This is a genomic window from Promicromonospora umidemergens, from assembly GCF_024171995.1.
Classification (GTDB): domain Bacteria; phylum Actinomycetota; class Actinomycetes; order Actinomycetales; family Cellulomonadaceae; genus Promicromonospora; species Promicromonospora umidemergens.
The window spans coordinates 172,107-229,777 of sequence record NZ_JAMTCT010000007.1 but is presented as its reverse complement, the minus strand read 5'-3'; the positions used below and the strand labels follow the sequence as shown (position 1 = coordinate 229,777).

The following is a 57,671-nucleotide window of genomic DNA, read 5'->3' as shown; positions in this document are numbered from 1 at the left end:
TACAACCCCGCCGTGATCGCGCAGACGTTCGCGAGCCTCGCCCTGCTCACCGAGAACCGCGTGATCCTCGGCGTCGGCACAGGTGAGGCCCTGAACGAGACGGCGGTCTCGGGCCGCGAGTGGCCGGAGTTCAAGGAGCGGTTCGCGCGGCTGCGCGAGGCCGTGCAACTCATGCGGGCGCTCTGGACCGAGGACAGCGTGGACTTCAAGGGCGACTACTACGAGCTGGTCGGCGCCCAGATCTACGACCGGCCGGACAACCCCGTGCCGGTCTACATCGCGGCCGGCGGCCCGCTCGTGGCGAAGTACGCCGGCCGCGCCGGCGACGGCTTCATCTGCACGTCCGGCAAGGGCATGGACCTGTACACGGAGAAGCTGCTGCCCGCGGTCGCCGAGGGCGCGGCCAAGGCGGAGCGCGACGTCGCAGGCGTCGACAAGATGATCGAGATCAAGATCTCCTACGACCGGGACGCCGCCACCGCGCTGGAGAACACCCGGTTCTGGGCGCCGCTGTCCCTCACGCCCGAGCAGAAGCACAGCGTCACCTCGGCCACCGAGATGGAGCAGCTGGCCGACGAGCTCCCGATCGAGCAGGTAGCGAAGCGCTGGATCGTCGCGTCCGACCCGGAGCAGGCCGTCGAGCTGATCAAGCCCTACGTCGACGCCGGCCTGAACCACCTCGTGGTGCACGGCCCCGGCCACGACCAGGAGCGGTTCCTCACCCAGTTCAGCGAGGACGTGCTGCCGCGGCTCAGGTCGCTCTGATCTCTCGCGGACGAGCGGGGCTCTGCCGGCTCACGGCCGGACGAGCCCCGTCTCGTACGCCAGGATCACCAGCGCCGCGCGGTCCCGCGCACCGAGCCTGGCGAGCAGCCGGCTCACGTAGGTGCGTGCGGTGGCCGGGCTGAGGTAGAGCTCGCGGGCGATCTCGTCGTTCGTGAGGCCGCGGCCCAGGTGCTGCAGCACCTCACGCTCGCGCTCGGTGAGCCCGGCGATCCGGTCCGCGCCGGACCGGGGCGCCGGGCTCGCGGCGACGGCGCGCAGCACGGCGGCCGTCACGCCGGGGTCTAGCAGCGCCTCGCCCGCCGCGACGACGCGAACCGCACGGCGCAGCTCGGCCGGCGCGACGTCCTTGAGCAGGTAGCCGGCCGCGCCCGACCGGATGGCCTCGAACACGTGCTCGTCCTCGTCGAACGTGGTCAGGATCAGTACCCGGACGTCGGCCAGCGCGGGATCGGCGACGATCTCCCGGGTGGCGGCCAGCCCGTCCAGGCGGGGCATGCGGACGTCCATCAGCACGACGTCGGGCCGCAGCTCCCGCACCCGGGACACGCCCGAGCGCCCGTCGGCGGCCTCCCCGACGACCTCGATGTCGTCCTCGCTCTCCGCGAGGGAGCGCAGGCCGGCGCGCACGAGCTCCTGGTCGTCCACGAGCACTATGCGAATCACCGGGCGGATCACCGGGCGGATCATGGCTCGCCCGTCCTCAGCCGGAGGGGCAGGTCAGCGGCCACGAGGAACCCGCCGCCGGGTGCGTCGCCCGCGGTGAGGCCGCCGCCGAGCAGGGCCACCCGCTCGCGCATCCCCGAGAGCCCCGAGCCGGGCACGAGGCCGGCACCGGCGCCCCGGCCGTCGTCGGACACCCGTAGCGCGAGCCGGTCGTCGGCTACCCGCGCGGAGACCGTCACGCGGGTGGCGGAGGCGTGCCGCAGCACGTTCGTCAGGGACTCCTGCACGACGCGGTAGGCGGCGGCGGAGATGGCTCCGTCGAGGGCACCCTCCGGCACGTCGAGCGCGACGTCGACCGTGAGCCCGGTCGCCCGTGCCGAGGCCGCGAGGGCGTCCACGCCGGTCAGGCCGGTCGGCGCGGGTGCGCTCGCCTCCGCCGATCCGGGTGAGGAGTCGGGCGACCCGCCCACCGGCCCGCGCAGCACGCGGACGGTCGAGCGCAGCTCGTGCAGCGTGCCCGACGTCGCCGTCCGCACGTGCTCCAGGGCGCCCCGGGCTGCGTCGTCGTCCCGTCCGACCGCCTCAGCGGCCACGCCGGAGTGCAGGGCGATCACCGACAGGTTGTGCCCGACGACGTCGTGCAGGTCGCGCGCGATGCGCAGGCGCTCCGCCTGCAGCCGCTGCTCGGCGGCCTGGGCCTCGTGGACCCGCGCCTCGCGGGTCAGCCGCACCGCCACGCCGAGCGCGATCGCGGCCGCCGCCAGCGCCAGGTTCGTGACCAGGTCGTAGGGCGCCAGTGCCTCCTCAGGGGTGTTGCCCACCGTGCGGTAGTACGTCGCGACGGCCACCAGGGTGGCTCCACCGCCGATCGCCCAGGCGGTGTGCCGCAGCTCCGCCGCCGAGTACAGCGCCGCGATCGCGGGCAGCGCCATGCCGATGGGCGCGAACTGGAGGATGTAGTAGACGAACACGGCCAGCACCGTGACCACGAGCACCGTGCGCGGCGCGCGGCGCCGCACCAGGACCAGGGCCCCGAAACCCACAGCGAACAGGTACGCCCCTGGCCCGGCGTGCCGCACGGCGTCCGGGTCCGCCGCGATGACGACCGCGACCGAGAGCGACATGGCGAGCCCCAGGGCGACGTCGGTGACACGGGGGTCCACGACACGGGGGTCGACCGTTCGCGGGACCGCGCTCTGCTCTGGCACACCGTCACCCTACGGATCGCACGTCCCCGAGGCATCAGGGTTCCTGTCGCCTCCAGGCGACACCAGGAGACGATCCAGGGCCGATGTGGAGCCCCGCCCCCGACCGGCACCGTCGAGACATGACCTCACCACACCTCCCCGCTCAGCCGACCCCGGGCCGGTCCGCACCGGTCCCCGTCCCCTGGGCAGTCGTCGGCGGCCTCGCCGCGCTGGCCCTGCTCTGGCCGCTGGCCGGCCTCACCGGAGCCCTCGGCACCGGCGCTCCCAGGGCGCTGACCATCATCGGCATCACCGCCGTCGTCTGGATCGGGGTGGTCGGCCTCGGTCGGGTGCCCCGGCCGGTGCTCACGCTCACGCTCACGGGCGTGGCCTACGGGCTCGTCGCCCACGCCGTCGCGCTGCTGGTCCCCGTGCTCGGGGGCCTTGGCGGCCCCGGTGGCGGACCGCTCTGGACCATCGTTCCCGCGCTGCTCCTCGACGCGATGTGGGGAGCCCTGGCAGGCCTGGCCGCTGCCGGCGTGCAGCGCCTGCGCGGGTCCGGCCGATGAGGCGGGTCGCTGCGCCCGGGCCGCCCCGGACCCGGCGGCGGCAGGGCGTCCGGTCCCTCGTCGCGGGCGCGGCGACGCTCGCGCTGGCCGGCGGCGCCCTCGCCGGGTGTGCGCTCGTCCCCGGCTCGGTCACCTCGGTCGACGAGGCGGAGTTCACCACCGAGCTCGCGATCCCGCCCCTGGCGCCCTCGAAGGTCGTGGACGGGACGCGCATCTTCTCCCTGACGGCGCAGGAGGGCGTCACCGAGTTCCGGCCCGGCGTCGAGACGCGGACCTGGGGCTTCGACGGCTCCTATCTCGGCCCGACCCTGCGCGCCGAACGCGGCGAGCGGGTGGCCGTCGAGGTCGCGAACGACCTCGACGAGCCCACCAGCGTGCACTGGCACGGCATGCACCTGCCCGCCGCGATGGACGGCGGGCCGCACCAGGAGGTCGGCCCGGGTGCCACCTGGCGCCCGACCTGGGAGATCGACCAGCCCGCCGCGACCCTCTGGTACCACCCGCACCCGCACGGCGCGACGGAGAAGCACGTCTACCGCGGCCTGGCGGGCCTGTTCCTCCTGGACGACGACGCCTCGCGCGCCGCCACCCTGCCCCACACCTATGGCGTCGACGACGTCCCGGTCATCGTGCAGGACAAGGTCCTCGACGACGACGGGCAGCTCGAGCTCTCGGACGACGGCGGCGAGCCGGGCACGCTCGGCGACGTCGTCATGACCAACGGCACAGTCGGCGCCTACCAGGAGGTCACCACCGAACGCGTGCGGCTGCGCCTGCTCAACGGGTCGACGGCGCGCACGTTCCAGCTGGGCTTCGCCGACCGCGAGATGGACCTCGTCGCCACCGACGGCGGGCTGCTCGACGCCCCGGTCCGGCTCGACCACGTGCGGCTCGCGCCCGGTGAGCGCGCGGAGGTGGTCGTGCAGCTGCAGCCGGGCGAGACCACACGGCTGCACTCGTTCGAGGCCGACCTTGGCGGCGTCGTCGTCCCGTTCGCGATGGGCGCCAACGACGCGTTCGACGTGCTGGAGCTGCGGGCCGCCGACCAGCTCGCGCCGTCACCCGAGCCCGCCTGGGAGCCGTCGGCACATGCCGCGCAGGACGCTCTGCACGAGGACGACGCCGCCGTGACGCGCACGTTCGAGCTCGACGACCGCAAGATCAACGGCCGGCGCATGGACATGGGGCGCATCGACGAGGTCGTGACCGAGGGCAGCACCGAGATCTGGGAGGTGCGCAGCACCGTGCCGATGCCGCACAGCTTCCACGTGCACGACGTGCAGCTCCGCGTCCTGTCGGTCGACGGCGACGCCCCGCCGCCCGAGCTCGCCGGGCCGAAGGACACGGTCTACCTCGAACCGAACCGGACCTACCGGCTGCTCATGCGGTTCGACGACTACACCGATCCCGACGTGCCCTACATGTACCACTGCCACATGCTGCTGCACGAGGACGAGGGGATGATGGGGCAGTTCGTCGTCGTCGGACCGGGGCAGGAGGCGGGGACGCCGCCCGGCCACGAGCCGCCCAGCGAGGGCGCCGGCGCGGACGCGGACCAGGGGCACCACTGAACCTGTGGCACGCTCACCCGGTGACCCTCTCGCTGCCTCGCCGCACCACGCACGTCCTGCTCGACCTCGACGGCACCCTCACCGACTCCGCGCCCGGCATCATCGCCTCCCTCCGCGTCGGGTTCGCGGACGCCGGCTTCGCCGTCCCGACCGACGACGTCCTGCGCACCTTCGTCGGCCCGCCGCTGGGATCGAGCATGACGAGCATCGGCCTGTCCGACGCCGACGCAGCCCTCGCGATCGCCGCCTACCGGCGCGACTTCGAGAAGCACGGCATGTTCGACAACTCGGTCGTCCCCGGGTTCCCCGAGGCGCTCGCGGAGCTGCGCGAGGCGGGAGTGACGCTCCTGGTCGCGACGGCCAAGCCGGAGCACTACGCGCGGCAGATCGTGGAGCACTTCGGGCTCGACGGCTACCTCACCGGCGGGCTCGACGGCGTCCACGGCGCCGCGGGCGAGGCAGCCGGCCTGGTGGAGGGCAAGGAGGTCGTCGTGGAGCGCGCGGTGGCGCACGCGGTGGCCCTCGGGGCCGACGTCGGGCAGATAGTCATGGTGGGCGACCGCGAGCACGACGTGCACGCCGCCGCCCACCACGACGTCCCGACCGTCGGTGTGACGTGGGGCTACGCGGCGCCCGGCGAGCTGGAGGCCGCCGGCGCGGCGGCGATCGCCACGACGCCGGCGGAGCTGCCCAAGCTGCTCACGAGCTGAGTCACATCCTGACTCACATGCGCCGCCGGTAGGCCCACGCGGCGAGCGGGGCGAGGACCACGAGGGCGATCCCTCCCCACAGCAGGGTCATCGCCACGGGCTCGGCGACCGGACCGCCGAGCAGCAGCCCGCGGCTCGCGTCGATCGCGTGGCTCACCGGGTTGACCTCGGCCCAGGCCTGCAGCCAGCCGGGCATCGTCTCGGCGGGGGCCGCCATGCTGGTGCCGAAGACCAGCGGGAACGGCAGCAGGAACGCCACGGTGCTGACCATGCTCTCGTTACGCAGCAGCACGGCCACCAGCACCGTGAGCCAGCTGAGCGCGAAGCCGAACCCGATGGTCAGCGCGACCGCCCCCAGGGCGGACGCCACGTCCGTCTCGACCCGGAAGCCCAGCAGGTAGCCGAGGCCGAACAGCATGGCGACGGCCAGCGGATAGCGGACGGCGTCGCCCAGCACCGAGCCGAGCAGCGGTGCCGCGCGCGCGATCGGCATGCTGCGGAAGCGGTCGAAGACCCCCTTCTTCATGTCGAGCACGATGCTCAGCCCGGTCGAGACCTGCCCGGTCAGGATCGTGGTGAGCACGAGCACGCCAGGGAAGACGTACTGGAGGTACTCCTGGGACGACCCGCTGACGGCGCCCCCGAAGAGGTAGACGAACATCAGCAGGAAGATGACCGGCATGATCAGCGCGTCCAGGAGCACGCCAGGGTTGCGCCAGGTCTTGGTGAGGCTGCGCCCCGCGAGGGCGAGGCTCTGCCGGAGCAGCGGCCACGGCCGAGGTCCGGTGGTGGCGGTCCGGCGGACGTCCGTCGGCCGGGTGGCTGTCTCGGTCATGCTGACTCCTTCGTCTCGGTCACGCCGGTCATTCCGGTCCGGCGGGTCACGCCGGTGAGGCTGAAGAACACCTCGTCGAGGCTCGGCAGCCGGAGCGCGAGCTCGGCGACGTCGATCCCCGCGGACCCCAGGGCGCCCACGACGTCGGTGAACTGCTGCGCGGCGTCGACCGGCGTCGTGAGGGCGCCGCCGTGCTGGTGCTCGACGGGCCGCCCGGTCACGCGCTCCACCACGCGGGCGACGGCGGCGAGCTGGTCCGGATCCGCCGGGCGCACGACGATGGTCCGGCCCCCGACCAGCTGCTTGAGGCCCGCTGGGGTGTCGTGCGCGATGACTCGGCCGTGGTCGATCACGGTGATCTCGTCGGCGAGGGCGTCGGCCTCCTCCAGGTACTGCGTGGTGAGCAGCACGGTGGCGCCGTCGTCGGCGAGCGAGCGGATCGTTGCCCACAGGTCCTCCCGCTTGCCGGGATCGAGGCCGGTGGTCGGCTCGTCGAGGAACACGATCTCGGGCCGGCCGATGAGGCCCGCGGCGAGGTCGAGCCGGCGCCGCATGCCCCCGGAGTACGCCGAGACCCGCAGTCCGCCGGCGGAGGTCAGCCCGAGCTGGGTCAGGAGCTCCGTCGCGCGGGCGCGGGCGGCGGCGCGCGACAGGTCGAGCAGCCTGCCGAGGAGCACGAGGTTCTCCGCGCCGGTGAGGTCCTCGTCGACGGTGGCGTACTGACCGGTGAGCCCGATCCTGCGGCGCACCAGCGCCGCATCACGGACGACGTCGAGCCCGCCGACCGTCGCGCGGCCGGCGTCCGGCTGGAGCAGGGTCGCCAGGATCTGGATGGCCGTGGTCTTGCCCGCGCCGTTGGGCCCCAGCACGCCGAGGACCGTCCCGCTGCGGGCCCGCAGATCGATGCCGGCCAGCGCCGTCGTCCGCCCGTACCGCTTGACCAGGCCCTCGGCCTCGAACGCGTAGCTCATTGGTTCGCTCCTTCCGTGGCGGCGCGGGTACTCAGCGCGACGTATTCGCCGTCGTCGGGCAGCAGGACGTCGCCGTGCGGCTCGTTCCTCAGAAACTCGTGGCGCACCGGGGCACTCCTCGGTCGTGGGGTTCGGTCGATCCCGATCCTTCGCCGAACGCCGCGGTTTCTCGTCGTCCGGCAGGTGACACCTGCGGCTACCGGTGCGGCCGTAGGACAGCACCCGGACTACTACCCCTGGACTACCCCTGGAGTACTCCCACCGGGGGATGCGTGCGGTGGGCGACCCGCCATAGGCTCGACGACCATGCGTACTGATCTGGGCTGGCGACGCTTCTACGCCGCGGGCTGGCTCGCCACGGCGGGCGTGGCCACCGTCACGTTCGTGCTGTGGCGTGCGCACGTGCGCGAGGTGGAGCAGCGAGCGGAGGAGGCGGAACGTACCAGGGACGAGGTCGCCCGCCGACGCGCGGTCGAGGAGCGGCTGCACATCGCGCGCGAGCTCCACGACTCGCTGACCCACAGCATCTCGGTGATCAACGTCCAGGTCGGTGTAGCCGCCCACCTCACCCGAAAGCGTGGCGAGGAGCCCGCTGCCGCGCTGCTCGCGATCCAGGAGGCGAGCACGGACGCGGCCCGCGAGCTCCGGTCCACCCTCGACACGCTGCGTCGCGACGACGACGGTAGCGGCGCGGGCCTGGACCGGCTGCCCGCGCTGGTCGACCGGGCGCGCTCGTCCGGGCTGCCGATCACCGTCACCGTCGAGGGGACGCCACGGCCGCTGCCGCCCGACGTCGACCAGACGGCCTACCGCGTGGTCCAGGAGGCGCTGACCAACGTCGGCCGGCATGCCGGCGCGGCGACGGCGAGGGTCTGGCTCAGGTACGGCGCCGGCCTCCTGAAGGTGCAGGTCGACGACGACGGGGCGGCACCGCAGCAGCCGCCGGTGCCCGGGCACGGGCTGATCGGGATGCGGGAACGGGTCGCCGCGCTGGGCGGGAACCTGCGCACGGGCCCCCGGGAGACGGCGGGGTTCTCGGTGGTGGCCGAGCTGCCGACCGGGCCGGCGGGTGGCCCGCCGGCCAAGGCGCGGCCATGATCTCGGTGGTCCTCGTCGACGACCAGCACCTGATCCGCTCGGGCATCCGCGCGCTGCTGGACAGCGAGGACGACCTGAGCGTCCTCGCCGAGGCGGGCAACGGCGAGGAGGGCATAGCGGCCACCCTGGAGCACCGGCCCGACATCGTGCTGATGGACGTGCAGATGCCGGTGCTCGACGGCATCGAGGCGACGCGCCGCATCGTCCAGGACGACCGGCTCTGTGACGTGCGGGTCGTGATGCTGACCAACTACGGCCTGGACGAGCACGTGTTCCGTGCCCTGCGCGCCGGCGCTGCCGGGTTCCTGCTCAAGGACACCGATCCGGCGAGCCTGCTGCAGGCGCTGCGCGTGGTGACGCGCGGGGACGCACTGCTGTCGCCGTCGGTCACCCGGCAGCTGATCAGCGAATTCGTGGCGCGCCCGCCCGACGTGCTCTCTTCGCCCGGCCTCGACCTGCTCACCCACCGGGAACGGGAGGTGGTGGCCCTCGTGGCGCACGGGCTCAGCAACAACGAGATCGCCGAGCGGATGGTGCTCAGCCCGACCACCGCGAAGACCCACGTGAGCCGCGCGATGACCAAGCTGCACGCTCGGGACCGCGCACAGCTCGTCGTGCTCGCCTACCAGTCCGGGCTCGTCTCGCCCCGGGCGCAGCGGGACTGAGCCGCCGCCCTCACCCCGCGCGCAGCGCGGCCTCGAACACGTCCCGCGCCCGTTCGTCGAGGACCACGAACCGGATGTCCTCGATGCTTGCCGCTGGGTGCTCGGCGAGCCAGCTGCGGCAGGTCGCCACGGCGATGCGGGCGACGTCAGCCGCCGGCCAGCCGAAGGCACCCGCGCTCACCGCGGGGAAGGCGACCGACCGGACGTCGAGCTCCGCGGCGACGTCGAGCGACCGTGCGAAGCACGACGCGAGCCGGGCCGGATCGTCCTGACCGCGGTGCAGGTTCGGCCCGACCGTATGGATCACCCACGACGCCGGCAGGTCGAAAGCCGGGGTCGCGACGGCGTCGCCGATGTCGAGGCCGTCCCGGTGAGAGGTGTTGCGCAGTCTCCGGCACGCCTCCAGCAGACGCGGTCCCGCCGCGGCATGGATGGCCCCGTCGACCCCTCCGCCACCCAGGAGCATGGAGTTCGCCGCGTTGACGACGGCGTCGGCCTCGACGTGGGTGAGGTCGCCGATCTCGACGGAGACGCTCATGCGCTGACCTCCCTGGCGTCGGCTCCGGGACCCCGACGTTCCATCCACCTGTACCCGTCGTCGACGGGTGCCCAGCCGAACTGCTCGTAGAGGCCGTGGGCGTCGGCGGTCGCGAGCAGCGTACGACGCAGCCCGAGCGGCTCGATGTCGGCGACGACGCCCGCGACCAGCAGCTTGCCGATGCCCTGCCCGCGCAGGCCGGGGTCGACGATGACGTCGGCGAGCCAGGCGAACGTCGCGCCGTCCGTCACGACGCGCGCGAACGCCACCTGCTCACCCGTGCCGCTGCGGAAGACGCCGTAGGGCCGGGAACCCGCGATGGCGGCGTCCATCACGTCGCGCGGCCGGTCCTTGGCCCAGTAGGTGTGCCGGGAGACGAGCTCGTGCACGCGGGCGGCGTCGATGCGGGTGGGGTCGGTGGAGAACTCGTAGGTCGAGACGTCGTTCATGGGCTGGAGTCAACCACTGGACACTGACACCGGCCGAGGGGATTACCGGCCCGAGCACCATGGCGGTGAGTGCCGGGTGCCGCTACACGCGGAGAGTGGCCCTCGCATCTTCTTCTGCGGACGGCAGAAGTTGGGGCACGTGTCGGTGGTGGGAACATATGATCGAACAAGTGTCCTTCGCTTTTATGTATACCGATAGGATATCGGCTCGGGGAGGTGGGGTTAGCATGGACGATGGGCGGCAGTACGTGGACATGAGCAGCGTGCTCCTGGATGACCCGGCCGGGGACGACCGGGTCCTGGGTGAGCTCGCCGTGCGGGACGGCATGGAAGTGCGTGTGGTGCCGCACGAAGAGGTTCCCGCCTGGGTCCTGGACGCCCCGCCCGACAGCTGGCCTGTCGTGGCACCCGACGGCCTGCTGGGCAGCGCGCCGCAAGACGCGCCGGTCCGGCCGCCGGAGGGCGTGCCGGTGGCCCTGTGGCCGGTCGAGGTGCTGCAGCACGCCATGTCGGGTGCACCGGGTGCGCGGCTGGCGCGGGTGGTTGCGGAGGTTTCCGGCCCGGATGCCGACCTGCTGGCCGACCTGTCCGACGACGCGCTGGGTGACCTGGTGAGCGCGTGCGGGCGCCTGCAGTCCTGGGCGGCCGGTGTGCAGGCCCGGGCGGTAGCGCAGCGCGCCGCGCGAGAGACCCACCCCTTGGCCCACAGCTCTCTGGTCGGCCAGGTCACCACAGAGCTGGTGGTGACCGACCCCGAGGCCACCGAGGTCGTGGTCCGTGCCGAGTCTGGTGCCCGGCACCCCACTGTCATCGCGGCTCTGGAGGCCGGGCGGATCGACGTGCGCAAGGCGCACACCCTGCTGCGCAGCGCCTCCCAGCTGACCGTGGCCGAGCGCGCCGAGGCGATCGCCCGGTTCCTTCCCCGCGCCCCGCGCCGCACGTGGCGGTGGCTCCAGACCCGGATGCTCGAGTTCGCCAAGGCCCGTCACGGCGCTGCGGAGACCGCCAGGGCTGCGGCCGAGCGGCGTTGCGTGCAGCTGGACCGGGCGGAGAACGACATGGGTTGGTTGTCGGCCTACCTGCCCGCTGTCGACGCGGCAGCCGTCTGGGGCGTCGTGGACGACATGGCCCACCAGCTGCAGCACGCCGTGGGGGAGGACCGCACCCTCGGCCAGCTCCGCGCCGACTCGTTGACCGGCATCATCACCGGCCGCCTCCTGCCCGCCGACCGCTACACGGACACGAGCACGAGCACGGACAGCGGCGGCGGGCGGGGCTCCGAGGACTCCGGCAGCGTCGACAACGACTCGGACAACGACTCCGACAACGACTCCGACAACGTGGACGGACCGGTCTGTACGTGCGGTGGCCGGGCGCCCGTCGTGGAGCGGGTCGTCCAGGAAGTGGTGCAGCTGGTGCGGGTCACGCCCACCCGCCCCGTCGTCCGGGTCACCATCTCGGCCAGCGCACTGCTCGGCCTGGACGACGCCCCCGGTGAGCTGCGCGGCTTCGGCCCGGTTCCCGCTGACGTCGCCCGCGCGGTTGCCACGGACGCGACCTGGCAGCGTCTGCTCACTGACCCGAGCACCGGGATCCTTACCGACTACTCCACCACTGCCTACCGACCCGGCAAGGTGCTGAGTGCCGCCGTGCAGGCCCGCGACGACACCTGCACGTTCCTCTTCGGATGCGACAGTCCCGCCGCCTGGGACGACCTTGACCACATCGTCCCGTTCGACCACGACCTCGACCCGGCCACCTCGCCGCCCGGTGCCCCAGGGCAGACCCGGGCCACCAACCTCCAGCCACTGTGCCGTAGGCATCACCTCCTGAAGACCCATGCGGGCTGGGGTGTCGTTCGCGATCCGGACACCGGGGTCACGACCTGGACCACGCCCACCGGGCGTCAGCACGAGCGGCCACCGACCGTGCTGGACCCGCACGTCGAGCTCGGTGAGGTCGATCCCGACACCAGCGGGGACCTCAGCCTCCGAGCGCTCACTGGCCAACACCTGCCCCGCAGCTACACCACCGCCGGATCAGCAGACGCACCCGGCGAGCCCGGCCCGCCGACTGACCCGAGCGCGCCGCCGTTCTGACCGGAGGGTCGCGTCGGCGGTCGAGGGTCGGCCGTGGAGGGCCGGCCGTGTGGAGGGTCGGTGTGGAGGGCGGCGTGGCGCCTGCGACAGGGGGCGTCGAGTGCTGTGCGCTCGCGGTGGAGGGCGGCTAGCCGGAGTGCCGGCGGCAGAACTCGCGCAGCGGGCCGGCCGGAAGCACGTCCAGCAGCTCGCGGTACCGGCCTGCCGCCTCCTCGGTCCGGCCGGTGCGCCGGGCCAGGTCCGCCAGGGCGAGGCTCGCGTCCCGGGCGGCATATGGCGGTCCGTCGGCGACCAGCTCGTCGAGGTCCCGTTCGACCGGACCGAGGTCGCCGCCGTCGCGCACCGCGAGCCGGCCCAGCACGACCAGGTGCGCCACCCGCGCCGCCGGCGACGGCCACGCCTGCAGCAGCGCGTCGTAGAGCTCGGCCAGCCGGGGCCAGTCCGTGTCCGCCGCGTCGCGAGCCGCCGCGTGCACACCGGAGATCGCGGCCTCCAGGGCGAAGCGGCCCGGCAGGTGCCCGGGTGGCCGCGTGCGGCCGATCGCCGCGGTGGCGTCGGCCAGGCCGGCTGACAGGAGCCGCTGGTCCCACGCCGACCGGTCCACCTCGTCGAGGGTCAGCGCGACGCCGTCGCGCACGCGCCCGGGACGCCGGGCAAGGCCCAGCCGGCACACGGAGCGCAGGCCGAGCACCTCGGGTTCGTCCGGGTACTGGGCGACGAGCGCCTCGGCGAGCGTCAGTGCGTCGCGGGCCGGATCCTGCGTGGCGTCGGCGGGCTGCAGCGCGTCCCGCTGCCCCACGGTGAACAGGCCCGCGACGCAGGCCAGCACGACGGGCAGGCGGGCGGCCCGTGCGGGGCCGTCGGGCACCACGAACTCGCCACGGGTACGGGCCAGCGCGGACTTGGCCCGGGTGAGCCGCGCGGCCGCTGTGGCCTCAGCGATGCCGAGGTGGCCCGCGATCTGCCGGATCGTGAGTCCGCAGACCACCCGCATCGCCAGGACCAGCTGCGCGCCCGGGGCGAGGGCGTCGTCGCAGGCGACGAAGAGCAGCGCCACGCGGTCGTCGAGATCGTCGCCCGGTGCGGTCGGCGCATCCACCGCGTCCACCTCCGCGCGCGCGATCTGGGACTGGATCCGGGCGAGCACCGCCTGGTGCCGCACCGTGTCGAGCCACGCCCGGCGTCCGACCCGGACACACCAGCCGACCAGGTCGTCGATGGTGCCGTCGGGCTGCGCCGCGGCGCGCGCGAACGCCTCGGCGGCGTACTCCTCACCGCTGTCCAGGCTGCGCGTGGCCACGGCGAGCGACCGCACCACCTGGGGCCAGGCGGTGCGGAACGCCGCGGGCTCGATCGGCACGACCCGCGCCACCTCCTAGGAGCCGAAGTTCAGGACCTTGCGCCACTCGACCACGTTGCCGCTGGGTACGAGCGCCGCGATCTTGCGCGCGGTGGCCTCGTCGCACTCGACCTCGTAGTAGCCGGTGATGACCTCGTTGGTGTCCGCGAACGGGGCGTCGGTGTAGACCGGCTCGGCACCGACCTTGCCGGCTGCCACCCAGCCGCCGTACCTGGCGTTCTGCAGGGCGTTGCTGCCGGTGATCTTGGCGCCCAGATCGGCGACAGCCTCCTGGAAGCGTCGGTGCGTCGCCATGTCCTCGTCCTCGGACAGGTCCGGGGTCTGACCGTCGTCCTTGGGGAGGTAGGCGTCCGAGTCCCAGTCGGACTCACGGATCAGGAACATCCAGGTGTCGGTCATGTCGAGCTCCTCGTTCGTGGGACGTTGACACGCCTTGGACGGGCGAGCCGCGCCGGAATCGACACCTCCCACGAAAATACTCTCGCCGGATCAGCCGATCACCGCGACCGGCGCCGCGATCGGGGTGCCGGACCCGTCACGTCGCTCGTCCACGTCGGGCAGCTCGACCGGCTGGCCGCCGGCGCCGAGCGCACGCGGGGGAGTGGCACCCACCCAGGCCAGGACGAGACCGTCCTCACCCTTGAGCAGGCGCTGGGACCGCACACCACCCGTCGCGCGGCCCTTGCCCGGGTAGAGGGCGAACGGCGTCACCTTGCCGGCGCCGGGCTCCACCCCCGGCAGCGAGTCGGCCGCACCGGCGATGGTCACGACGGTGGCGTCGACACCGGCCGGAACCGCGCCGAAGAACACCACCCGCCGGTCGGCCGCGAGCTTGATGCCCGTCATGCCGCCCGCCGCGCGGCCCTGCGGCCGCACCGCGGAGGCCGTGAAGTGCAGCAGCGCCGAGTCGTCGGCCAGGAAGACCAGCTCGTCGTCGTCGGAGACGACTGCTGCGCCCACCACGGTGTCACCCTCCTTGAGGGCGATCACCGGCCACTCGTCGCCCTTGGCCGGGGCGTCCGCCGGCGCTATGCGCTTGACGATGCCCTGTGCGGTGCCGACGGCGATGGTTGGTGCTTCCGGACCGAGCGCGGTCACGGTCTGTACGGTCTCGCCGCGCTCCAGCTCCACGAGCTCGCTGACCGGGATTCCGCCGGACAGCGACGGCGCGCCGTCGGTGGGCGGCAGCGACGGCAGGTCCAGCACGGAGATGCGCAGCATGCGTCCGGCCGACGTCACGAGGCCCACCTGGCCGCGGGTGGTCGCCACCGCGTCGCCCCGCAGGGCGTCGTGCGCCGCGCGGTTGCCGGCGCGCGGCACCGGCGCGTCGTCCGGGAGTCGCGCCAGCAGGCCCGTCGCCGACAGCAGGACGCGCGTGGGGAGGTCCTTGATCTGCAGGTCCAACGGGTCAGCCTGGCCTCGACGTCCGTTCGTCCGCCCGTTGGCCGGCGCGACCGCTACGGAGCCGACCGACCCGCCCGCTGCGTCGAGCAGCACGGTGCGGCGCGGCGTGCCGTAGGTCCGGGCCACCTCGCCCATCTCGGTGCTGACGACGCGGCGCAGCAGCTTCTCGTCACCGAGGATCTGCTCGAGCTCGGCGATCTCGCGGCGCAGCTCCTCGGCCTCCTTCTCCAGCTCGACGCGGGAGAACCTGGTGAGGCGGCGCAGCTGCAGGTCCAGGATGTAGGAGGCCTGCGGCTCGGACAGGTCGAAGATCTCGCGCAGGCGGTCGCGGGCGATACCGGCGTCGTCGGACGTGCGGATGATCTGGATGACCTCGTCGATGTCGACGATCGCGACGAGCAGGCCGTCCACCAGGTGCAGCCGCTCGAGGCGCTTGTCCAAGCGGTGCTGCGACCGGCGCCGGACCACGGAGATCCGGTGGTCCACCCAGACCCGCAGCATCTCGAGCAGACCGAGGGTGCGCGGCTGGCCGTCGACGAGGGCCACGTTGTTGATGCCGAACGAGTCCTCGAGCGGCGTCACCCGGTACAGCTGCTCCAGCACGGCGTCCGGGTCGAAACCAGTCTTGACCTCGATGACCAGGCGCATCCCGTGCGTGCGGTCGGTGAGGTCCTGCACGTTGGTGACGCCCTGGATGCGCTTGGCCTTGACGCCGTCGGCGATCTTCTCGATCACCTTCTCCGGGCCCACGAGGTAGGGGAGCTCGGTCACGACGATGCCCTTGCGGCGCGGGGTCACGTTCTCGATCCGCGCCGTGGCGCGGGTGCGGAAGCTGCCGCGGCCGGTGCGGTACGCGTCCCGCACGCCGTCGAGCCCCACGATCTTGCCGCCCGTGGGCAGGTCGGGGCCGGGTACGAACCGCTGCAGGTCCTCGAGCGTCGCCTCGGGGTTCTTGATCAGGTGCTGCGCTGCGGAGACGACCTCGACGAGGTTGTGCGGCGCCATGTTCGTGGCCATGCCGACCGCGATGCCCGCCGCGCCGTTGACCAGCAGGTTCGGGATGGCGGCAGGCAGCACCTCCGGCTGGGTGAGCTTGTTGTCGTAGTTCGGCACGAAGTTCACGACGTTCTCGTCGAGCCCCGTGGTCATCGCCATCGACGACGCCGCGAGGCGCGCCTCCGTGTACCGGGGCGCCGCGGGGCCGTCGTCGAGCGAACCGAAGTTGCCGTGCCCGTCCACGAGCGGCAGCCGGAGCGAGAAGCTCTGCGCCAGGCGTACCAGGGCGTCGTAGATGGGAGCGTCGCCGTGCGGGTGGAGCTTGCCCATCACCTCGCCCACCACCCGCGACGACTTCACGTGCGCGCGGTCGGGACGCAATCCCATGTCCGACATCATGTAGAGGATGCGGCGCTGTACCGGCTTGAGGCCGTCGCGCGCGTCCGGGAGGGCCCGCGAGTAGATGACGGAGTAGGCGTACTCGAGGAACGAGGCCTCCATCTCCGCAGCGACGTCGATGTCCACGACCTTCTCGTGGATCTCGCTCTCGTCGAGCGGCTGCGACGGCTTGCGCGCCATGGTTCGTGGAGCTCCTGGAATCTGGGGGTGGTCTCGGACAGGCAAACCGTACCGCGCGCCGCCGACACTCCGGTGGCACCTCGCTGACACGGCGTCCGAGGACACGGCCGACGACACGGCCGACGACGCGTCCGACATCACACGAGGTCACGGCTGAGACATGTGCCTTTTCGTGGCGCACCTGGCACTATTCGGGTATGCCCGAAATGCCACTGGCCAGCAGGTCGACCACCCTGCCCGGTTGGCTGGTCCGCATCGGGCTCGCCTACGGCGTCGTCGGCCTCAGCGTGGTGCCCGTCCTGGTGTTCGGTGCCCTCGTGACCTGGTGGATGCAGTCCTGGCAGTGCGCCCAGCAGGAGTGGGGCTGCCTGGAGGAGGGCATCACCACGTGGGCCGGCCTGTCGGTGCTCGCCGCCGTGCTCCACATCGTCGTCGCGATGCGGCTCGGCCTCGGCGTGGTGCACGGCCTGGTGGTCGTGGCTGTCGCAGCGGTGTCCGCGAACGTGGCCCCGGCGCTCGGCGCGTGGCTCCTGCTCGGGGCGGGGCCCGCCGTAGCCGCCATCCTCACCGCGTCCGGCCCGAACCGCCGCCAGCGCCTTGTGCTCGTCGGCTTCGCCGTGATGCTCCTCGCAGGCATGGTGCTGGTGCGCTGACACCGCCCGGACCCGTGTCTGGATAGCCTTGGTCCTGTGGACCAGCCAGAACGGGTCGGCAGCGTGCGTCTGCCCTACTCGACCCAGTACCCGGTCGAGTGGGAGGCGGACGTGGTGCTGCGCGACGGGTCCACGATCCACGTGCGCCCGATCCGCCCCGAGGACGCCGACGCGATCCAGCGCTTCCAGATGGCCCAGTCGGAGCGCTCCACGTACCTGAGGTTCTTCGCCGCGCTCCAACGCATCCCCGACCGGATGCTCACCCAGCTCGTCACCGTCGACCACGTGCGCAGGACGGCACTGGTCGCCGTGCGGCCGGGTCCGGCCGACGGCGCGGACGACGCCGTCGGTCCCGACCGGACCGAGGACGTCGTCGGCGTCGCACGCTACGACGTGACCGACGACCAGCCAGGGCGCCGCACCGCGGAGGTCGCGTTCAACATCGCAGACGCCCTCCAGGGCCAGGGGCTCGGGTCCGTGCTGCTCGAGCACATCGCCGCCGCCGCACGCGAGCGCGGCGTGCACCGCTTCATCGCGGAGGTACTGCCCCAGAACCGGGCCATGCTCGGCGTGTTCCGGGAGGCCGGCTACGCCGTCGAGCAGCACCTGGACGACGGCGTCGTCACGGTCTCCGTCGACCTCGACCCGACCGACCGGTCCCGCGAGGTCATGGCCGACCGCGAGCACCGCACCGAGGCCCGGTCCATGCAAGGGCTGCTCTCGGCCCGCCGGGTGCTCCTGGTCGGTCCCGCCCAGGGCGGCACCGTCGACGAGCTGCTCGCCGACCGCGTCCGCGAGGCCCACGCCGCCGACCCCGGCGACACCGAGCTCATGGTGCTCGGCGACGACGTGGCCTGGGCGGACGTCAGCGAGGTGGACCTCGCGGTCGTCGCAGCTCCCCCCGACGAGGTGCTCGACGCCGTCCGGCGTCTGCGCGGCGCGGGCGCTCGCGGCGTCGTCGTGCTGTCGGCTGGGTGGGCCGAGGCGGGGCCCGACGGCGTCGCACGCCGCCGCGAGCTCCTGCGCACCGCGCACACCGAGGGCATGCGGGTGGTCGGGCCCGCCAGCTACGGCCTGCTCACGAACGTGCCGGGCGCGAGCCTGCGCGCGAGCCTCGCGCTCACGGCGCCGAGGCCCGGCCGCGTCGGCCTGTTCAGCCAGAGCGCGCCCGTCGCCGTCACGGCCAGCGAGACGGTCAAGCGCCGCGGCCTCGGCCTGTCCACGCTGGTCTCGGCGGGACACCGGGCGGACGTGTCGGGCAACGACGTCATGCAGTACTGGCAGGACGACCCGCACACCGACGTCGTCTGCCTGTACCTCGAGACGCTCGGCAACCCCCGCAAGTTCTCGCGCATCGCCCGGCGCCTGGCACTGGTGAAACCGGTGATCGTGGTCGTGGCGGGCCGGCACGGGAGCGTGGTGCCGCCCGGGCACACGGTGCGCGCCACGCGCGCACCGCGGCGGATGCTCGACGAGGTGCTGCGGCAGTCCGGCGTGATCCGCGCGGAGAACACGCACCAGCTCATGGACGTCGCGCAGGTGCTGGCGCACCAGCCGCTGCCGGCCGGCGGCCGGGTGGGGATCCTCGCGAGCTCGCCGTCGCTGGCGGCGCTCGTCGCCGACGCCGTCGCGGCGGCCGGCCTGACCGTCGTCGGGCCGCTGGAGCCGCTGTCCGCCGGTGCGCCCGACGACGAGATCGCCGCCGCCGTCGACGCCCTCTACGCGCCCGGTGCGTGCGACGCCGTCGTCGTGGTCTCGGTGCCAGTGGTGCTCCCGCGCACCGACGCGCTGGCCCGGGCGGTGGCCGACGCCGCAGCCCGGACCGGCCGCACCACCGTCGTCAGCGCGCTGGGCCTGCACGGCATGCCCGACGAGCTCGCGTCCGGCGACGTCCGGGTCCCCGCGTTCTCCACGCCGGAGGACGCGGTCCGGGCTCTCGGGGAGGTCGTGCGCTACGCGCGGTGGCGCACCCAGGACCACGGCTCGCCGGTCCGCCCGGCGCTGCGGGAGGGGGCGTCCGACGGCGCCGCCCGCGCCCAGGCGCGGACGCTCGTCGAAGCCCTGCTCCGCCGCGACGAGTGGCCGGACGACGGCACCGTCCTTGACCAGGACGAGGCCGCCGAGCTGCTGGCCTGCTACGGCCTGTCCCTGTGGCGTGCCCGGAGCGTGCGCACGGCGGACGACGCCGTGGCCGCCGCCGAGGCGCTGGGCTGGCCGGTGGCGCTCAAGATCGCCGCACCCGCGCTGCGCCACCGGGCCGACCTGGGCGGCGTGCGCCTCGACATCGCCGACGCCGAGGACCTCCGGGAGGACGCCGAGCGGATGCTCGCGGCGGCGTCGTCCCTGCTGCCGGCGCCCGACCCGGTGCTGGAGGTGCAGGCCATGGCGCCCACCGGCGTCGCCTGCGTGGTGCGGTCGGTCGAGGACGAGCTGTTCGGCCCGGTGGTGTCGTTCGGGCTGGCGGGCGACGCCGTCGACCTGCTCGACGACGTGACGCACGGCGTGCCGCCGCTGACCGACGTCGACGTCGCGCGCATGGTGCGCGGCGTCAGGGCCGCCCCGCGCCTGTTCGGCTACCAGGGCGCGCCGGCCGCCGACGTCGCGGCGCTCGAGGACGTGCTCGCGCGGGTGTCGGTCATGGCGGAGGACCTGCCGGAGCTGGCGTCCCTCGAGCTGTACCCGGTCGCGGTGGCGGAGCGCGGCGCGGCGGTGCTGCACGCGACGATCCGGCTGCGACCCGCCGAACGCCGGACGGACGCGCTGCGGAGGGCTCTTCCGGGCTAACGGCCAAGGCCCCTCTCGTGGGATGATGCCAACCGTGCCCCATGCCCCTACCGATGCCCGTGACGACCTGACCGCCCACCTGCACCGGGCCGGCTACTACCCGGAGCTGGTCGCGGACGTGCTCGACGTCGCGCTGGCCGACGAGGAGGTCGTGGCCCACCTCGTGCAGGCGGAGACCACCTTCGACTCGGAGGTGCGCCGTCACCTCACGGTCCTGGTGCTGACGCCGACCCGCCTGGTCACCGCGCACGTGGACGACCACGCGGGAGAGGACCCGGAGCGGCCCGGATCGGCGTCGGCCACCACGGAGGTCGTGCCGGTGCGCGAGATCCGCTCGGTGGCGCTCACGCACGTGATCGCGGACCCGGAGCGGTACCCGAAGCGCGCGGCGACACGCGAGGTCACCCTGGCGATCGGCTGGGGTGCCGTGTCGCGCGTCGACCTGGAGCCCGCCACGTGCGTCGACCCGAACTGCACCGCCGACCACGGCCTGACCGGCCAGGTCACTCCGGACGACGTGGTGGTACGGGTCTCCAGCGAGGCAGAGGGCGACGCGGCGGTCCGCGCAGCGGTGAGCTTCGCCGGCGCACTGTCCCGGGCCACGTCTGCGTGACGGCGCCGAACCTGCCCGACGGCCTGGTCGCGCCGTCCTACGACACCAGGAGCCTGGCCGCGGTGCTGCCTGCCGCGGCGGGCGCTCTCGGCCACGACCTCACCACCGCCACCGGCCTCACCGCGGCCGGGTGCCGTACGGCCCTCGCCCTGCCCGACGCCGACCGGGTGGTGGTCGTGCTCGTGGACGGGCTCGGCATCCGCAACCTCGCCGAGCGCGGGGGCCACGCGCCGTTCCTGCGCGGTCTCCTGCGTGAGCGGGACGACGACGCCGCGACGCTCACCTCCAGCTTTCCGTCCACCACCGCCGCCGGCCTGAGCACCTTCGGCACGGGCACCGCTCCCGGTCGTACGGGCATGCTCGGCTACACCCAGCGCAACCCGGAGACGGGCCGGCTGGCGTCCCTGGTGCAGTGGCGGGACCTCGGCGACCCCGCCGACCTGCAGCGGGAGCCCACCGTGTTCGAGAAGCTCGCCGCGGCTGGCACGCGCGTCACGGCGCCCGGCCCGGGCAAGTTCGCCGGGTCCGGCATGACCCAGGCGGCGCTGCGCGGCCCCGCCTACGTCGCCGCGGAGACGTTCGAGCAGCGCGTGGACGCCACCGTCACGGCCCTGCGGCAGCCCGGGGACGCGCAGCGTCTGGTCTACCTGTACCAGGGCGACGTCGACAAGACGGGCCACGGCCACGGGTGGGACTCGTGGCAGTGGGGCGACGCGCTGGAGTCCACCGACCGCGAGCTGCGCAGGCTGCTGCGCAGCGTCCCGCGTGGCACCCTCGTGGTGATCACGGCGGACCACGGCCAGATCACGGCCGACCTGAGCACCCAGTGGGACGTGGCCGCAGACCCGGCGCTGAAGCCCGGCGTCGCGATGGTCGGGGGCGAGCCCCGCGCGCTGCACGTCTATGCGGACCAGGGCGCCGACCCGGCCGACGTCGCGCACCGCTGGGCCGAGCGGCTGGGCGACCACGCCGTCGTCCTGCGGCGGGAGCAGGCGGTGGCCGACGGCTGGTTCGGCCCGGTCGCCGAGCACGTGCTGCCCTCCGTCGGCGACGTCGTGGTGGCCATGACCGGCGCTGCCACAGTCGTCGACTCACGGGTGCACTCCGCGAACGCGCGGGCGCTGCCCGGCGTGCACGGCTCGCTCACCCCGCACGAGATGCTCGTGCCGCTTCTCGTGGCCGTCTCGTAAGGAGTACCCCGTGGCCGAGCTCGTCTTCTTCTCCGGGACCATGGACTCCGGAAAGTCCACCCTCGCCCTCCAGACCGACCACAACTATCGCGCCCGCGGGCGCGCGGGGCTGATCTTCAGCCGTGGTGACCGGGCGGGGCAGGCCCGGGTCTCCAGCAGGCTGGGGCTCGACGTGGCCGCCCACGAGGTGACCGACGACACCGACTTCTGGGCCGAGATCAGCAGCAGGCGCTCCAGCGGCGAGGCCGTCGACTACCTCGTGTGCGACGAGGCGCAGTTCTACTCGCCCGAGCAGGTGGAGCAGCTCGCCCGGCTGGTGGACGAGATGGAGATCGACATCTTCGCGTTCGGCATCACCACCGACTTCCGTACCCGGCTCTTTCCCGGCTCCGCCCGCCTCATCGAGCTCGCCGACCGCATCGACGTGCTCCAGGTGCAGTCGCTGTGCTGGTGCGGTGCGCGCGCCACGCTCAACGCGCGCACCGTCGACGGCCTCATGGTCACCGAGGGGGAGCAGGTGGTGATCGGCGACGTCGGCCGGGGCGAGGTGGCCTACGAGGTGCTGTGCCGACGGCACCACATGCGCCGGATGACGGCGCTGACCGCGCGCCGCCGCTCGGCCGACGAGTCGCTCTGGGGGTAGCTCGGCTAGACCTCCGGGCGCGAGCCGAACACGATCTCGTCCCAGCTCGGCACCTGCGCACGTGACTTACGGCCGCGCTTGGCCGACGGCCGCTTGGACGGCGCCGGGTCGGCCGGCGGCTTCTCCGGCACCTTGTCCGGCACGGGTTCGGGCGCCTGGTCCTGCTCGGCCTGCGGCACCGGCCGGGCGTCCTGCTCCTGACCGGCGTCCGGCTGCTGCTCCGCGCCTGCCTCCGCGCCTGCCTCCGGGGCGGAGATCTCCCACTGGCTCGCCGCCTCCCACTCGAGACCGGCGGGGGAGTCGGGCACCTGGACCGACGGCGTCCTCTGGCGCGACCCGCCGCGCCGCGCCCCGATGTCGACGACGGCGGCGGACGGCTCGTGCTCGGGGTCGTCCCGCGGCGGCGCGCCAGGGCCGTCCAGGTCGAGCTCCATCAGGTCGGGCGGCTCGGCGTCCGGGGTCCGGCGCCGCGCGGGCCGCTGCCCGCGCCGCTCCGACAGGTTGTCGAGCAGGAGGTCGGTGTCGTCCTGCTCGGGCGGCGCGGGCCGGGACGACGGGTGCTGGTTGCCGCGGTGCGGCGGCAGGGCCGACACACCGGCGAGGGCCGGACCGTCGTCGTCCTGGGGGAGGCCGAGCCAGCGCGCCTCGTCGTCGAGCGCCGTCACGAAGCCACCGCGCGGCTCCAGCGACCAGCGGGCCACCCGGGGCCGCTCGGCGGCCTCGAACTCGACCTGCACCAGCCACGGGTGGGTGCCCTCCCGGGTGGCGCTCCACCGGGCGTCGTCGGGCCGCACGCCGCGCGAGCGGAGGCGCTCGTCGGCGACCTCCCCGAGCGTGGTGGCGCCGTCGTCGTCCGTCAGGACGGCCTTGGCCCGGACGCGCGCGATCGAGTGCTCCCGCTCGGAGATGACCGGGTACTCGAAGCGCCGGACGTGCTCGATCGGCAGGCCGGAGGCCTCGGCGAGCGCCTCACAGGTCTCGCCGGCGCGCAGGCGCGCCTGGATCTCGCGGGGGCGGAGCGTCGACACCTCCTGGGCACGGATCGACTCCATGCGGGGGCGGTCACCCCGGAGGGCGGCACGCAGGGCATCGGTGATGGGCAGGGTGCTCTGGACGCCGTCGCGCGCAGCAAGGACGAGTCGTTCACCGTCCTCGTGCAGCCGTACCAGCTCCAGCTCGTCCATGCCAGTCCTCCCGGGTAGTCCTGTGGGCCGAGCCTGCCACCGCGGGGCGGCCGTGCGGCGCAGGCTCGTCGGTGTGCCGCGGGATAGTCGCTGGCACACGCTTGGGGCAGGATGGGTCCGTGATCTCACCCGCACTGCCCGAGCTGCCCGACGGCGTCACCGTCACCGCCCTCCGCGACCTCGCCGTCCGCCTCGCGACGGCTGCCGGTGCCCTGGTGCGTGAGGGTAGACCGGATCGCGTGGTGGTCGCTGCCACGAAGTCGAGCGAGGTCGACCCGGTGACGGTCATGGACCGCGCCTCCGAGGAGCTGCTGCGCGAGATGATCGCCGCGGAGCGCCCCGACGACGCGATCATGGGCGAGGAGGGCGACGACGTCGCCGGCACGAGCGGGCTGACCTGGGTGCTCGACCCGATCGACGGCACGGTGAACTACCTGTACGGGGTCGCCTCGTGGGCCGTGTCCGTCGCTGTGGTGGCCGGCCCGCCGGAACCCGCGACGTGGACCGTCCTGGCCGGGTGCGTGCACAGCGTGGCCGACGGTCGGACCTGGTCGGCCGGGCTGGGCGAGGGCGCCACGCGTGACGGCGCTCCCGTCCGCGTGGGCAGCGCCACCTCCCTCGGCGCCTCGCTGCTGGGGACCGGCTTCGGGTACGACGCCGAACGCCGCGCCGAGCAGGGCCAGGTGCTGGCCCAGGTGCTGCCGAAGATCCGGGACATCCGGCGGCTCGGTTCGGCTGCCATCGACCTCTGCCTGCTCGCGGACGGCTCGATCGACCTGTACTACGAGCGCGGGCTCAACCCGTGGGACATGGCGGCGGGAGCCGTGGTGGCCACCGAGGCGGGGGCCGTGGTGACCGGTCTGCGCGGTGGGCCGGCAGGCAACGCCATGACGGTGGCCGGACGGGCCGATCTCGTCGCGCAGCTCGCCGGGATCCTCGAGGCGGCGGACGCGGACGGAGCGAGATCTTCCGGGATCCGGTGATCTATTTTTTCTGACACGGTCGTGGGACTGCTGTCACTGCCGACGCCGACCGAAAGCCGGTCAACACCACGTCGATGCAGGTCACGGCATACGTGACCGGGGTTACACCGGCAGATGTAGCGCGCCGATGCGAAATGGTGCACAATCCGTGGGCCGACTCGGGAACAAATTCGGGGCCGTGTGCATTATCTGCGCGTACACCCGCAACGGACGCCGTTTGACGGCGCTTGCGGTGACCCGGCCGGGGCGGCGTCGAATCCCCGGATGTCCCGAACCCTTCCGGCGCGACCACTTACCGACGGAGAACACCACATGGCAACTGACTACGACGCCCCACGCAAGACCGATGAGGATGTCGAGCAGGACTCGATCCAGGAGCTGCAGGCACGTCGATCTGACAAGTCCTCGGGCGTTGTGGACGAGGACGAGACCGAGGCGGCCGAGGGCTTCGAGCTCCCGGGTGCCGACCTGTCCGGCGAGGAGCTCGCGGTTCGCGTGCTGCCGCGACAGGCGGACGAGTTCACGTGCTCCAGCTGCTTCCTCGTGCACCACCGCAGCCAGCTGGCCTACGAGAAGTCCGGCCAGATGATCTGCACGGAGTGCGCCGCCTGATCCACCAGGCGTTCGAGCACTGACGACACGACCGGGCTGTCATGCATCGCGTGGCAGCCTTCGTCGTGTCCGGGCTCAGACTCTATTCGTAGGGCGCAGGCTCTGTCTGGATCGCCTGAGCCAGCAGCTCAGGGCGACGGGTGGAGATGAGCCAGTAGGGGGTGGGGTCGGCCGGGTCGTCGAGCGCGACCCGCACCCCGGTCCGGGCCCACGCACGCAGGCAGACGTAGGCGCGCGCGTCGAGGCCAGGACCGAGCTCGTGCCGCATGGCGGCGACATCGAGGTCCTGCGCGGGGCCGAGCAGCGAGACCGGTACCCGGGCCCGTCCGGCGCGCAGGACGCCGTCGGACACCTCGACGACGGGGGAGGTCGCCGCCAGGGCGACCGCCGACCCGACGCAGACCAGCAGCCCGACGACGATCGCAGCGGGCACGTGCACCGGCCACAGCGCGATCGCCGCGATGGCGCCCAGACCGACCGTGCCGAGCCAGCCACCGGGACCGGGGAGGAGACGCTCGTGGAAGGTGAGGGTGGTCGCCGTCATGAGGCCATCATTCCAGGCCCGCGGGTCCGCCCGAACCCTCTTGCGGCGTCGCGGGCCGAGGTGGCGTACTCTTCCGGCGTGCCCACCCCTGCGCCAGGCGACGACGGCAGCACGGTCGACGTGCTCATCCGCCTCCTCGACGACGTCCCCGTCCCCTCCTACGCGCATCCCGGTGATGCCGGCGCCGACCTGGTGACCACGGTCGACGTCGAGCTCCCGCCGCAGGGCCGGGTGACCGTGCCGACGGGGGTGTCGATCGCCCTGCCGGACGGCTACGCGGCGTTCGTGCACCCGCGGTCCGGGCTCGCGGCGAAGCACGGTGTCACCATCGTGAACGCCCCCGGCACGGTCGACGCGGGCTACCGTGGCGAGATCAAGGTGACGCTGCTCAACACCGACGCCACCGAGGCGGTCAAGCTGGTCCGTGGCGACCGCGTGGCGCAGCTCGTGGTCCAGCGGGTCGAGCGGGCGCGGTTCCTGCCCGCAGAGACCCTGCCCGGGTCGCACAGGGGCGACGGCGGCTTCGGCTCCAGCGGCGGTTTCGCGGGGCGCTGAACGTCGCGGTGCGATGGCCTATGCGGCCCTTGTTCTGCGGTCCGAGTTGATGAAACAGGCGTATCGGGAGATCCATTGGTCGGGTGCTGTACGAGCGTGTGTGTCAGTGGCGGGTGGCACGATGCTCCCGTGGCTAGGCATATGTCATTCCGGTTCTGCCTCGACCTGTCGGTCGAGCAGGAGCGTGTGCTGTCCCGGCACGTGGGTGCGGCGCGGTTCGCGTTCAACCAGACATTGCGCCTGCATCACAACGCGCGCGCCATTGCCGGCCCTGGCACATCTCGGGTGCCGTGGACGGGCATTGATCTGATCAACGCGTTCAACCGGTGGAAGCGGTCGGCGGATGCTGGGCGCCGGTTCCTGGTCGGCACCGACAGGACTGCGCGCGTGGAGGCGACGGGGCTTGTGTGGCGGGACCAGGTGTCAGCCCAGGTGTTCGAGGAGGGCGCGGTCGATCTGGGTCGGGCGCTGAAGGCATGGAACGAGTCTCGTACCGGTGCCCGCACGGGGCCGCGGGTGGGGTTTCCTCGGTTCAAGAAGAAGAACCCGACGGGTGGGTCGTTCCGGATCCGGAACAAGCCCCACGGTGGCCGCGCAGGTATTCGTGTTGGCGACGGGGACCGTCGCCGGTCGGTGAGTCTGCCGAAGATCGGCACGTTGCGTGTGCGGGAGGACACGCGGCGGCTGCGCAGGATGATCGCCACCGGCCGCGCGCGGATTCTGTCCGTGACGGTGTCCAGGGGTGCAAACAGGTGGTGGATCTCGATCACTGTCGAGGCTGCGGACTTGCACCCGGCCCATCGGCACACCACCTGCGCGGTTCACAGCCTCGAACGGCGCGGTGCTGACCAGGACATCATGCCGACTATGCCAAGCGCACAGGTTGGGCAGGGCTGGGTGGGAGTGGATCGTGGCCTGCATGCCCTGGTCGTCGCCGGAGAACTCGACGGGACCGAGGTGCTGCGGGTCGACAACCCGCGAACCTTCCGGCGCGGGCTGCCGCGCCTACGCCGCCTGTCCAAAGTCGTGTCACGCAAGAAGAAGGGATCGAAGAACCGTCGTGAGGTTGTCGTCCGCCTGGCTCGGCAGCACGCTCGGATCCGGAACCGCCGCCGACACGTGCTGCATCAGGTGTCCAACCAGCTGGTCAAGAACCACGCCCGGCTGGTCCTGGAAGACCTGAACATCACCGGTATGACCGCCAACCCTCGTCTGTCCAGCGCTATAAGTGATGCGGCGTGGGGCGAGCTGGCCCGGCAGATCAGCTACAAGCAGAGGTGGCGTGCCGGAAAGGTCATGATCGCCGACCGGTGGTTCCCCTCGTCCAAGACGTGCTCGTCATGCGGCGCTCTGCGTAAGGTCTTGACGCTCAAGGAGCGCACGTTCGAGTGCGGGCACTGTGGGCACGTAATGGACAGGGACCTGAATGCCGCCGTCAATCTCGCCGCCTGGGCCGAGAACCACACCCCCACCGTCGAAGACGGTGCGGGGCGTGGTGTTGCCCGGGCCGGGGACCGTCAAGCAGCCGGCCCCGTCGTCAACGCCTACCGACAGGACACCCCCACCCGTTGTGACGCCCAGCGTCACAACGGAAAGGACCTGGATGACGTAGGAACCGACCGTCAGACGCGTCCGCGGCCCGATGGTTGGACGCCCGAGAAGGGCGGTGTTCGGCCGGCCATAGGGCTTGTGGAACACGCTGTAGTCTGTAAGTAACGGGTAGATAACGCCGCTGTGCGAAGCAATCGCGGGCGGCCGAAGAGCGAACAATGAACGACGACGAAGGAGCGTGGCTGTGGGTCTGTTCAGCCGACGAGGCACGGCGAATGAGCCCGCACCGGTCGAGTGGGCGTCGGTGGAGGCCGAGCAGCAGAAGCGGCCGCACGGACCCTTCGACCGGTCGCAGGTCGGGGAGATGGGCCCCCGCGTCGACCTCGGTGCGATCTGGCTGCCGGTGATGCCGGGCCTCGAGCTCCGCATGGAGATCGACAAGAAGACGCAGAAGGTGACCGGGGTGACGGCCGCGCTGGAGGGGTCGAACCTTCAGATCCAGGCTTTCGCAGCGCCGCGCACCGAGGGTATCTGGGACGAGATCCGGCACGAGATCGCGCAGTCGGTGGGCGGACAGGGCGGGATCGTCGACGACGTGCCCGGCGTGTTCGGCCGCGAGCTGCTCGTCCGGATGCCGGTGAAGGGCCCGGACGGGCAGGCGGGCCAGCGGCCGGCGCGGTTCGTCGGGGTGGACGGCCCGCGGTGGTTCATCCGCGGTGTCCTCGCGGGCAAGGCGGCGCTGGACGCTGAGGCGGCCAAGCCGCTGGAGTCCGTGTTCGCGAACATCGTGGTGGTGCGCGACCAGAGCCCGCGCCCGCCTCGTGACCTCCTGCCCCTGGCGCTGCCGAAGTCGGCGCGCAAGGACGGTGCTCAGCCGGCAGCGGCAGAGGCCGGCCCGGAGGGCGCCGTACCGCAGATGGCCGACATCGACCCGCTGCGCCGCGGCCCCGAGATCACGTCGATCGGCTGACGAGGTGAACCACTGATGTCGCTGCGCTCGAGCCTCGCGTCCCGCATCGCGGAGTCGCTGGCGTCCGACGAGCAGGTGCGGGACACCGAGGAGCGCGCCGACGCCTCCCGGAACGTCGGCTGTGCGGCGGTCACGTCCCTGCCGGTCCGCAGCCGCGGCAAGGTGGCAGGCGTGCTGCGTTCGGTGGTGCTGCGCCCTCGCGAGGGCGTCCGCACCGTGGAGGCCGAGCTGTTCGACGGTTCCGGCGCGCTGGACCTCGTGTGGCTCGGACGGCGGACCATCGACGGCATCGAGCCGGGGCGGCGTATCCGCGTCGAGGGCATGGTGTGCGACGTCGACGGACGCCGCACCATGTTCAACCCGCGCTACGAGCTCCGGCCGCGGGCGGGTGAATGACGTGCGGCGCGACTGGTGGATCAGTATCCGGGCGAGCACGGCACAATGAACCCCATGAGTGAACCCGCACGTCCCGACGTGCCTCCGGAGCCAGCAGAAGCCCCCGTGCGCGGCGTGCGCGCCCTCGCAGGGGAGGAGTTCTCCGCCGCCCAGGCGATCGGTGGTGTCCGCGGCCTGGTGGAGGCGGTGCTGCCCGGCCTGGTGTTCGTGGTCGCGTTCGTGATCTTCACGGACCTGACGATCCCGCTCATCGCGTCGGTGGTCGCCGCGCTGGTGCTCGTCGTGGCGCGTCTGGTGCAGCGCACGCCCGTCACGCAAGCGCTCAGCGGCCTGCTCGGCATCGCGATCGGCGTGGTGTGGGCCTGGACGTCCGGCGAGGCGGAGAACTACTACGCGGGCGGTCTGCTGGTCAACGCCGGCTATCTCGTGGTGCTGCTCGTCTCCGTCGTCGTGCGCCGCCCCGTCGTCGGCTATGTCGTGGAGGCGCTGCGCGCCGGCCTGACGCCGGAGGCCGTGAAGGCCGAGGCGAACCGGAGCGCCGAGCGCGACGGTGAGACGCGCGACGGTGAGACGAAGGACGACGACGCGCCCTCCCCCTTCGCCGCCCTCACCGCCTGGCGGGACGACCCGGCCAAGATGCGGACCTATGCGATCGCCACCTGGCTCTGGGTCGGCCTGTTCGCCCTGCGCCTCGCGGTCAAGACGCCGCTGTACTTCGCTGGCGACATCGCGTGGCTCGGCACGTTCCACCTGCTGCTCGGGGTGCCGCTGTGGGCGCTCGTGCTGTACCTGACCTGGTACGTCGTGCGTCGCGGGCAGCCGAAGGCGACGGCGTCAGAGACTGCGCCCTGACGGTCCTTCGTGGGGCGGGCACGGTAGACGACGTCGCCGCGTCCTTGTCGAGCGAGGGAGATCCGCGTGGAGATGAGCATCAGCTGGCCGGCCGTCGTGGCGGCTACCGCGATCGGCGCCACGATCGCTTGGGTGTGGTACAGCGACTGGGGTCTCGTCGGCGGCGTCTGGCGGGAGCTGACCGGAGTGACCAAGGAGGACTCGAGGAGGGGCGGCAAGCGCCCGTTCATCGTCCTGCTGGCATCGATCCTCGTGACGGCACTGACCCTCGCTGCCGCGTGCTCCATCGCGTCCAGCTTCTTCGCCAGCGACTCGCTCTGGCTCGACCTGGCCGTGGGGCTCGCGTCCTGGCTCGGGTTCTCGTCGACGACCCTGGTCCAGCACAACGCCTTCGAGCAGAAGCCGACGCGGCTCACGGTGATCAACAGCGCGTATCAGCTGGTGCTGTTCCTCGGGATGGCTCTCGCCGTCGGCCTGCTGCAGTGACGACGAGCTGTGACGACGAGCGGTGCCCGGGCCGTTCGCGTCAGAGCCGCCTGCCGTGCAGGAAGGTGTCGTCCTCGAGGCCCGTGTGGCCGCGCGACGAGGCGAGCTGCCACGGCACCGACGCCACGACCACCCCGGGCGTGAACAGCAGGCTGCCCTTGAGCCGCAGGGCCGACTGGTTGTGCAGCAGCTGCTCCCACCAGTGGCCCACCACGTACTCGGGGATGTAGACGATCACGAGGTCGCGCGGCGACTCACGGCGCACGGACCGCACGTACTTGAGCACTGGGCGGGTGATCTCGCGGTACGGCGAGTCGAGGATGCGCAGGGGAACGGGCAGGTCGAGGGCCTCCCACTCGGCGACGAGCCCGTCGATGTCCTCCCGGTCGACGCCCACCGTGAGGGCCTCGATCACGTTGGGCCGGGCGGCACGCGCGTAGGCCAGCGCCCGCATGGTCGGCTTGTGCACCTTGGAGACCAGCACGACGGCGTGCACCCGGCTGGGCAGCGCGCGGGCGGCCGAGACGTCGTCGAGCGCGAGCTCGTCGCGCACGCGGTCGTAGTGCTTGCGGATCCCCCGCATGAGGATGAACAGCACGCCCATCGCCAGGAGCGTGATCCACGCGCCGTGGGTGAACTTGGTCACGAGCACGATGATCAGGACGGTGCCGGTGAGCCCGAAGCCGATGCCGTTGACCACTCGCGAGCGCTTCATGCGGCTGCGGACCGCGGGGTTGGGCTCCGTGCGCAGCTCCCGGGTCCAGTGCCGCAGCATGCCGAGCTGGGACAGCGTGAACGACACGAACACGCCGACGATGTAGAGCTGGATGAGCCGCGTCGTCGAGGCGTCGAAGGCGACGATCAGGACGATCGCCGCCACGGCCAGGGTCACGATGCCGTTCGAGAACGCCAGGCGGTCGCCGCGCGTGTGCAGCTGGCGCGGCAGGTAGCCGTCGCGGCCGAGGATCGAGCCCAGCACGGGGAACCCGTTGAACGCCGTGTTCGCGGCGAGCACCAGGATCAGGCCGGTGACGGCCGATACCGCGTAGAAGGCCGGCGGGAAGCCGGAGAAGACCGACTCGGCGAGCTGACCGATCACGGGGATCTGCACGTAGTCGTCCGAGACCGGCTCGCCGTTCACCTCGAGCTGGGTGTGCGGGTCCTCGGCGAAGCGGATGCCGGTGGCCTGCGCCAGCAGCAGGATCGAGATGATCATCGTCGACGAGATGACGCCGAGCAGCAGCAGGGTGGTCGCCGCGTTGCGCGACTTGGGCTTGCGGAACGCGGGCACGCCGTTGCTGATCGCCTCGACACCGGTCAGGGCGGCGCAGCCGGAGGCGAACGCACGGGCCAGGAGGAACGCGCCGCCGATGCCGACGAGCCCCTGGTCGAACGCCGCCTCGCCCACGAGCTCGAACCCCGAGCTGTCGGCCTGCGGCAGGTTGCCGGCGAAGTAGCGGACCGCGCCGGTGACGACCAGGGCACCGATGATCGCCATGTAGCAGTACGTCGGGATCGCGAAGATCCGGCCCGACTCCCGCACGCCGCGCAGGTTGATCAGGGTCAGCACCGAGACCGCCACGACCGCCGCGATCACCTCGTGCCCGCGGATCCCGGGGACGGCCGCCGACGCGTAGTGGGCCGCCGCAGAGATCGACACCGCCACCGTGAGCACGTAGTCGACGAGCAGCGCGGACGCCACACCGGTGCCCGCAGTCCGGCCCAGGTTGGTGGTGACGACCTCGTAGTCGCCACCGCCGGACGGGTAGGCGCGCACGTTCTGCCGGTAGGACGCGACGACGATGAGCAGCACCGCGACCACGATCAGGCCGACCCAGGGCGAGAAGGCAAGTGCCGCGACGCCGGCCAGCGAGAGGGTCAGGAGGATCTCGTCGGGCGCGTAGGCCACGGACGACAGCGCGTCCGAGGCGAACACGGGCAGGGCGACCCGTTTGGGCAGCAGCGTGCTCCCCAGGCTCTCGCTACGTTTGGGACGGCCGACGAGTAGTCGCTTGGCCGCATCGACGATGTCCGACACGTTGGAAGACTCTATGCCCGCGGATGGTCGGCAGCGCACCGGCGCGCGCACCGCGCATGACCGGCGCGCACCGCGCACGACCGGAGCGCTCCGCGCCCGCCCGCATCGGGGTAGCGTTCCGTTCGTGCACTTCGTGATCATGGGCTGCGGCCGCGTGGGCTCCAGCCTCGCTCAGGAGATCGAGGGTCGTGGACACTCCGTGGCCGTCATCGACCAGAACCCGGACGCGTTCCGGCGCCTCCCCGCGGACTTCTCGGGCAAGAAGGTGACCGGCGTGGGTTTCGACCGCGACACGCTCGTCCAGGCGGGGATCGAGGACGCGTACGCGTTCGCGGCGGTGTCCGACGGTGACAACTCGAACATCCTGTCCGCCCGTGTGGTGCGCGAGACCTACGGCGTGGACAACGTCGTGGCCCGCATCTACGACCCGCACCGCGCGGAGATCTACCAGCGCCTGGGTATCCCGACGGTCGCGACCGTGCGCTGGACCGCCGACCAGGTGCTGCGCCGCATGCTGCCGCTGGGCTCCACCGACGAGTACCGCGACCCGTCGGGCACCGTCCGGCTGGCGCAGATCGACTACCACCGGCGGTGGGTGGGCCGGCCCGTGCTCAACATCGAGGCCGCCACCGGCGCGCGCGTCGCGTTCCTGACCCGGTACACCTCGGCGGTGCTGCCGACGTCCGACATCGTGCTCCAGGAGAACGACGAGCTGCACCTGCTCATGACAGCGGACGCGTCCGCAGAGGTCGAGCGGATCCTCACCGCGGCCCCGAACGCCGAGGAGGACTGATGCGGGTAGTCATCGCCGGAGCCGGTTCCGTTGGCCGCTCGATCGCCCGGGAGCTGCTGAGCCACGACCACGAGGTCACCCTGATCGACAAGAACGCCTCGGCCATGCGGGTCTCGCAGGTCCCCGAGGCGGAGTGGGTGCTCGCCGACGCGTGCGAGCTGCCCGCGCTGGAGGCCTCCGAGATGGAGCAGGCCGACGTCGTGGTGGGTGCCACCGGCGACGACAAGGTGAACCTCGTGTTCTCGCTGCTCGGCAAGACGGAGTTCGGGGTGCCCCGCACCGTCGCGCGCGTGAACAACCCGAAGAACGAGTGGATGTTCGACCAGTCGTGGGGCGTGGACGTGGCGGTCTCGACGCCACGCATCATGACGGCGATGGTCGAGGAGGCCGTCGCCGTGGGCGACCTGGTGCGCATCTTCAGCTTCCGCCAGTCGCGCGCCGACCTGCTCGAGCTCACCCTGCCCGGCGACTCCCGCGTCGCAGGGACGCGTCTTGGCCGCGTGGTGTGGCCCGCCGACGTCACGCTCGCGACCATCGTGCGCGACGGCCGCCCGCTGGTGCCGAGCCCGGACGACACCCTGGAGGCCGGCGACGAGCTGCTCCTGGTCGCAGGAGCGGACGCCGACACCGACGCCCTGCAGCAGCTCCTGGTACCGAAGGGCTAGTCAGCGGGCGGCGATTAGGCGGGGCAGGGGATACTTGGCACATGCCCCGCGACAACCCCTCCCGCCGCTCCGCGCCCGCCGACCCCTCCTCGGGCGGACGCCCGCGCCGTCGTCCGCAGCGCTCCCCGCGGCCGGACCGCGGTCGCAGCGTGAGCGACGTCCCCGCCCCCGAGGTGGGCCTCGAGGTCGAGCTGGAGGTCGGTCCCGTCGCGCACGGCGGGCACTGCGTCGCCCGGCTCGACGGCCGTGTCGTCTTCGTGCGGCACACCCTGCCGGGCGAACGGGTCCGCGCCCGCGTCAGCGAGGGCGGCCCGAGCTTCTGGCGCGCCGACGCCATCGAGGTGCTGCAGGCCTCGCCCGACCGCGTGGAGCCCGCGTGGCCCGCCGCGGGGGCCGACGGGGTGGGCGGCGGTGAGCTCTCGCACGTCGCGCTGCCTGCGCAGCGCCGCTGGAAGACCGACGTGCTCGTCGAGCAGCTGCAGCGCCTTGCCCGCATCGACCCAGAGTGGCTGGCCCGCGAGGTCACCGTCGAGGGCGCACCGGGCGACGACGAGCGCCGCGGCCTGCACTACCGCACCCGGATCGACCTGGTGGCCGACGCGAACGGGCACGCAGGCATGCGCAAGCACCGCTCGCACGACGTCGTCGCGCTGAAGAAGATGCCGCTCGGCACGCCGGAGGTCGCGGCGTTCGCAGTGGCCGAGGACGTGTTCACCCGCAGCTGGACGCCGGGCGCGCAGCTCACGCTGGTGGCGCCGTCCGACGGCGAGCCGGTGCTGCTGGTCGACGGCGAGCCGTGGCGCCGCGGGAAGCCCGACAACCGGCCCAACGCCCGCCGCTCCGTGAGCGAGTTCGTGGCCGGGCCGTGGGGCACGCACCGCTACCGCGTGGCCGCCGGCGGGTTCTGGCAGGTGCACCGCGAGGCGCCGTCCGTGCTGACGGGCGCCGTGCTGGAGGCGGCAGGCGCGACGTCGGGCGAGCTGGCCGGGGCCACCGTCCTGGACCTGTACTCCGGCGCGGGGCTGTTCACGCTGCCGCTCGCGGACGCCGTCGGGCCCGACGGCCGGGTGGTGGCGGTGGAGGGCGACGCGCAGGCAGCGAAGGACGCTCGTCGCAACGCGCACACGTACGAGCAGGTGACGCTCGAGGTGGGCGCCGTGGACCGGGTGCTGGCGGGCGGGCAGGCAGGCGCAGAGGCCCTTCCGGCGGCCGACGTCGTGGTGCTGGACCCGCCTCGCTCGGGTGCCGGGCGAGCGGTCGTCGACGCGATCGCCGCTCGTGCCCCGCGCCGGATCGTGTACGTGGCCTGCGACCCTGCGGCGCTCGCCCGCGACGTGGGATACCTCGCCGCGCACGGCTACACGCTCTCGGGCGTGCGCGGGTTCGACCTCTTCCCGCACACGCACCACGTCGAGGCGGTCGCCGTGCTGGATCGGCAGGACTGACGGGCAAGATGGACAAAAGCCACCCTTCCGGGCGCTTAGGATGCTCCTCGTGAAGCGCTGGCTGATGCGCGGCGGTATCGCCGTAAGTGTGGTGGTGGCCCTGGCCACGGCTGTCGTCGTGGGCATGGTCATGGGTGCAGGTGGCATCGCGACGGGCGGTCCCGTCGTCGGTGGCACGGCCGCGGTGGCGCCGCCCGCGCCCACCCCGACGCCGCCCGCACCCAGCCCGGCGCCGCGGCGGGCCCCGGAGAACGAGGCGGCGGCGGAGCCGCCCGTCGCCCTGTTCGTCGGTGACTCGTACACGGTGGGCCAGCGCGCGTCGTCCCCGGCGAAGCGGTGGAGCACCCTCGTGGCCCGCGAGATGGGCTGGACCGAGCGCAACGTCGCTGAGGGTGGCACCGGGTTCGTGAGCCGGTACCCGGACGAGAGCCGGCTGTCGTACGAGGAGCAGCTCCGGTCGGTGCGGCCGAAGGGCGTCGACCTCGTGGTCATCGCCGGCGGCCAGAACGACTTCGGCGAGCTGCGCGAGGACCCTGAGCCGGTCTTCCGTGCGGTCGCGGACACGTACGCGCTGGCCGCTGGGCGGTTCCCGGACGCGCAGATCATCGCCGTCGGGCCGTCCACACCGTGGGAGATCGGGCTGGAGGCCCGGGCCCTCGACAGCGCGGTGCGTGCGGCGGCGCAGGAGCACGGCGCGACCTACGTCTCGCTGCTGGACCCCGACGTGGTGCGGCCCGGGTACGTCGACCCCGACGGGATCCACGTCAACGACGAGGGTTATGCGGCCATCGCGAGCAGGGTGGTCGCGCAGATATCTTGACGTCAAGATATATGCGTTATGCTGGCCTGAGCAGCCCGGCCTAGGCTGGGTGAAGCCCCCTGGAACCCATGCGAAGGCTCCATCGCGCGATGACCGCGCCTGTGAGAGCCGACGCACCGTCAGCCCCGCAGAAGGAGCCACAGTGAGCACCGTGGACACGTTCGGATCGAAGGGAACGCTGGAGGTCTCGGGCAAGTCCTACGAGATCTTCCGGCTCAACGCGGTCGAGGGAGCAGAGCGCCTCCCGTACTCCCTGAAGATCCTCGCCGAGAACCTCCTGCGCACGGAGGACGGCGCCAACATCACCGCCGACCACGTGCGCGCCGTCGCGTCCTGGGACCCGGACGCACAGCCCAGCACCGAGATCCAGTTCACGCCTGCCCGCGTGATCATGCAGGACTTCACCGGTGTGCCCTGCATCGTGGACCTCGCCACCATGCGTGAGGCGGTCGCCGCGCTCGGCGGCGACGCGACGAAGGTCAACCCGCTGGCCCCCGCCGAGATGGTCATCGACCACTCCGTGCAGATCGACGTCGCCGGCCGGGCAGACGCGTTCCAGCGCAACGTCGAGTTCGAGTACCAGCGCAACCACGAGCGCTACCAGTTCCTGCGCTGGGGCCAGACGGCGTTCGACGACTTCAAGGTCGTCCCGCCGGGTACCGGCATCGTGCACCAGGTCAACATCGAGTACCTGGCCCGTACGGTCATGACGCGGGAGGTCGACGGCGCGCTGCGGGCGTACCCCGACACCTGCGTCGGCACCGACTCGCACACCACCATGGTCAACGGCCTTGGCGTGCTCGGCTGGGGCGTCGGCGGCATCGAGGCAGAGGCCGCGATGCTCGGCCAGCCGGTCTCGATGCTCATCCCGCGCGTCGTCGGCTTCAAGCTGAGCGGCTCCATCCCGGCCGCCGTGACGGCCACCGACGTCGTGCTCACCATCACGCAGATGCTGCGCCAGCACGGTGTGGTCGGCAAGTTCGTCGAGTTCTACGGCGACGGCGTGGCCCAGGTCCCGCTCGCGAACCGCGCCACCATCGGCAACATGTCGCCGGAGTTCGGCTCCACCGCCGCGATCTTCCCGATCGACTCCGTCACGGTCGACTACCTGCGCCTGACCGGCCGCGCCGAGGAGCAGATCGCGCTCGTCGAGGCGTACGCCAAGGAGCAGGGCCTCTGGCTCGACGCCGAGACGCCGGAGCCGGTGTTCTCCGAGTACCTCGAGCTCGACCTGTCGACCGTCGTCCCCTCGATCGCCGGACCGAAGCGCCCGCAGGACCGCATCGAGCTGACGAACGCGAAGAGCGCGTTCCTGCGCGACCTGCCCACGTACGCGCCCGAGTTCGGGGCCAGCGCGGACGAGTCCGGCCGCGAGTCGTTCCCGGCCTCGGACTCCCCGACGCCGGTCACCAACGGCCGCAAGCACGTGCACGTCACGAACAGCGAGGGCAAGGAGTTCGAGCTGTTCCACGGCGCGGTCGCGATCGCCTCGATCACGTCCTGCACGAACACCTCGAACCCGTCGGTCATGATGGCCGCCGCGCTGCTCGCGAAGAACGCGGTGGAGAAGGGCCTGGTGGCCAAGCCGTGGGTCAAGACCTCCATGGCGCCCGGCTCGCAGGTCGTGACCAACTACTACGAGAAGGCCGGCCTCTGGCCGTACCTCGAGAAGCTGGGCTTCCACCTGGTGGGCTACGGCTGCGCCACCTGCATCGGTAACTCCGGCCCGCTCGACGAGAAGGTCTCCGAGGCGGTCAACGAGCACGACCTGTCGGTCGTCTCGGTGCTGTCGGGCAACCGCAACTTCGAGGGCCGGATCAACCCCGACGTCAAGATGAACTACCTGGCGTCCCCGCCGCTCGTCATCGCGTACGCCCTGGCCGGCACCATGGAGTTCGACTTCGAGCACGACCCGCTGGGTCGCGACGACGCGGGCAACCCGGTGTTCCTCCGCGATCTCTGGCCCACGCCGGAGGAGGTCGAGAAGACGATCGCGTCCTCGATCGACCGCAAGATGTTCGAGGCGGACTACGCCGACGTCTTCAAGGGCGACGAGCGCTGGGCCGCCCTGGAGACCCCCGAGGGCGACACGTTCTCCTGGGACGCCGAGTCCACGTACGTGCGCAAGCCCCCGTACTTCGACGGCATGGGCATGACGCCGGAGCCCGTCACCGACTTCCGCGGTGCCCGCGTGCTCGCCAAGCTCGGCGACTCGGTCACCACCGACCACATCAGCCCCGCCGGCTCCATCAAGGCGGACAGCCCGGCGGGCACGTACCTCGCAGAGCACGGCGTGGGGCGTCGCGACTTCAACTCCTACGGCTCGCGCCGTGGCAACCACGAGGTCATGATCCGCGGCACGTTCGCGAACATCCGGCTGCGCAACCAGCTCCTGGCCTCCGAGAACAACGGCGCGGGCGTCGAGGGTGGCTTCACCTTCAACTTCGTGAAGGACGCGCAGGACACGATCTACGACGCCGCGCAGGACTACGCCGCCGCGGGCACCCCGCTCGTGGTGCTCGGGGGCAAGGAGTACGGTTCCGGCTCGTCGCGTGACTGGGCCGCCAAGGGCACAGCGCTCCTGGGCGTCAAGGCCGTCATCACCGAGAGCTTCGAGCGCATCCACCGCTCGAACCTCATCGGCATGGGGGTGCTACCGCTGCAGTTCCCGGCCGGCCAGAGCACCGAGTCGCTGGGCCTCGACGGCACGGAGACCTTCGACGTCACGGGTGTCACCGCGCTGAACGAGGGCACCACGCCCGAGACGGTCAAGGTCACCGCGACGAAGGGCGACGGCTCGCAGGTCGAGTTCGACGCCGTGGTCCGTATCGACACCCCGGGTGAGGCGGACTACTACCGCAACGGCGGCATCCTGCAGTACGTGCTGCGCTCGCTCGTGGCCTGAGGCGGAGGTGCAGCGCAGGGTGCGGGCCGAGGAACGAGGCACGCGCCCGGAGCGGAGCCGCAGACTCAGGCCATATAGGTAGAGCCTGAGGTACTCCTGACATAGCGAAGTGGACCGCCTGCCTCTCGGCAGGCGGTCCACTTCGCTTCGTGCTGACGGCGGCTGACTACTTGCCGATGTCGGACTTCCTGGAGGCGTTGATCAGCGTCCTGCGCTCCTTGGCGTCGATCGTCCCCTCCGCCTCGAGCCGGTCGGCGATCTGGGTGACGTGGCTCACGAACGCCTTGTGGCTGACCCACAGGCCGTCCGCGTCGACGAGGTCGGCGATCGTGCACCCGTTACCGGTGTCCGCGTTCGCCACCCCGCTGTCCACGCCGCCGATGATCACCGTCGGGCGCTCGTCGGAGACCGGGCAGGCATCCGTCGCGGCCCGTGAGACGGAGAACCTGAGCGTCCCCGTCCAGGTGACGTTCCCGGCGTTGTCGGTGGCCCGGTACTGCAGCGCGTGCGCCCCCGGGTCGGTGACGTCGAACGAGCCCGTGTAGGACCGGAAGATGAAGTCGTCGAGCGCGTACTCGATGAACGCCACCCCCGACCCGCCGTCCCGGGCGTTGATGGTCACCGTCGCCGAGTCGATGTAGGCGCCGTCCTCGTCCTGGTCACCCTCGACCTGAGCGGACGCGATCGGTGCCGTGGTGTCCGGCGGGTCGCCGCCACCGACGATGACCAGCTCCACGGTGCCCGGCTCGGAGACGTTGCCGTCGTTGTCGGTGGCCCGGTAGGACACCGTGTGCGAACCCGTGATGTCGACGACCAAGGGGTCCGTGTAGGGCGTGTAGCCGGCGCCGTCCAGGTCGTACTCGACGGTCGCCACGCCCGAGCCGGCGTCCTCCGCCAGGATCTGCACGGTGGCCGAGGCGATGTAGGCGCCGTCGGCGTCCTGCTCGCCGGTGACCTCGGTGGTGACGGTCGGGGGAGCGGTGTCCTCGACCGGCGCCTCGACGACGGTGAACGTCGCCGAACCGGGTTCCGAGACGTTCCCGGCGACGTCGGTGGCCCGGTAGGTCACCGTGTGCTCGCCCGGCGCGTCGACGACCACGGGGTCGGTGTAGGCCGCGTAGCCGGCACCGTCCAGGTCGTACTCGACGCTCGCCACGCCCGAGCCCGCGTCCACTGCCGCGAGGTTCACGTTCGCGGACCCGACATAGGCGCCGTTGTCGTCGAGCTCGCCGGTCACCTCACCGGTGACGGTGGGTGCCGTCGTATCCTCTCCGTCGGCGGCTACCACCACCACCTGCACCGTCTCGGGTGCCGAGGTGTTGCCTGCGACGTCGGTGGCACGGTGCTCCAGCGTGTACGTACCGGGCTCGTCGAGGACGACGGCCTCGGTGTACGGGACGTACTCGCCGCCGTCGAGCGCGTACTCGATGCTCTCGACGCCCGAGCTGTCGTCCTCGGCCGTGAGGTTCACGGTGGCCGAGCCGATGTAGGCGCCGTCGGCGTCCTGCTGGCCGGTGACCTGCGAGGTGACGACCGGAGCGGTGGTGTCCTCTCCGGGCGCCTCGGTGACCACGAGCTCGCCCACCATGTCGGGGTGCCCGGGGATCGCGCAGAAGTACCGGTACGTGCCAGGGGTCAGGACGACCTCGGCCTCGTAGCGGCCGGCGTTGTCGTCGAACGGGTTGGCCAGGATGTCCAGGTCGACGTCGTGGTTGTACCCCGGAGTGCTGGTGTCGAACGTCAGCGTGTGCGACATACCGATGTTGTTGCCGGTGGCCGCGCTGTTCTCGAAGACGATCGTCGTGGCCCCGGCGGTCGCCGTGGTCGGTGTCGAGGCGTACTCCGTGACGCTGGCGCTCGCGGTCCAGGTCAGGACCTGTTCCGCCGCCTCAGCCGCCGCCTCGGGCGCCTGGTCGGCGGACGAGGTGGGGGACGACGGGGTCGTGGACGAGGTGGTGGATGAGCCGGCCGGGGCGTCGCCGCGGTACTCCACCGCGGCGGCACCCGCCGGGGCCAGCGGCAGTGCCACGAGGGCACTGACCGCTGCCCCGGCGAGGAGCCGGGAGAGTTTCTGTCGGAACATGGGGGTGCCTCTCATCTTCTCGGACGTGGTCACAGGTCTCGCACCCGGATGTTGCGGAACTCCATGGCGTCCGCGTCGCTGTGGTTCTGCAGACCGATGAAGCCACTGAGGAACTGCCGCATGTCGGTCGGCGGGTCACCGGCACGCGAGGACTCCTTGCCCGGGGAGTTCTCGAACTCGTTGATCACCACGCCGTTGCGGATGATCGTGTACTGCTGGCCGACCACCTGGATCTCGTAGTCGTTCCACTCGCCCTTGGGGGTCACCGCGGCGTCAGCCAGACCGTTCGGGTCGAAGTTGTAGATCGAACCCGTCTTCTGGGGCTCCCCGGACTCCCCGTCGTAGATCTGGACCTCGTGGCCGCAGTAGATGGCTACCCAGGCCTCGGCGTCCGTCAGCTGCCCGCACTCGGGCCGCTCGTCCTTCGGCACCCGCGGGTCGGGGAACCGGGTGAAGACACCGCTGTTGGCGTGGCCGTCGCCGGGGGCGACGTCCTTGAACTGGAGCTTCAGCGAGAAGTCCTCGAGCTCCTCCCCGGGGTACCAGAGCATGCCCAGGCCGCCCTGGGCCTTGATGGACCCGTCAGGCAGGTGGTCGAAGTTCCCGCCAGGAGCCTGCCGCCAGCCGGCGAGCGACTCAGCGGTACCGTCGTAGAGCCACCGGTACCCGGTGCTGCCGTCAGCGCCGATGCCGGACTGCTCTGCGGCGCGGAGCAGCGTCCGGTGCTCCTTCTTGGTGATGACCTCGTCGGCCCGGAGCTGGTCGGCCACGTCGGTCACGTGGTTGACGAACCGGCCGTTGGTGTCCCACTCCCGCTCGTCGTTGATCAGGTCGTTGATCGTGCAGCCGCCGAGGTCGTCGTTCTGGACCCGGCTGTTGCTGTCCCCGAACCAGACGGTGTTCCGGTCGTCCGGGATTGTGCAGGTGGTCTCCACCGGTACGTCCACCGTGCTCGTCTCGCCGTCGGCGTAGGTCACCGTGACCGTCGCGTCGTAGCTGCCGACCCTGGTGTAGGTGTGCCGCGGGTTCGCCTCGTCGGAGGTGGTCCCGTCCCCGAAGTCCCAGGCGTAGGAGACGCCGCCCGAGTCGCCGCCGGTGAAGGCGACGGTGAGCGGGTCGCTCTGCACGCTGGTCCCTGCAGCGGCAGGGAGCGGCGTGGCCGGCCCGCCCGTGTAGCTGATCCGGGTGAGCTTCTGGCGATCGGTCAGGGAGAAGAAGCCGCCGCCGTAGTCGAGCAGGTACAGCGCACCGTCCGGACCGAACTTGGCGTCCATCCACTGGTCGACGCGGTCGTCGCCGTTGCCGCCCGGGATGATCTGGCGCAGGTCCTCGGCGAACGCCGGGGCACCGGCATCGTCGACCGTGTCCGGGTTCACCGTGACGGCGATCCGGTTGTTCGAGTTCGACTGGTCACCGATGAACCACTTGTTGTCCCAGTGCGCGGGCCAGGCGGCGCCGCTGTCGGTGTCGACCTCGGACCGGTGGTAGGTCGGGCCGTTCATGATGGCCTGACCGCCGCCACGCAGGTACGGCTGGGTGTAGGTGGCCTCGTCGTCCACGTAGGACGGGATGCCGTCCTCGCCGATCGGGAAGACCGGTCCGCCGCCGCTCGGCGAGTACCAGATCATGTTGTCGCGCACCGGCGGGATGTCCACCAGGCCGGTGTTGCGCGGCGAGGTGTTCTTCGGGTTGTCGCAGTCGTACCAGCCGGTCAGCACCGACGCGTCGTCGTTGCTGCGGTCACGGTAGGGCTGCCCGTTGCCCATGCAGTACGGCCAGCCCTGGTTGCCGGCCGACGTGATGATGGTGGCGGTCTCGTACTTCGCCGGCCCGAGCTCCGGGTCCGGCTGGCTCGCGTCCGGCCCGACCCAGGCAGCGGTCAGCCAGTCGTTCTCCGTGTCGTAGTCGAGCCGCGAGATGTTGCGGACGCCCATGACGTAGATCTCCGGGCGGGTCTTGTCGCCCGGGTCGTCCGCCTCGGGGAACAGGTTCCCCTCCGGGACCGTGAACGTACCGTCCGGCTCGGGGTGGATCCGCAGGATCTTGCCGTTCAGGTCGTTCGTGTTGCCGGCGGTGCGGCGCGCGTCCTGGAACGAGATGCCCGCGTACTCCTGGGTCCAGTTGTTGCCGGAGTAGCCGCCGGACCCGCCGGAGGAGTTGCTGTCGCCGGAGCCGATGTAGAGGTTGCCCTCGGAGTCGAAGTCCATGCCACCGCCCGCGTGGCAGCAGCTGTGGATCTGGACCTCCCACTCCAGGAGGTCCTTGCGGGTCGACTGGTCGATCGTGTCGGCCTCGGCGTCGTACGTGAAGCGCGACACCGTCCGCTCGCCCACGCGCCGCTCGGTGTCGATCGACTCGTGCGGCATCCAGTACAGGTAGATCCAGCTGTTCTCGTCGAACTTCGGGTCGAGGGTGACGCCGAGCAGGCCTTCCTCGTTCTTGACGAGCTCGCTCCCGCTGCCACGGTTGCCCATGACGTCGAGGGTGGTCAGCAGCTTGGTCTCCTCGGACTCCGGGTCCCAGCGGTGGACGGTGCCACAGCCGAGCCCGACGTCCGGGTCGTCCCAGGACTCGACCGGGCCGGAGGGGCACGCGGCCTTGCCGATGTAGAAGACGCCGCCGTCGGGGGCGACGGTCAGCCCGTGGGGCTCACCGATCTGGTCGAGCTCGCCCTCGGCGTTCTCGGTCGTCAGGCGCTGGACGTCGTAGTTCTCGGCGATGGTCGCCTGGCAGTCGCCACGGACCATGCCGGTCGACCAGAGCAGGCCGCCGAGCAGGTGGTCACGGAACTCCGGCTCCGCATAGCTCTCCGAGGTGCCGCCCATGCCGGTGTAGAACGACCGGCCGCCGTCGTAGTCGCGGCACCAGGAGACCGGGTGGAAGGGCCCGTTCGCGCTCTCACCGGCGTCGTAGTCCCACTCCTGGACCTGCGCGACCGTGTGCACGTCGCCCGTCGGGTTCGGCGACCAGTTCAGCCACCGGTCCGAACGGGTCCAGTTGCGCGGGAGGCCTTCGTTGGCCGGGTGCTCGCGGTCGACGACGTTGACGGTCGCCTCCTGCACCTTGACCTCGGGCTCCGGCACGTCGTCGGCCGCAGCGTCGAAGAGCTGGATCTCGGCGAGCTGGCTGAGGTCGTCGCCCGCGTTCGCCGTGATGTCGAGCCGGTAGTGCTGGTAGGCCGTCTCGTTCTCGAACCGGTAGTCCATCGCGGTGAACCGGTCGGGGAACTCCTGGTCCGTCTGCGTGTCCAGGTCGGTCCACGTCTCACCGTCGGTCGAGCCCTCCAGCGCCCAGCTCTGCGGGTCACGACCGGCGAAGTCGTTCGCCGAGGTGAGCGCGTACCGGGAGGCCACGACCGGCTCTGCCATCTCGAGGGTGATGGTCGCCGTCGGCTCGAAGGCGAGCCACTTGGTGTTCGAGTCGCCGTCGATCAGGTTGTCGGCGTCCTCGTTCGGCGGGTTGTCCGCGGTCGCGGTGATGCTCGCGACGGCCAGCGGGTCCGGCAGGTTGCCGGCCGGCCGGGTGCCGATCAGGCCGGTGAACCACTGCGAACGGGCCTGGACGCGCGCGGCGTCGCGGATACCGAGGAACCCGCCACCGCCCTGCATGTACGCCTTGAGCTGGGCCTCCTGCTCGGTCGACAGCTCCACGCCGTCGGCGGAGAGGAAGACCACGCCGCGGTAGTCCGCGAGGTTCTTCGCCGTGAAGACCCTCGGGTCGCTGGCCGTGTGCACGGTGAACCCGTGCTCGGTGCCCAGCTCGCGGATGGTCCTGGTGGCAGCGGCCACCGGGTCGTTCTGCTCGTCCGGTGCGCCGTGGAACACGAGCACGTTGACGTCCGTCGCGTCCTTGGACACGTCGAGGGCCGCCGGCGCGAGCGCCGCGGCGTCGGCGGTGGTGCTGCGCTGGGCCTGCGCCGGGACTGCCGCCAGCCCGACGACGAGGGTGGCGCCTGCGACTGCCGCGAGAGTGCTGCGTACCGTTCTGCGCGGGGCTGCTGCCCCGTGGATCCTGCGTCTTCCTATCCGTTCCATCACTGCTCCTTTGCGCGTGATCAATGCGTCCGGGGCTTTGTCCCCGCCCGCTACGCCGTGTCATCGGGACGCGGCGTGTCTGGCGGTCAGTGGCCTGCGTGGCCCGCGTCGGCCTTGGTGGCGGACTCGGTGGTGCTGCCGCTCAGGTGGCCGCCGTGCTCGTGGAACCTGTCGATGGCCTCCTGTGCTCCGTCGGGCATGGACCCGTCGGCGTTGCGGACCAGGAAGACCCCGGCCATCCCGCCGTCGGAGTGGAACTGGACGTGGCAGTGGTACATCCAGGCGCCCGCGCCGACCTTCTGCCCCGCCTTCACCTGGAAACCGAAGGAGGAACCCGGGTTGAGGTCGGCGTTGTCCACGACCTGGCTGGGGTCGTCCGGGCCGGTCAGGTACCCCGTCCGGTTGTTCGCCCAGCGGTGGGCGTGCACGTGGAAGGTGTGGAGCTGGTCCCCGTGCCCGATCGCCAGGAACTCGACGGTCTCGCCGAGGTTCGCCTCGAACATCGGTGTGTCGGGCGCCGACTTGTTGTTGATGGTCATGTCGTTGAACACGACGGTGAACGTGCGGTCGGGCAGGATGTCGCCCTTGCGGCGCACGATGAGCCCGCCGTACAGGCCCGCGCGCAGCCCGGCGGTGCCGTGCTCGCCGTCCAGCGCGTGGTCGTGGTAGTGCCAGTAGCCCGCGGAGCCGGGCAGCCAGTGGCCGTCGTCCAGCTGCTGCTGCGCGTGGGTGCCCCACATGTAGGTGCGGGTCTCGCCGGGCTCGTTGAACGAGTCGTTGAACGGGCTGCCGTCCGACTCGGTCTTGTAGTCGACACCGTGCGGGTGGATCGACAGACGCTTGTCGGTGTTGTTCACCAGCTCGATCTGGAGGGTGTCGCCCTCCCACATCTCCAGGAGCGGGCCGGGGATGCTGGCCTTGCCGGGGGTGAGCCCGTAGCCGTAGAGGCCCCCGGGCAGGGACTCCGCGAAGATCGTGATGTGCCGGGTGGTGCCCAGCGGCCGGATGGCCCCAGGGCCGACGGCGGCGGCGGTGTCGGCGCCGAGCGCCAGCGCCGCCGTCGGTGCGACGAGTCCGGCGAGGGTGCCGGTCAGGATGGAGCGGCGCGACAGGCCGCCCTTCTGGGATCGATTCTCAGCTGTGTTCTCAGACATGCGTCTCCGTTCGACACCGTCGGGCAGGCCTGCGGCCGTCCCGGCGAGGCAGGGATCAGGAGGGACTGGGGGATCAGGCGCGTGAGGCCGGTTGTGGCGACGCCGCGGGTGACAGCGGTGTCACAATAGTCACGAAGGTGGACCACATCGTCGTTCCCTCCAAGGACGTCGGCTCGTGACCGTCAACGGCGGCGGACACGCCCTCATGACTCATGCGGCCGTCTTGTCGGGAAGACCTTAGATGGCTCGCATGCGTGTTGTGCACCACAAGGTGGCTTTGTGAACCTATGGCGACTTCTGTCGAGTGTCAAGCAAAAGTTGAAGGAACAACGTCATACTTCCTCTATCCCTCCACGTAAAGATGCGCCCCGTCCCGCACGAGTGCGGGACGGGGCGCCTTGGGCGTGCAGGGCGACGGGGCCAGGGCTACGGCAGGAGCACCCAGGCCGCGGTGCCGAGCAGGACCGCTCCCGTGAGCAGGCCGGTCAGGGGGTGGGCGAGCGCCGCCGTCGAGCGATGGCCCCGCGGGCGGGTCGTCTGGCGGAGCACCCAGCCGAGCGGCCAGGCCAGCACGGCGGCGAGGAGCCCGGCGGCCGCGCCGAGGTAGAGGCCGGCCACGTCGAGGGTGTTGGCGATGATCGCCACCTGGATCGCCGTCGACACGGCGACGACCGTCGGGATCAGGTGGAGCCGCGGCTTGCCGGTGGTGACGCCGGCCTTGGCGTCGTCCTTGGCTGCCGCGACCGCCCTGCGGTACCTGCTCGCGAGGAGCCCCGTGCACCAGCGCGTCAGGGCGCCATGGGCAAGGAGCGCGGCGACGTAGATGCTCACCACCGGGCCGGTCACCACGGTGCCGTCGGGCCAGGCGCGCACGGCGGCCACGATGCCGAGGACCACGACGGCAGCCGCGAGCACGATGCCGAGGTGGGGGACGAGCCGGGCCAAGGGGCCGGAGTGCCGGACCGTCCAGGCGAACCACAGGATGGCCAGGATCCCGACCGCCGTCGCCGCCAGGGCGTGGTCGCTCGCGTACTCCATCGTCTTCCCCTTCGCGGGACCGGATCCGGACCGGACCGGACAGGACCGAACCGGACGCAAGAATAGGATGCTTTTGCAGGTCAGGGAAGGATCCATGCATCCGGCTGGTGATGCGTGCGGCCCGCATCAGGGCTAGGCGGACGCCGGAGCCGCCAGGTGGTCCAGGATCCTGGACCGGACCGCGGGGTCGCCGAGGATCTTGTTGTGCCCCAGCCCGGTGGTGGTGAACAGCTCGCTCGACGCCGCGTGGGCCTCGTGGAGCTGTTCGGACAGGCGGTGGGGGTTCATGCGGTCCCCGGCGTCGTGCACCCAGAGGGCGGGGACCGACGTCGGGACGGTGCGCGTCAGCAGGTCGAAGCGTTCGTACACGTCCGGGTGGTCGGGCAGGCCGTATCGCTGGGCGGCTGTCGCGAAGCGGTCCCGCAGCGCCCAGGGGATTCCCGCCGCACGGACGAACCCGTCGGTGGTGACCCGGACCGACGTGAGGCCGGAGATCGCGGTGAACCGCTCGGCCTCGATGCCCTCGTGCAGGGCGGTCCCCGCTGCCAGGACCCCGAGCGAGTGCCCGATCACCGCGGCCCACGGCGCGTCCTCGGCGTCGGACAGCCGACGGATGACGGCGAGGTCGTCCAGCCCGGTGCGCCGACGCCCGCCGGAGGCGCCGTGGCCGGGCGCGTCGTAGGCGACGACCCTGAGCCCTGCGCCGGTGAGGTCCTCGACGATCCGTCCGAACGTCGACGCGCGGGAGCGCCAGCCGTGGACCAGCAGGACGGCGGGGGCGCCGGGATCGCCCCAGGTGTACGTGGCGACCGAGACGGTCCCCGCTGCGCCGGCGCGCGGGCCCCGGCCGTGGCGGAACGTGGGGCGGTGGGCGAGCGTGGCGCGCCGTGCGGAGTCGTGGACAGCCCGGTCGGCGAGCCGGACCGGCGCCGGCGCACCGACCCGCCAGAAGGCGGCCGAGCCGAGGGCCAGGGCGACCGGGGGAGCGGCGCGGCCGAGGGTGCGGAAGGTGGCGCGAGTAGCGCGCTGTGTCTGGGGCACGGGACCTCCGGTGGGTGCGTAAACAATCTGTACGATCGTTCGCACACTACCGGATGTGTGAACGGTCGTACACTCTCTTTGTGGACGACTCGACGGACCTGCGCCGCGCACGCGGTGACCGCACGCGGCGCGCGGTGCTCGACAGCGCGGTGCAGGAGGCGTCCGTGCGCGGGCTCGACGCGCTGTCCTTCGGTGCGCTCGCGACCTCGGCGCCCGTGAACAAGAGCGCGATCGCCGGGCTGTTCGGGTCCAAGGAGGGACTCCAGCTGGCCGCGCTGGAGCGGGCCATGGAGATCTACACCGACCACGTGATCGTCCCGGCGCGGCCTGCGTCGCGGGGCCTGCCGCGGCTGTGGGCGCTGGTGCTGGCCTGGATCGAGTACTCGCGCTCGCGGGTGTTCCGCGGCGGCTGCTTCTTCCGCACCGTCGAGGTGGAGTTCGACATGCGCGAGGGCGCCGTTCGGGACGCCGTCGTCGAAGCGCAACGGTCCTGGGAGTCGTACGTCGGTCACCAGGTGCGGACGGCGGCCGACGCCGGCGAGCTGGACCGGGGAACCGACCCCGACCAGGTGGAGTTCGAGATCAACGCACTGCTGAACGCTGCCAACGACCGCTCGCTCCTGTTCGGCGACGACGCCGTGTACCGACGCGCCGAAGAGGCGGTCCGGGCCCTCCTGGTGGCGCACGGTGCGGACCCGGCCACGCTGAGGTGAGCCGGCGGAACGCCCCGAGATGTTCAAATGTTTCAGACCGGTATACACCTGATCGTTACCCTCTGTTCATGGTGATGGTGATGGTGATGGTGATGTGGTCATGGTGATGTGGCACGAGGTTCCCGACGGCGCAGCCGAGCCGCCCGCTTCCGTCGCGCTCGCCACGACCCGCTGGGGTGCCGGACCCGGCCGGGCGCTGCTGCTGCACGGCATCGTGTCGGCGGGCGCGACCTGGTGGCAGCTCGCCGAGACCCTCGCCGAGGACGGCTACGAGGTGGTCGCCCCAGACCTGCGCGGCCACGGGACGAGCCCCCGCGCCGACTCCTACCTGCTCGCCGACCACGTCGCCGACGTGCGGGCGCTGGGCACCGGCTGGGATCTCGTGGTGGGACACAGCCTCGGCGGCCTGCTCGGCGCGCTGGCCACCGACGCCGACCGCCGGTTCACCCGCCGCCTCGTGCTGCTCGACCCGGTGCTCGACATCCCGGACGACCGGTTCGAGAGCCGGGTGGTCCAGGAGGTCGCCGACGCCACCCACCCGCCGTCGGCCCAGGCCGTGCGGGCGGCGCACGTGGCATGGGACCGGCGTGACGTCGCGGCGGTCGCCGCCGCGGCGCAGGCAGCGGACGCCGGCGCGGTGGACCGCACCCTGCGGGACAACGCGCCCTGGCGGCACACCGACGTCATGACCCGGCTCGTGGTGCCGACGCTCGTGCTGGGTGCCGACCCCGCCCACGGTGCGCTGTTCCGGCCCCGTACGGGCGTCGAGCTCATGATCCGCAACCCGAGCGTGCGGGTGCGCGTCGTGGTGGGCGCCGGGCACGCGGTGCACCGGGACCGGCCCTCGGCGGTGGCGGCGGCGGTCCGGTCGTTCAGCTGGTGACCGGTGCGCCGGACAACTGAGGGCAACTGATTGCCGCACCTGGTCGCCGCACCGCAGGGTGATCGAACGCGGGGCGGAACCAGCCGGGCCCTGAACGCAGCATGGTGAACGAAGGCCTGGCAGCGATGGTGTGCGATCCGTCCAGCGACCACCCATGTGCAGATGTTCAAGGAGGACCATCGCATGAGCAAGCGCCGCACGACTTCGTGTCGGAAGGCTGTCGCAACGGCAGCCGTCGCAGTACCCCTCACGTTCGCTGTCGCCGCCGGGGCTTTCGCCGCACCGCCCGACGGTGCGGGCGACGGACGATCAGCACACGCCGCCGCAGGGGCGCAGGGCCATACCGAGGTCGAAGGTCGGCTCAAGCCGATCCTCGAGCGGGGAAAGCTCGAGTTCCGCGATCTCAACGCGAACGGAAAGATCGACGTCTACGAGGACTGGCGCAGGCCCACCGCCCAGCGCGTGGAGGACCTGCTCGCCCGCATGAACGTCGACGAGAAGACGGCGATGATGCTCATCTCGACGTTCAACGCGGACCGGAGCAAGGCGGAGGTCACCGACGGCGGCCAGCGGCACTTCATCGTGCGCGACGACCCGGAGCCTGGCGATCTCGCGACCCGGAACAACGAGTTCCAGGAGCTCGGTGAGGCGTCCCGCCTCGGCATCCCCGTCGTGATGACCTCGAACCCGCGCAACCACGTCAACCTCAACCGCACGTTCGGGCACGCGGAGGCGGGCGGCCAGCTGTCCACCTGGCCCAACGAGCTGGGGCTCGCCGCGGCACGCGACCCGGAGATGGTCGAGGACTTCGCCGAGACGGCCGCGAACGAGTGGCGGGCCGCCGGGATGCACAAGCTCTACGGGTACATGGCGGACCTGCTCACGGAACCGCGCTGGACCCGTACCGACGGCACCTTCGGCGAGGACCCGGAGGTCGTCTCCGACTACATCTCCGCGATCATCACCGGGTTCCAGGGCGAGGAGCTCAGCGAGTCGTCGGTCGCGCAGACGACCAAGCACTTCGCGGGCGGCGGCCCGCGGGTCGAGGGCACCGACCCGCACCACGAGTGGGGCTCGACCAACGAGTACCCCACCGAGGGGAGCCTCTACGACTATCACCTGCCCCCGTTCGAGGCGGCGGTCGAGGCCGGTACGTCCTCGATCATGCCGTACTACGCCAAGCCGGTGAACGAGCCCAGCGCCGACCAGCTGCCCGAGCACCTGTGGTACTCGGCGGACCAGCAGTTCGAGGAGGTCGCGTTCGCCTACAACGAGCCCATGCTGCAGGGCCTGCTGCGCGACGAGCTGGGCTTCGAGGGGTACGTCAACTCGGACACCGGCATCATCTCCGACCGCATCTGGGGCGTCGAGGACCTCACCGAGCCCGAGCGGTACGCCAAGGCCATCGACGCGGGCACCAACCTGTTCTCCGGTGGCTCCGACCCGGCGCCGCTGCGCGAGGCGGTGGACGCCGGCCTGGTCACGGAGGACGGGCTCGACGAGTCCCTCACCTACACCCTGACCGAGATGTTCGAGCTCGGCCTGTTCGACGACCCGTACGTCGACCCCGAGCATGCCCAGCAGACCGGCGACGACCCGGCCTCGCAGGCCAAGGCCGACGAGGCGCACCGGAAGTCGGTGGTCCTCCTGCGGAACGACGAGCGGGACGGGACGCCGACCCTGCCCGTCACGGACTCGCAGGCCGAGGACGTGCAGCTCTACCTGGAGGTCTTCCAGGAGGACGAGGAGGAGTCCGCGGCGGCGACCGCTGGCCTGGCCGAGAGCATCCGGCTCGCGGACCCGTCGATCACCATCGTCGACGACCCGGCGGAGGCGACCCACGCCTACCTGTGGGTCATCCCGAGCCTGAGCTGGGGTGAGGACGACACCGCGGGCGACCCGCCGTCGATCGTCCTGCGCAAGGACCAGGACACCGGCATCGACCACGAACGGATCCTCGCGCTGCAGGAGCAGGTCGAGACCACGATCCTCGGGGTCAACTTCACCAACCCGTGGCTGGTCGACGAGATCGAGCCCGGTGCCGACGCCGTGCTCGCCACGTTCAACACGACGCCGGACGCCGTCGTCGACGTGATCAGGGGCCGGTACGACCCGACGGGCCAGCTGCCCTTCACCGTGCCCGCCGACGTCGAGGCGGTCGACCGGAACGCCTCGGACCTCCCCGGCTACGCCGAGGACTTCGACTACGCGTACTCGGACGCGGCAGGCAACGAGTGGGGTCTGGACTTCGGTCTGAGCTACCAGGACTAGCCGAGCTCCGGCTGATCCGGCCCGGTTCGTCCGCTTCCTCGCGGACGGGCCGGGCCGTTCCTCGTGCCGGCGAGGACAACGCACGGCAACCGCTTGTCGAGACGGGCGCGGGCACGGTGAAGTGGTGCGCAGGCCTACCCCTCGAACCTCAGGAGCACCAGATGAAGATCATCGCGGCGGACGTGATCGTCACGAGCCCGGACCGCAACTTCGTCACCCTCAAGGTGACGACGGACGACGGGCTGACCGGGCTCGGGGACGCGACCCTGAACGGCCGGGAGCTGGCCGTCGTGAGCTACCTGCGTGACCACGTGGCTCCGTTGCTGATCGGGAGCGACGCCCATCGCATCGAGGACACCTGGCAGCTCCTGTACCGCAGCGCCTACTGGCGCAGGGGGCCCGTGACCATGGCTGCCGTCGCCGCGGTCGACGTCGCCCTGTGGGACATCAAGGCCAAGGCGGCGGGGATGCCGCTGTACCAGCTGCTCGGGGGAGCGTCCCGCAGCGGGCTGCTCTCGTACGGGCACGCGTCGGGCAAGACGCTGGACGAGCTCTTCGACTCGATCCGCGAGCACCTGGAGCTGGGCTACCGGGCCGTCCGCGTGCAGACCGGCGTGCCCGGCCTCAAGTCCATCTACGGCATCGCGTCCAACGCGACGTTCGAGGCGAACTCCGGTGTCCGCTACGACCACGAGCCGGCTCAGCGGGGCGCCCGGCCTGCCGAGGAGGACTGGGACACCCGGTCGTACCTCCGGCACGTGCCGGGGGTCTTCGAGGCGGTCCGCAACGAGTTCGGGCCCGAGCTGCCCCTGCTGCACGACGGCCATCACCGGATGACGCCGATCCAGGCCGCGCGGCTCGCGAAGTCGCTCGAGCCCTACGACCTCTTCTGGCTCGAGGACGTCACCCCGGCGGAGAACCAGGAGGCGCTGCGCCTGGTGCGGCAGCACAGCACGACGCCGCTGGCGATCGGGGAGATCTTCAACACCGTCTGGGACTACCAGACGGTGATCCGCGAGCAGCTCATCGACTACGTGCGCTCGGCGGTGACCCACACCGGCGGGATCACGCACCTGCGGAAAGTGCTGGACCATGCGGCGCAGTACCAGATCAAGTCGGGGATGCACGGGCCGACGGACATCTCGCCGGTCGGCATGGCCGCTGCGATGCACCTCGGCCTGTCGATCCACAACTTCGGGATCCAGGAGTACATGCAGCACGGTGCCAGGACCAACGAGGTGTTCCGGCAGTCGTTCACGTTCAGCGGGGGGATGCTGCATCCCGGCGACGCCCCGGGCCTCGGCGTCGAGCTCGACGTCGACGAGGGCGGCAAGTACCCCTACGAGCGGGCCTATCTGCCCTACAACCGGCTTGCCGACGGGACCGTCCACGACTGGTGACCGCTACGGGCGCCCGGACGCCGCGACCGGGCGCTCCTCCCGGCAAGCGGTTGTCTTCTCGCGAGGTGAGCCTTAACGTGCCCTTCATGGACCCGACGCAGGGGCCGCGCCGACCTTCAAGTCCGACGATCTACGACGTCGCCACGGCGTGCGGTGTGGCGCCGTCGACCGTCTCCCGGGCCTTCTCCCGGCCCGGCAGGGTGAACGCCGAGACGGCCGAGCGGATCCGCAAGGTCGCCGCCGAGCTGGGGTATCGCACGAACCCGCTGGCCAGAGGGCTGCCGACGGGCAAGACGTCGCTCCTCGCCCTGATCGTCGCTGACGTGACCAACCCCTTCTTCTTCCAGATCATCCGCGGTGCGGAGCGGGTCGCTCGTAAGGCCGGGTATACGATGCTCGTCGCCGACGTCGAAGAGTCGATGGAGACCGAGCGGGAGGCGCTCGACCGGGTCATCCCGCTGGTGGAGGGCATCGTCCTGGCGACGTCGCGGCTCTCGGACTCCTCCATCCGCGTCGCTGCGAAGCAGCGGCCCACCGTGGTCCTCAACCGCGTCATGACCGACATCCCCAGCGTGGTCACCGACAACGAACGCGGCATGCGCCGGGCGGTCGAGCACCTGGTCGAGCTCGGGCACACGACGATCACGTATGTCGCCGGCCCGGAAGCGTCCTGGGTCGACGGGATGCGGTGGCGATCGTTGCGGGAGGCGACCTACCAGCTCGAGCTGCGTGCGCGCCGGATCGGGCCGTTCCAGCCGACGGTCGCGGGTGGCCTCGCGGCCGCCCGCGCGTTCGGAGCGACCCCGACGAGCGCCGTCATCGTCTACAACGACCTCATGGCGATCGGGATGATGCGTGGCCTGACCGAGATGGGCACCCGGATCCCCGAGGACGTCAGCGTGGTCGGCTTCGACAACATCTTCGGGTCCGACTTCTGTACGCCGCCGCTGACGACCGTCGCGGCCCCGCTGCACAACCTCGGCGCCTTCGCGATCAAGACGTTGCTCGGCCAGCTGGCCTCCGACGCTCCACGGGCCCTCCGCCCCGCGCTGCTCCCGTCCCAGCTCATCGTGCGGGGTTCCACAGGCCGCAAGCGGTAGCTCCTGAGCGGCGCCGTCGGACCGTGTGAGGCGTGCCGCGACAACCTGTGGCAACTGGTTGCCGCTGTTCGGCCCCGGCTGGCTCAATGAGGGCACACGGGAGCCTGACGCGGCCCCGCCGATCAACTAGATGCTCCCCAGCGTCGAGGAGAGAACCATGAAGCGAACGACACGACTGGCCGCGACCGCACTGGCGGGTGCGGCCGCTCTGACCCTGACCGCCTGTGGCGGGGCCGGGACTGCCGGCGGGGACGGGGGCAGCGGGACCACGATGCGCCTGGCCCTGAACCAGACCGAGGAGCACCCCTCCTACACCGCCCTGGAGAACTTCGGCGAGCGGTTCTCCGAGACGACGGGCGGCCGGTGGGCCATCGACGTGTTCCCGAACGAGACGCTCGGCGCACAGCAGGAGGCCCTGCAGCTGGTCGGCGACGGGACCGTGGACATGGCGATCGTGTCCGGCACGCAGCTGGAGAACCTGAACGAGGACTTCCTGGTCTTCAACCTCCCGGAGGTCTTCGACTCCGTCGAGCACCAGATGAGCGTCGTCCACGACGAGAAGATCGTCGGTGACCTGTACGCCTCCCTGGAGGAGAGCAACGGCGTGACCGTCCTGGGCGGCCTGACCCAGGGCTCCCGGAGCATCTACACCACCTCCGGCCCGGTGGAGACCCCTGCCGACCTCGCGGGCCAGAAGCTGCGCGTCCAGGAGAGCGACCTGCACGTCGCGATGGCCGAGGCGATGGGGGCGTCCGCCACGCCGATGGCCTTCGGGGAGCTCTACACCGGTCTGCAGTCCGGCGTCGTGGACGCGGCGGAGAACAACGAGGTCTCCTACTTCACGCAGAAGCACTTCGAGGTCGCCCCGTACTGGTCGTCCACCAACCACCTGGTGGGTCTGGACTACCTGGTCGTCAACACCGACCGGCTGGCGGAGATGTCGCAGGAGGACCGCGCGGCGCTCGACGCCGAGTGGACGGCCGCGCACGAGGAGCACACCGAGCTGTGGGCCTCGGCGACCGAGGACGCGATCGCCGAGGCCGAGGCCGGCGGCGCGACGTTCTCCGAGGTCGACGAGGAAGCCTTCAGCGCGGCCCTCGAGCCGCTGGCCGACCAGTTCATCGAGAGCGACACCCAGCAGACGCTCTTCGACGCCGCACGCGCCGCAGCCGAGTGATGTTCGGTTCCCGGACGCTGAGAGACGAAGGAGTGGACTCGTGCTCGCCCTGAAGAAGTTCCTGGACAGGTCGCTCGCCGCGGTGTGCGTCGTCCTGTTCGCCCTGCTCGTCGTGATCGTCGTGTGGCAGGTGTTCGCCCGCCAGGTGATCAGCGACCCGAGCACCTGGTCGGAGGAGGCAGCCCGCTACACGTTCGTCTGGCTCGGCTTCTTCGCGTCCGCGCTGGTCTTCTCCGAACGCGGGCACATCGCTGTCGACTTCGTCGTCCGGAAGCTGCCCGGCCTGGTCCAGCGTGTCATCGCCGTGCTGGTGCAGGCGCTGATCATCGCCTTCGCGCTGATCGGGCTCGTCTGGGGAGGCTTGCGCGCCGCCCAGGGCGCCTGGGACACCAACCTCACTGCCCTGCCGACACAGATCGGCGTGATGTACCTCGTCATGCCCATCACCGGCGTCCTGATCACGGTCTACGCGCTCTATCACGTCGTCGCGGTGCTCCGCGGCGCCGAGCTGGCCGTGGCACCCACCGACGACGCCGAAGCAATCTAGGAGCCGTCATGGAACCCGCATCCCTCGCAGGGCTGATCCTGCTGGTCGGAATCGCGCTGATGATCGCGCTCAGTGTTCCCATCGCCGTCGCCATCGGGCTGTCGGCCATCTTCGCCACCGTCGCCCTGCTGGGCTTCGAGGGCGCCACCCTGGCCAGCTCGCAGCGGATGTTCACGGGCATCAACTCGTTCCCGCTCCTGGCCATCCCGTTCTTCGTCCTGGCAGGTGTGCTGATGAACAACGGGGGCATCGCCGGGCGGCTGATCGATGCCGCCAAGGTGCTCGTCGGCCGGACGCCCGGTTCGCTCGCTCAGACGAACGTGGTCGCCAACGCGATGTTCGGGGCCGTCAGCGGAGCGGCGGTCGCGGCGGCGGCCGCCGTCGGGACGGTCATGGAGCCGCGGCAGCGCAAGGAGGGCTACGACCGAGCGTTCTCCGCCGCGGTGAACGCCGCGTCAGCTCCCGCGGGGATGCTCATCCCGCCCAGCAACACCTTCATCGTGTACTCGCTGGTCAGCAGCACCTCGATCGCTGCGCTCTTCATGGCGGGGGTGGGTCCCGGCCTGGTCTGGACGGCGGCATGCATGCTCGTCGTCCTGCTCTACGTGCGCAAGCACCCCGAGCTCCGGAAGACCGACCGCGTGCAGCTCCGCCAGGGCCTCGTCGTCCTGTGGAAGGCCGTCCCGTCGCTCCTGATGATCGTCATCGTGATCGGCGGCATCCTGTCCGGGTTCTTCACCGCGACGGAGTCCGCGGCGATCGCGGTGGTGTATTGCCTGGTCCTGGGCTTCGCCTACCGCATGCTCAAGGTCAGCGAGCTGCCGCGCATGCTGCTCGACGCGGGCCGCACGACAGCCATCGTCATGCTGCTCGTCGGCGTCTCCTCCGCGCTGTCGTGGGTCATGTCCTTCGCGCGGATCCCCGAGCTCATCTCCGAGGGCATGCTGGGCGTCACCGACAACTCGACCATCATCCTGATCATGATGATGGTGATCCTGCTGCTGGTCGGAACCTTCATGGACCCGACGCCGGCGATCCTCATCTTCACCCCGATCTTCCTGCCGATCG

General features: G+C 71.6%; 50 protein-coding genes (2 of these 50 cut by a window edge). 33 read left to right on the top strand and 17 right to left on the bottom strand.

From position 1 onward, the window contains the following. On the top strand, positions 1-765 hold the 3' portion of the coding sequence (fgd, locus tag APR04_RS14380) for a glucose-6-phosphate dehydrogenase (coenzyme-F420) (RefSeq protein ID WP_253871330.1). The gene continues 237 nt to the left of window position 1, outside the view; the window shows 765 of its 1,002 coding nt (coding positions 238-1,002); its start codon lies beyond the left edge, outside the window; it ends in the stop codon at positions 763-765. 30 nt (positions 766-795) lie between these two features. Here the strand turns inward: fgd and APR04_RS14375 are convergent, their stop codons facing one another. Continuing rightward, the gene (locus APR04_RS14375; protein ID WP_253871347.1) at positions 796-1,449 is read right to left on the bottom strand and encodes a response regulator; all 654 of its coding nucleotides are present in this window, start codon (positions 1,447-1,449) and stop codon (positions 796-798) included. A 20-nt stretch (positions 1,450-1,469) separates the two neighbouring features. Beyond that, on the bottom strand, positions 1,470-2,657 hold the full coding sequence (locus APR04_RS14370) for a sensor histidine kinase (protein WP_253871329.1): 1,188 nt from the start codon (positions 2,655-2,657) through the stop codon (positions 1,470-1,472). A 119-nt stretch (positions 2,658-2,776) separates the two neighbouring features. Between APR04_RS14370 and APR04_RS14365 the strand changes: the two genes are divergently transcribed. The 3 genes from APR04_RS14365 to APR04_RS14355 are packed head-to-tail and all read left to right on the top strand — an operon-like array spanning position 2,777 to position 5,486. Further along, the gene (locus tag APR04_RS14365; RefSeq protein WP_253871327.1) at positions 2,777-3,205 is read left to right on the top strand and encodes a hypothetical protein; all 429 of its coding nucleotides are present in this window, start codon (positions 2,777-2,779) and stop codon (positions 3,203-3,205) included. Continuing rightward, positions 3,202-4,776: a multicopper oxidase family protein gene (locus APR04_RS14360; RefSeq protein WP_253871325.1), complete on the top strand. Its 1,575-nt coding sequence runs from the start codon at positions 3,202-3,204 to the stop codon at positions 4,774-4,776. The genes APR04_RS14365 and APR04_RS14360 overlap by 4 nt, the downstream gene beginning before the upstream one ends. 20 nt (positions 4,777-4,796) lie before the next feature. Then, positions 4,797-5,486 carry an HAD hydrolase-like protein gene (locus APR04_RS14355; protein WP_253871323.1) on the top strand — a complete coding sequence of 230 codons (690 nt, stop codon included), beginning with the start codon at positions 4,797-4,799 and terminating at the stop codon, positions 5,484-5,486. 13 nt (positions 5,487-5,499) lie between these two features. Here the strand turns inward: APR04_RS14355 and APR04_RS14350 are convergent, their stop codons facing one another. Further along, positions 5,500-6,321, bottom strand: coding sequence for an ABC transporter permease (locus APR04_RS14350; RefSeq protein ID WP_253871322.1), 822 nt, complete (start codon positions 6,319-6,321; stop codon positions 5,500-5,502). Beyond that, positions 6,318-7,292 carry an ATP-binding cassette domain-containing protein gene (locus APR04_RS14345; RefSeq protein ID WP_253871321.1) on the bottom strand — a complete coding sequence of 325 codons (975 nt, stop codon included), beginning with the start codon at positions 7,290-7,292 and terminating at the stop codon, positions 6,318-6,320. Before APR04_RS14345 ends, APR04_RS14350 begins: the two co-directional genes overlap by 4 nt. A 306-nt stretch (positions 7,293-7,598) precedes the next feature. On the opposite strand from APR04_RS14345, the gene APR04_RS14340 reads away from it, so the two are divergent. Together APR04_RS14340 and APR04_RS14335 are read left to right on the top strand one after the other, a co-directional pair. Then, complete coding sequence (locus tag APR04_RS14340; RefSeq protein WP_253871320.1) at positions 7,599-8,390, top strand: sensor histidine kinase; 792 nt, start codon at positions 7,599-7,601, stop codon at positions 8,388-8,390. Beyond that, entirely contained in the window at positions 8,387-9,055 is a 669-nt protein-coding gene (locus APR04_RS14335) for a response regulator (protein ID WP_253871318.1), read from the top strand. Before APR04_RS14340 ends, APR04_RS14335 begins: the two co-directional genes overlap by 4 nt. 10 nt (positions 9,056-9,065) lie before the next feature. Here APR04_RS14335 and APR04_RS14330 read toward each other — a convergent pair whose 3' ends face one another. Next, complete coding sequence (locus APR04_RS14330) at positions 9,066-9,593, bottom strand: O-acetyl-ADP-ribose deacetylase (protein WP_253871306.1); 528 nt, start codon at positions 9,591-9,593, stop codon at positions 9,066-9,068. Next, positions 9,590-10,042, bottom strand: a complete 453-nt coding sequence (locus tag APR04_RS14325) for a GNAT family N-acetyltransferase (RefSeq protein ID WP_253871304.1) — start codon at positions 10,040-10,042, stop codon at positions 9,590-9,592. Before APR04_RS14325 ends, APR04_RS14330 begins: the two co-directional genes overlap by 4 nt. A gap of 227 nt (positions 10,043-10,269) precedes the next feature. On the opposite strand from APR04_RS14325, the gene APR04_RS14320 reads away from it, so the two are divergent. Further along, positions 10,270-12,141: an HNH endonuclease gene (locus tag APR04_RS14320; RefSeq protein ID WP_253871302.1), complete on the top strand. Its 1,872-nt coding sequence runs from the start codon at positions 10,270-10,272 to the stop codon at positions 12,139-12,141. A 127-nt stretch (positions 12,142-12,268) separates the two neighbouring features. Here APR04_RS14320 and APR04_RS14315 read toward each other — a convergent pair whose 3' ends face one another. The 3 genes from APR04_RS14315 to APR04_RS14305 form a co-directional block, all read right to left on the bottom strand. Next, entirely contained in the window at positions 12,269-13,501 is a 1,233-nt protein-coding gene (locus APR04_RS14315; RefSeq protein WP_253871299.1) for a DUF6596 domain-containing protein, read from the bottom strand. 15 nt (positions 13,502-13,516) lie between these two features. Beyond that, the gene (locus APR04_RS14310; RefSeq protein WP_253871298.1) at positions 13,517-13,900 is read right to left on the bottom strand and encodes a YciI family protein; all 384 of its coding nucleotides are present in this window, start codon (positions 13,898-13,900) and stop codon (positions 13,517-13,519) included. Positions 13,901-13,990: 90 nt separating this feature from the next. Then, positions 13,991-16,480 carry a DNA gyrase/topoisomerase IV subunit A gene (locus APR04_RS14305; protein WP_253871297.1) on the bottom strand — a complete coding sequence of 830 codons (2,490 nt, stop codon included), beginning with the start codon at positions 16,478-16,480 and terminating at the stop codon, positions 13,991-13,993. A gap of 197 nt (positions 16,481-16,677) precedes the next feature. Here APR04_RS14305 and APR04_RS14300 point away from each other — a divergent pair, with 197 nt between their 5' ends. Genes APR04_RS14300 through APR04_RS14280 form a run of 5 tightly spaced genes read left to right on the top strand, consistent with a single transcriptional unit; the run spans position 16,678 to position 22,363 of the window. Continuing rightward, a complete protein-coding gene (locus APR04_RS14300; protein WP_253871296.1) occupies positions 16,678-17,133 on the top strand; it encodes a hypothetical protein in 456 nt (151 codons plus the stop codon). A gap of 36 nt (positions 17,134-17,169) precedes the next feature. After that, positions 17,170-19,917 (top strand): bifunctional acetate--CoA ligase family protein/GNAT family N-acetyltransferase, encoded by a 2,748-nt coding sequence (locus APR04_RS14295; RefSeq protein ID WP_253871295.1) that lies wholly within the window; start codon positions 17,170-17,172, stop codon positions 19,915-19,917. Positions 19,918-19,951: 34 nt separating this feature from the next. Next, positions 19,952-20,530 carry a DUF5998 family protein gene (locus APR04_RS14290; RefSeq protein WP_253871294.1) on the top strand — a complete coding sequence of 193 codons (579 nt, stop codon included), beginning with the start codon at positions 19,952-19,954 and terminating at the stop codon, positions 20,528-20,530. Then, positions 20,527-21,720 carry an alkaline phosphatase family protein gene (locus APR04_RS14285; protein WP_253871293.1) on the top strand — a complete coding sequence of 398 codons (1,194 nt, stop codon included), beginning with the start codon at positions 20,527-20,529 and terminating at the stop codon, positions 21,718-21,720. Before APR04_RS14290 ends, APR04_RS14285 begins: the two co-directional genes overlap by 4 nt. A 10-nt stretch (positions 21,721-21,730) precedes the next feature. Continuing rightward, the gene (locus APR04_RS14280; protein ID WP_253871292.1) at positions 21,731-22,363 is read left to right on the top strand and encodes a thymidine kinase; all 633 of its coding nucleotides are present in this window, start codon (positions 21,731-21,733) and stop codon (positions 22,361-22,363) included. A 5-nt stretch (positions 22,364-22,368) separates the two neighbouring features. Here APR04_RS14280 and sepH read toward each other — a convergent pair whose 3' ends face one another. Next, positions 22,369-23,547, bottom strand: a complete 1,179-nt coding sequence (gene sepH / locus APR04_RS14275) for a septation protein SepH (RefSeq protein WP_253871291.1) — start codon at positions 23,545-23,547, stop codon at positions 22,369-22,371. A gap of 119 nt (positions 23,548-23,666) precedes the next feature. On the opposite strand from sepH, the gene APR04_RS14270 reads away from it, so the two are divergent. Both APR04_RS14270 and APR04_RS14265 read left to right on the top strand, forming a co-directional pair. Continuing rightward, positions 23,667-24,530: an inositol monophosphatase family protein gene (locus APR04_RS14270; protein WP_253871290.1), complete on the top strand. Its 864-nt coding sequence runs from the start codon at positions 23,667-23,669 to the stop codon at positions 24,528-24,530. A 312-nt stretch (positions 24,531-24,842) separates the two neighbouring features. Continuing rightward, the gene (locus APR04_RS14265) at positions 24,843-25,142 is read left to right on the top strand and encodes a DUF4193 domain-containing protein (protein ID WP_253871289.1); all 300 of its coding nucleotides are present in this window, start codon (positions 24,843-24,845) and stop codon (positions 25,140-25,142) included. An 82-nt stretch (positions 25,143-25,224) separates the two neighbouring features. Here APR04_RS14265 and APR04_RS14260 read toward each other — a convergent pair whose 3' ends face one another. Beyond that, positions 25,225-25,686, bottom strand: coding sequence for a DUF3093 domain-containing protein (locus tag APR04_RS14260; RefSeq protein WP_253871287.1), 462 nt, complete (start codon positions 25,684-25,686; stop codon positions 25,225-25,227). Positions 25,687-25,764: 78 nt separating this feature from the next. Here APR04_RS14260 and dut point away from each other — a divergent pair, with 78 nt between their 5' ends. From dut to APR04_RS14230, 6 genes are all read left to right on the top strand, one after another. Continuing rightward, a complete protein-coding gene (gene dut, locus APR04_RS14255; RefSeq protein ID WP_253871285.1) occupies positions 25,765-26,241 on the top strand; it encodes a dUTP diphosphatase in 477 nt (158 codons plus the stop codon). A 141-nt stretch (positions 26,242-26,382) separates the two neighbouring features. Then, complete coding sequence (locus APR04_RS14250; protein WP_253871283.1) at positions 26,383-27,957, top strand: RNA-guided endonuclease TnpB family protein; 1,575 nt, start codon at positions 26,383-26,385, stop codon at positions 27,955-27,957. Between the two features lie 79 nt (positions 27,958-28,036). Then, the gene (locus APR04_RS14245; protein ID WP_253871281.1) at positions 28,037-28,762 is read left to right on the top strand and encodes a DUF3710 domain-containing protein; all 726 of its coding nucleotides are present in this window, start codon (positions 28,037-28,039) and stop codon (positions 28,760-28,762) included. 15 nt (positions 28,763-28,777) lie between these two features. Next, a complete protein-coding gene (locus APR04_RS14240; protein ID WP_253871279.1) occupies positions 28,778-29,158 on the top strand; it encodes an OB-fold nucleic acid binding domain-containing protein in 381 nt (126 codons plus the stop codon). Between the two features lie 54 nt (positions 29,159-29,212). Next, the gene (locus tag APR04_RS14235) at positions 29,213-30,010 is read left to right on the top strand and encodes a DUF3159 domain-containing protein (RefSeq protein WP_253871277.1); all 798 of its coding nucleotides are present in this window, start codon (positions 29,213-29,215) and stop codon (positions 30,008-30,010) included. A gap of 72 nt (positions 30,011-30,082) precedes the next feature. Beyond that, entirely contained in the window at positions 30,083-30,496 is a 414-nt protein-coding gene (locus tag APR04_RS14230) for a DUF1761 domain-containing protein (RefSeq protein WP_253871344.1), read from the top strand. Between the two features lie 40 nt (positions 30,497-30,536). Here the strand turns inward: APR04_RS14230 and APR04_RS14225 are convergent, their stop codons facing one another. Further along, a complete protein-coding gene (locus APR04_RS14225; RefSeq protein ID WP_253871275.1) occupies positions 30,537-32,534 on the bottom strand; it encodes an APC family permease in 1,998 nt (665 codons plus the stop codon). Between the two features lie 139 nt (positions 32,535-32,673). Here APR04_RS14225 and APR04_RS14220 point away from each other — a divergent pair, with 139 nt between their 5' ends. From APR04_RS14220 to acnA, 5 genes are all read left to right on the top strand, one after another. Further along, a complete protein-coding gene (locus APR04_RS14220) occupies positions 32,674-33,327 on the top strand; it encodes a potassium channel family protein (RefSeq protein ID WP_253871342.1) in 654 nt (217 codons plus the stop codon). Next, positions 33,327-33,992 carry a potassium channel family protein gene (locus APR04_RS14215; protein ID WP_253871273.1) on the top strand — a complete coding sequence of 222 codons (666 nt, stop codon included), beginning with the start codon at positions 33,327-33,329 and terminating at the stop codon, positions 33,990-33,992. The genes APR04_RS14220 and APR04_RS14215 overlap by 1 nt, the downstream gene beginning before the upstream one ends. Positions 33,993-34,033: 41 nt before the next feature. After that, positions 34,034-35,437 (top strand): class I SAM-dependent RNA methyltransferase, encoded by a 1,404-nt coding sequence (locus APR04_RS14210; RefSeq protein ID WP_253871271.1) that lies wholly within the window; start codon positions 34,034-34,036, stop codon positions 35,435-35,437. A gap of 49 nt (positions 35,438-35,486) precedes the next feature. Beyond that, entirely contained in the window at positions 35,487-36,257 is a 771-nt protein-coding gene (locus APR04_RS14205; RefSeq protein WP_253871269.1) for an SGNH/GDSL hydrolase family protein, read from the top strand. Between the two features lie 142 nt (positions 36,258-36,399). Continuing rightward, positions 36,400-39,162, top strand: a complete 2,763-nt coding sequence (gene acnA / locus APR04_RS14200) for an aconitate hydratase AcnA (protein WP_253871267.1) — start codon at positions 36,400-36,402, stop codon at positions 39,160-39,162. A gap of 166 nt (positions 39,163-39,328) precedes the next feature. Here the strand turns inward: acnA and APR04_RS14195 are convergent, their stop codons facing one another. From APR04_RS14195 to APR04_RS14175, 5 genes are all read right to left on the bottom strand, one after another. Further along, positions 39,329-41,245 carry an OmpL47-type beta-barrel domain-containing protein gene (locus APR04_RS14195; RefSeq protein ID WP_253871265.1) on the bottom strand — a complete coding sequence of 639 codons (1,917 nt, stop codon included), beginning with the start codon at positions 41,243-41,245 and terminating at the stop codon, positions 39,329-39,331. A 29-nt stretch (positions 41,246-41,274) separates the two neighbouring features. Beyond that, positions 41,275-45,279, bottom strand: coding sequence for a ThuA domain-containing protein (locus APR04_RS14190; RefSeq protein WP_253871263.1), 4,005 nt, complete (start codon positions 45,277-45,279; stop codon positions 41,275-41,277). 86 nt (positions 45,280-45,365) lie between these two features. After that, on the bottom strand, positions 45,366-46,433 hold the full coding sequence (locus tag APR04_RS14185) for a multicopper oxidase domain-containing protein (RefSeq protein ID WP_253871261.1): 1,068 nt from the start codon (positions 46,431-46,433) through the stop codon (positions 45,366-45,368). 426 nt (positions 46,434-46,859) lie between these two features. Continuing rightward, positions 46,860-47,471 (bottom strand): hypothetical protein, encoded by a 612-nt coding sequence (locus tag APR04_RS14180; protein WP_253871259.1) that lies wholly within the window; start codon positions 47,469-47,471, stop codon positions 46,860-46,862. 132 nt (positions 47,472-47,603) lie between these two features. After that, positions 47,604-48,512 (bottom strand): alpha/beta fold hydrolase, encoded by a 909-nt coding sequence (locus APR04_RS14175; RefSeq protein ID WP_253871257.1) that lies wholly within the window; start codon positions 48,510-48,512, stop codon positions 47,604-47,606. A gap of 80 nt (positions 48,513-48,592) precedes the next feature. Between APR04_RS14175 and APR04_RS14170 the strand changes: the two genes are divergently transcribed. The 8 genes from APR04_RS14170 to APR04_RS14135 form a co-directional block, all read left to right on the top strand. After that, positions 48,593-49,225, top strand: coding sequence for a TetR/AcrR family transcriptional regulator (locus APR04_RS14170; RefSeq protein ID WP_253871255.1), 633 nt, complete (start codon positions 48,593-48,595; stop codon positions 49,223-49,225). Positions 49,226-49,325: 100 nt separating this feature from the next. Further along, complete coding sequence (locus APR04_RS14165) at positions 49,326-50,108, top strand: alpha/beta fold hydrolase (protein ID WP_253871253.1); 783 nt, start codon at positions 49,326-49,328, stop codon at positions 50,106-50,108. A gap of 183 nt (positions 50,109-50,291) precedes the next feature. After that, positions 50,292-52,379, top strand: coding sequence for a glycoside hydrolase family 3 protein (locus APR04_RS14160; protein WP_253871251.1), 2,088 nt, complete (start codon positions 50,292-50,294; stop codon positions 52,377-52,379). 161 nt (positions 52,380-52,540) lie between these two features. Next, entirely contained in the window at positions 52,541-53,779 is a 1,239-nt protein-coding gene (gene manD / locus APR04_RS14155) for a D-mannonate dehydratase ManD (protein ID WP_253871248.1), read from the top strand. Positions 53,780-53,865: 86 nt separating this feature from the next. After that, positions 53,866-54,879, top strand: a complete 1,014-nt coding sequence (locus APR04_RS14150) for a LacI family DNA-binding transcriptional regulator (RefSeq protein ID WP_253871247.1) — start codon at positions 53,866-53,868, stop codon at positions 54,877-54,879. A gap of 157 nt (positions 54,880-55,036) precedes the next feature. Continuing rightward, positions 55,037-56,056: a TRAP transporter substrate-binding protein gene (locus APR04_RS14145; protein ID WP_253871244.1), complete on the top strand. Its 1,020-nt coding sequence runs from the start codon at positions 55,037-55,039 to the stop codon at positions 56,054-56,056. 40 nt (positions 56,057-56,096) lie between these two features. Next, positions 56,097-56,603, top strand: a complete 507-nt coding sequence (locus tag APR04_RS14140; RefSeq protein ID WP_253871242.1) for a TRAP transporter small permease — start codon at positions 56,097-56,099, stop codon at positions 56,601-56,603. Positions 56,604-56,611: 8 nt separating this feature from the next. Next, positions 56,612-57,671, top strand: the 5' portion of a protein-coding gene (locus APR04_RS14135) for a TRAP transporter large permease (protein ID WP_253871240.1). The gene runs 248 nt beyond the window's last position; 1,060 of the gene's 1,308 nt are visible here — the first part of the coding sequence; the start codon lies at positions 56,612-56,614; its stop codon lies beyond the right edge, outside the window.

What these genes read in the sequence shown, in the direction of transcription:
- APR04_RS14235 (WP_253871277.1), top strand. Translation starts at nt 29,213, where the DNA reads ATGAGTGAACCCGCACGTCCCGACGTGCCTCCGGAGCCAGCAGAAGCC.
- APR04_RS14350 (WP_253871322.1), bottom strand. Translation starts at nt 6,321, where the DNA reads ATGACCGAGACAGCCACCCGGCCGACGGACGTCCGCCGGACCGCCACC.
- APR04_RS14310 (WP_253871298.1), bottom strand. Translation starts at nt 13,900, where the DNA reads ATGACCGACACCTGGATGTTCCTGATCCGTGAGTCCGACTGGGACTCG.
- APR04_RS14190 (WP_253871263.1), bottom strand. Translation starts at nt 45,279, where the DNA reads ATGGAACGGATAGGAAGACGCAGGATCCACGGGGCAGCAGCCCCGCGC.
- APR04_RS14305 (WP_253871297.1), bottom strand. Translation starts at nt 16,480, where the DNA reads ATGGCGCGCAAGCCGTCGCAGCCGCTCGACGAGAGCGAGATCCACGAG.
- APR04_RS14260 (WP_253871287.1), bottom strand. Translation starts at nt 25,686, where the DNA reads ATGACGGCGACCACCCTCACCTTCCACGAGCGTCTCCTCCCCGGTCCC.
- APR04_RS14365 (WP_253871327.1), top strand. Translation starts at nt 2,777, where the DNA reads ATGACCTCACCACACCTCCCCGCTCAGCCGACCCCGGGCCGGTCCGCA.
- APR04_RS14145 (WP_253871244.1), top strand. Translation starts at nt 55,037, where the DNA reads ATGAAGCGAACGACACGACTGGCCGCGACCGCACTGGCGGGTGCGGCC.
- APR04_RS14345 (WP_253871321.1), bottom strand. Translation starts at nt 7,292, where the DNA reads ATGAGCTACGCGTTCGAGGCCGAGGGCCTGGTCAAGCGGTACGGGCGG.
- manD (WP_253871248.1), top strand. Translation starts at nt 52,541, where the DNA reads ATGAAGATCATCGCGGCGGACGTGATCGTCACGAGCCCGGACCGCAAC.
- APR04_RS14265 (WP_253871289.1), top strand. Translation starts at nt 24,843, where the DNA reads ATGGCAACTGACTACGACGCCCCACGCAAGACCGATGAGGATGTCGAG.
- APR04_RS14150 (WP_253871247.1), top strand. Translation starts at nt 53,866, where the DNA reads ATGGACCCGACGCAGGGGCCGCGCCGACCTTCAAGTCCGACGATCTAC.
- APR04_RS14320 (WP_253871302.1), top strand. Translation starts at nt 10,270, where the DNA reads ATGGACGATGGGCGGCAGTACGTGGACATGAGCAGCGTGCTCCTGGAT.
- APR04_RS14160 (WP_253871251.1), top strand. Translation starts at nt 50,292, where the DNA reads ATGAGCAAGCGCCGCACGACTTCGTGTCGGAAGGCTGTCGCAACGGCA.
- APR04_RS14165 (WP_253871253.1), top strand. Translation starts at nt 49,326, where the DNA reads ATGGTGATGTGGCACGAGGTTCCCGACGGCGCAGCCGAGCCGCCCGCT.
- APR04_RS14300 (WP_253871296.1), top strand. Translation starts at nt 16,678, where the DNA reads ATGCCCGAAATGCCACTGGCCAGCAGGTCGACCACCCTGCCCGGTTGG.
- APR04_RS14185 (WP_253871261.1), bottom strand. Translation starts at nt 46,433, where the DNA reads ATGTCTGAGAACACAGCTGAGAATCGATCCCAGAAGGGCGGCCTGTCG.
- sepH (WP_253871291.1), bottom strand. Translation starts at nt 23,547, where the DNA reads ATGGACGAGCTGGAGCTGGTACGGCTGCACGAGGACGGTGAACGACTC.
- APR04_RS14340 (WP_253871320.1), top strand. Translation starts at nt 7,599, where the DNA reads ATGCGTACTGATCTGGGCTGGCGACGCTTCTACGCCGCGGGCTGGCTC.
- APR04_RS14330 (WP_253871306.1), bottom strand. Translation starts at nt 9,593, where the DNA reads ATGAGCGTCTCCGTCGAGATCGGCGACCTCACCCACGTCGAGGCCGAC.
- APR04_RS14250 (WP_253871283.1), top strand. Translation starts at nt 26,383, where the DNA reads ATGTCATTCCGGTTCTGCCTCGACCTGTCGGTCGAGCAGGAGCGTGTG.
- APR04_RS14220 (WP_253871342.1), top strand. Translation starts at nt 32,674, where the DNA reads ATGGGCTGCGGCCGCGTGGGCTCCAGCCTCGCTCAGGAGATCGAGGGT.
- APR04_RS14335 (WP_253871318.1), top strand. Translation starts at nt 8,387, where the DNA reads ATGATCTCGGTGGTCCTCGTCGACGACCAGCACCTGATCCGCTCGGGC.
- APR04_RS14230 (WP_253871344.1), top strand. Translation starts at nt 30,083, where the DNA reads ATGAGCATCAGCTGGCCGGCCGTCGTGGCGGCTACCGCGATCGGCGCC.
- APR04_RS14195 (WP_253871265.1), bottom strand. Translation starts at nt 41,245, where the DNA reads ATGTTCCGACAGAAACTCTCCCGGCTCCTCGCCGGGGCAGCGGTCAGT.
- APR04_RS14210 (WP_253871271.1), top strand. Translation starts at nt 34,034, where the DNA reads ATGCCCCGCGACAACCCCTCCCGCCGCTCCGCGCCCGCCGACCCCTCC.
- APR04_RS14180 (WP_253871259.1), bottom strand. Translation starts at nt 47,471, where the DNA reads ATGGAGTACGCGAGCGACCACGCCCTGGCGGCGACGGCGGTCGGGATC.
- APR04_RS14240 (WP_253871279.1), top strand. Translation starts at nt 28,778, where the DNA reads ATGTCGCTGCGCTCGAGCCTCGCGTCCCGCATCGCGGAGTCGCTGGCG.
- APR04_RS14215 (WP_253871273.1), top strand. Translation starts at nt 33,327, where the DNA reads ATGCGGGTAGTCATCGCCGGAGCCGGTTCCGTTGGCCGCTCGATCGCC.
- APR04_RS14325 (WP_253871304.1), bottom strand. Translation starts at nt 10,042, where the DNA reads ATGAACGACGTCTCGACCTACGAGTTCTCCACCGACCCCACCCGCATC.
- APR04_RS14360 (WP_253871325.1), top strand. Translation starts at nt 3,202, where the DNA reads ATGAGGCGGGTCGCTGCGCCCGGGCCGCCCCGGACCCGGCGGCGGCAG.